This window comes from Desulfovibrio sp. MES5, from assembly GCF_002237645.1.
Taxonomy (GTDB): Bacteria; Desulfobacterota; Desulfovibrionia; order Desulfovibrionales; family Desulfovibrionaceae; genus Desulfovibrio.
Genome location: NZ_MJUZ01000003.1, coordinates 1 through 57,671 on the forward strand (window position 1 = coordinate 1; position 57,671 = coordinate 57,671).

At 58.9% G+C, this 57,671-nt stretch carries 34 protein-coding genes and 3 pseudogenes (1 of these 37 running past the window's edge); 8 read left to right on the plus strand and 29 right to left on the minus strand.

Features of this window, described 5'->3' with window-relative positions:
- Nucleotides 1–172 precede the first annotated feature (172 nt).
- The 5 genes from BCS36_RS00775 to BCS36_RS00795 form a co-directional block, all read right to left on the minus strand.
- Nucleotides 173–823 (minus strand): energy transducer TonB, encoded by a 651-nt coding sequence (locus BCS36_RS00775; protein ID WP_291301031.1) that lies wholly within the window; start codon nucleotides 821–823, stop codon nucleotides 173–175.
- A 17-nt stretch (nucleotides 824–840) separates the two neighbouring features.
- Nucleotides 841–1,308 carry a protein TolR gene (gene tolR, locus BCS36_RS00780; protein ID WP_291301032.1) on the minus strand — a complete coding sequence of 156 codons (468 nt, stop codon included), beginning with the start codon at nucleotides 1,306–1,308 and terminating at the stop codon, nucleotides 841–843.
- Nucleotides 1,309–1,310: 2 nt separating this feature from the next.
- On the minus strand, nucleotides 1,311–2,000 hold the full coding sequence (locus BCS36_RS00785; RefSeq protein WP_291301033.1) for a MotA/TolQ/ExbB proton channel family protein: 690 nt from the start codon (nucleotides 1,998–2,000) through the stop codon (nucleotides 1,311–1,313).
- Nucleotides 2,001–2,307: 307 nt separating this feature from the next.
- Nucleotides 2,308–4,188, minus strand: coding sequence for a cation-translocating P-type ATPase (locus tag BCS36_RS00790; RefSeq protein WP_291301034.1), 1,881 nt, complete (start codon nucleotides 4,186–4,188; stop codon nucleotides 2,308–2,310).
- A 116-nt stretch (nucleotides 4,189–4,304) separates the two neighbouring features.
- Complete coding sequence (locus BCS36_RS00795) at nucleotides 4,305–4,580, minus strand: metal-sensing transcriptional repressor (RefSeq protein WP_291301035.1); 276 nt, start codon at nucleotides 4,578–4,580, stop codon at nucleotides 4,305–4,307.
- 574 nt (nucleotides 4,581–5,154) lie between these two features.
- Here BCS36_RS00795 and BCS36_RS00800 point away from each other — a divergent pair.
- On the plus strand, nucleotides 5,155–6,150 hold the full coding sequence (locus BCS36_RS00800) for an AraC family transcriptional regulator (protein WP_291301036.1): 996 nt from the start codon (nucleotides 5,155–5,157) through the stop codon (nucleotides 6,148–6,150).
- A gap of 119 nt (nucleotides 6,151–6,269) precedes the next feature.
- On the opposite strand, the gene BCS36_RS00805 is transcribed toward BCS36_RS00800, so the two are convergent.
- The 21 genes from BCS36_RS00805 to BCS36_RS00905 all read right to left on the minus strand — a co-directional run bounded on the left by BCS36_RS00805 (nucleotide 6,270) and on the right by BCS36_RS00905 (nucleotide 51,319).
- The gene (locus tag BCS36_RS00805; RefSeq protein WP_291301037.1) at nucleotides 6,270–7,418 is read right to left on the minus strand and encodes a hydroxymethylglutaryl-CoA reductase; all 1,149 of its coding nucleotides are present in this window, start codon (nucleotides 7,416–7,418) and stop codon (nucleotides 6,270–6,272) included.
- 334 nt (nucleotides 7,419–7,752) lie between these two features.
- The gene (locus tag BCS36_RS00810; protein ID WP_291301038.1) at nucleotides 7,753–9,093 is read right to left on the minus strand and encodes an ABC transporter permease; all 1,341 of its coding nucleotides are present in this window, start codon (nucleotides 9,091–9,093) and stop codon (nucleotides 7,753–7,755) included.
- 38 nt (nucleotides 9,094–9,131) lie between these two features.
- The gene (locus BCS36_RS00815; RefSeq protein ID WP_291301039.1) at nucleotides 9,132–10,370 is read right to left on the minus strand and encodes an ABC transporter permease; all 1,239 of its coding nucleotides are present in this window, start codon (nucleotides 10,368–10,370) and stop codon (nucleotides 9,132–9,134) included.
- On the minus strand, nucleotides 10,367–11,083 hold the full coding sequence (locus BCS36_RS00820; protein ID WP_291301040.1) for an ABC transporter ATP-binding protein: 717 nt from the start codon (nucleotides 11,081–11,083) through the stop codon (nucleotides 10,367–10,369). The genes BCS36_RS00815 and BCS36_RS00820 overlap by 4 nt, the downstream gene beginning before the upstream one ends.
- Nucleotides 11,080–12,366, minus strand: a complete 1,287-nt coding sequence (locus tag BCS36_RS00825) for an efflux RND transporter periplasmic adaptor subunit (protein ID WP_291301041.1) — start codon at nucleotides 12,364–12,366, stop codon at nucleotides 11,080–11,082. The genes BCS36_RS00820 and BCS36_RS00825 overlap by 4 nt, the downstream gene beginning before the upstream one ends.
- Before the next feature lie 11 nt (nucleotides 12,367–12,377).
- Nucleotides 12,378–14,144 (minus strand): ABC transporter ATP-binding protein, encoded by a 1,767-nt coding sequence (locus BCS36_RS00830; protein ID WP_291301042.1) that lies wholly within the window; start codon nucleotides 14,142–14,144, stop codon nucleotides 12,378–12,380.
- Entirely contained in the window at nucleotides 14,138–15,904 is a 1,767-nt protein-coding gene (locus BCS36_RS00835) for an ABC transporter ATP-binding protein (RefSeq protein ID WP_291301043.1), read from the minus strand. The genes BCS36_RS00830 and BCS36_RS00835 overlap by 7 nt, the downstream gene beginning before the upstream one ends.
- An 85-nt stretch (nucleotides 15,905–15,989) precedes the next feature.
- Nucleotides 15,990–18,140, minus strand: a complete 2,151-nt coding sequence (locus tag BCS36_RS00840; RefSeq protein WP_291301044.1) for a TonB-dependent receptor — start codon at nucleotides 18,138–18,140, stop codon at nucleotides 15,990–15,992.
- 79 nt (nucleotides 18,141–18,219) lie between these two features.
- On the minus strand, nucleotides 18,220–19,653 hold the full coding sequence (locus BCS36_RS00845; protein WP_291301045.1) for an MATE family efflux transporter: 1,434 nt from the start codon (nucleotides 19,651–19,653) through the stop codon (nucleotides 18,220–18,222).
- A 236-nt stretch (nucleotides 19,654–19,889) separates the two neighbouring features.
- Complete coding sequence (locus tag BCS36_RS00850) at nucleotides 19,890–20,648, minus strand: alpha/beta fold hydrolase (RefSeq protein ID WP_291301046.1); 759 nt, start codon at nucleotides 20,646–20,648, stop codon at nucleotides 19,890–19,892.
- The gene (locus BCS36_RS00855) at nucleotides 20,648–21,484 is read right to left on the minus strand and encodes an alpha/beta fold hydrolase (RefSeq protein ID WP_291301047.1); all 837 of its coding nucleotides are present in this window, start codon (nucleotides 21,482–21,484) and stop codon (nucleotides 20,648–20,650) included. Before BCS36_RS00855 ends, BCS36_RS00850 begins: the two co-directional genes overlap by 1 nt.
- Nucleotides 21,485–21,496: 12 nt before the next feature.
- Nucleotides 21,497–22,849 (minus strand): condensation domain-containing protein, encoded by a 1,353-nt coding sequence (locus BCS36_RS00860; protein ID WP_291301048.1) that lies wholly within the window; start codon nucleotides 22,847–22,849, stop codon nucleotides 21,497–21,499.
- Nucleotides 22,850–22,852: 3 nt separating this feature from the next.
- A complete protein-coding gene (locus BCS36_RS00865; protein WP_291301049.1) occupies nucleotides 22,853–27,175 on the minus strand; it encodes a beta-ketoacyl synthase N-terminal-like domain-containing protein in 4,323 nt (1,440 codons plus the stop codon).
- A 60-nt stretch (nucleotides 27,176–27,235) separates the two neighbouring features.
- Nucleotides 27,236–32,044: a condensation domain-containing protein gene (locus BCS36_RS00870; RefSeq protein WP_291301050.1), complete on the minus strand. Its 4,809-nt coding sequence runs from the start codon at nucleotides 32,042–32,044 to the stop codon at nucleotides 27,236–27,238.
- Entirely contained in the window at nucleotides 32,041–35,490 is a 3,450-nt protein-coding gene (locus tag BCS36_RS00875) for an AMP-binding protein (RefSeq protein ID WP_291301051.1), read from the minus strand. The genes BCS36_RS00870 and BCS36_RS00875 overlap by 4 nt, the downstream gene beginning before the upstream one ends.
- Complete coding sequence (locus BCS36_RS00880; protein WP_291301052.1) at nucleotides 35,487–37,850, minus strand: type I polyketide synthase; 2,364 nt, start codon at nucleotides 37,848–37,850, stop codon at nucleotides 35,487–35,489. The genes BCS36_RS00875 and BCS36_RS00880 overlap by 4 nt, the downstream gene beginning before the upstream one ends.
- On the minus strand, nucleotides 37,847–41,506 hold the full coding sequence (locus tag BCS36_RS00885; RefSeq protein WP_291301053.1) for a condensation domain-containing protein: 3,660 nt from the start codon (nucleotides 41,504–41,506) through the stop codon (nucleotides 37,847–37,849). The genes BCS36_RS00880 and BCS36_RS00885 overlap by 4 nt, the downstream gene beginning before the upstream one ends.
- The gene (locus tag BCS36_RS00890; RefSeq protein WP_291301054.1) at nucleotides 41,506–48,240 is read right to left on the minus strand and encodes a non-ribosomal peptide synthetase; all 6,735 of its coding nucleotides are present in this window, start codon (nucleotides 48,238–48,240) and stop codon (nucleotides 41,506–41,508) included. The genes BCS36_RS00885 and BCS36_RS00890 overlap by 1 nt, the downstream gene beginning before the upstream one ends.
- Nucleotides 48,240–50,045, minus strand: coding sequence for a non-ribosomal peptide synthetase (locus tag BCS36_RS00895; protein WP_291301055.1), 1,806 nt, complete (start codon nucleotides 50,043–50,045; stop codon nucleotides 48,240–48,242). The genes BCS36_RS00890 and BCS36_RS00895 overlap by 1 nt, the downstream gene beginning before the upstream one ends.
- A 93-nt stretch (nucleotides 50,046–50,138) precedes the next feature.
- Nucleotides 50,139–50,657 (minus strand): 4'-phosphopantetheinyl transferase superfamily protein, encoded by a 519-nt coding sequence (locus tag BCS36_RS00900; RefSeq protein WP_291301056.1) that lies wholly within the window; start codon nucleotides 50,655–50,657, stop codon nucleotides 50,139–50,141.
- Between the two features lie 245 nt (nucleotides 50,658–50,902).
- Entirely contained in the window at nucleotides 50,903–51,319 is a 417-nt protein-coding gene (locus tag BCS36_RS00905; RefSeq protein WP_291301057.1) for an aspartate 1-decarboxylase, read from the minus strand.
- Nucleotides 51,320–51,357: 38 nt separating this feature from the next.
- Between BCS36_RS00905 and BCS36_RS00910 the strand changes: the two genes are divergently transcribed.
- The 7 genes and pseudogenes from BCS36_RS00910 (at nucleotide 51,358) to BCS36_RS00935 (ending at nucleotide 55,410) form a co-directional block, all read left to right on the plus strand.
- A complete protein-coding gene (locus tag BCS36_RS00910; protein WP_291301058.1) occupies nucleotides 51,358–51,543 on the plus strand; it encodes a hypothetical protein in 186 nt (61 codons plus the stop codon).
- Nucleotides 51,544–51,563: 20 nt separating this feature from the next.
- On the plus strand, nucleotides 51,564–51,659 hold the full coding sequence (locus tag BCS36_RS14130) for a hypothetical protein (protein ID WP_367209056.1): 96 nt from the start codon (nucleotides 51,564–51,566) through the stop codon (nucleotides 51,657–51,659).
- Nucleotides 51,619–52,511 (plus strand): annotated as a pseudogene (locus tag BCS36_RS00915) (molybdopterin dinucleotide binding domain-containing protein); the annotation flags it as partial. The gene BCS36_RS14130 and the pseudogene BCS36_RS00915, both read left to right, overlap by 41 nt.
- A gap of 16 nt (nucleotides 52,512–52,527) precedes the next feature.
- A complete protein-coding gene (locus tag BCS36_RS00920) occupies nucleotides 52,528–53,247 on the plus strand; it encodes a 4Fe-4S dicluster domain-containing protein (protein WP_291301059.1) in 720 nt (239 codons plus the stop codon).
- A gap of 212 nt (nucleotides 53,248–53,459) precedes the next feature.
- Nucleotides 53,460–53,795 (plus strand): annotated as a pseudogene (gene tnpA / locus BCS36_RS00925) (IS200/IS605 family transposase); the annotation flags it as partial.
- A 126-nt stretch (nucleotides 53,796–53,921) separates the two neighbouring features.
- Nucleotides 53,922–55,027, plus strand: a pseudogene (locus BCS36_RS00930) (IS3 family transposase).
- Nucleotides 55,028–55,107: 80 nt separating this feature from the next.
- A complete protein-coding gene (locus BCS36_RS00935; RefSeq protein ID WP_291301060.1) occupies nucleotides 55,108–55,410 on the plus strand; it encodes a hypothetical protein in 303 nt (100 codons plus the stop codon).
- Between the two features lie 60 nt (nucleotides 55,411–55,470).
- On the opposite strand, the gene BCS36_RS00940 is transcribed toward BCS36_RS00935, so the two are convergent.
- The 3 genes from BCS36_RS00940 to BCS36_RS00950 all read right to left on the minus strand — a co-directional run.
- Nucleotides 55,471–55,863 (minus strand): RidA family protein, encoded by a 393-nt coding sequence (locus tag BCS36_RS00940; protein ID WP_291301061.1) that lies wholly within the window; start codon nucleotides 55,861–55,863, stop codon nucleotides 55,471–55,473.
- Between the two features lie 84 nt (nucleotides 55,864–55,947).
- Entirely contained in the window at nucleotides 55,948–57,540 is a 1,593-nt protein-coding gene (locus BCS36_RS00945) for an amidohydrolase family protein (RefSeq protein WP_291301062.1), read from the minus strand.
- Nucleotides 57,541–57,595: 55 nt separating this feature from the next.
- On the minus strand, nucleotides 57,596–57,671 hold the end of the coding sequence (locus BCS36_RS00950; protein ID WP_291301063.1) for an MFS transporter. Its footprint extends 1,205 nt past the window's final position; 76 of the gene's 1,281 nt are visible here — the last part of the coding sequence; its start codon lies beyond the right edge, outside the window; the stop codon is at nucleotides 57,596–57,598.

The following is a 57,671-nucleotide window of genomic DNA, read 5'->3' on the forward strand; positions in this document are numbered from 1 at the left end:
CAGGTGGGGTTCCAGGAGAGCCCAAGCTTCATCGGATAAGTCGTGTCGCCGCTGTACGTTTTTCATGAAAGCACCCTCCGCATATGGTGCTCTCTTATAACCAAAAACTCGTGTAGACACAACCTAGCACAGATATTTTTTGAACATCCAAAGCGAATGTTGAAAAAAAGCTCTATCTCAGCCGAAAAGCGAAGGGCAGCACCACCAACGTGTTTACCGGTTGCCCTTTGAGTTTTCCGGGGGCAAAACGCATGTTTCTTGCGGCAGTGAGGGCGGCCTCTTCAAAATAGCCGTCCGGCGTCGCGCTGATAACTTCGCAGTTACGGGGCTGGCCGGAAGAATCCACCACAAGGCGCACCTTGACGGACCCCTGCACGTTCATGCGCCGGGCCTTGGTGGGGTATTCAGGCTCAACGCGCCGGGTAATGCTCGGGCGTTGATCCAGCGTATCACTCTCATAGGCGCTGAATCCACCTACTGTACGCGGCTGGGGGCCAGCGGGAACAGATGGCGGCGGGGGCGGAGTGGCTGCCTGCTCCTTGGGCACGGGCTTGTCGCTCTTTTTGGGGCTGATCTTTTTCACATCCGGCTTTGGTGTTTCCAGCTTTTGGGGCTGAACTTCCGACTTTTGGGGTTCCGGCGGCGGGGGCGGTGCTGGCGGCTCAACCGCTGTTGGGGGGGGAGGCGTCAGAGCGGGGGCCGGGGCAAACTCGGCCAGGGCCACACGGTACACTCTTTCCGCGTTGTTTGGAGCTTCCCTGGCAAGAAACACAAAGCCGCCCAGCAGCAGAAAATGCATGCTCAGGGAAAAGAACAGGGTCATGCCACGAGCGCCCACCTTCATTGCAGATTGTCCTTCTTGCTGCCGGGAGTCGCTGCCCCCCCGGTTTCCGCGCCGGAGGCGTCGTCGGGCAGGGATGTGGTCACAAGGCCCACGTCGCTGACGCCCGCACCGCGCACGCGATCCATAACGTGCATGACCATGCCGTACGGCACGTCTTTGTCTGCGCGCACAAAAAGCTGACGTCCGGCGTTCTTCACACGTGCGGTAAGCACTTCGGGCAGGTCGGCCAGCCCAGTTTCATACTCGTCAAGGTACAGAGCCCCGTTGGACTTGATGGTCAGGATGATGTGATCATCCTCAGTGGGCAAAACCTCTGAAGTATCCACCTTGGGCAGGGCCACATCAAGCCCTTCGGTCATCATCGGGGCCGTGACCATAAAGATGATCAGCAGCACCAGCATGACGTCCACGAAGGGGGTCACGTTGATGTCGGCGACAAAATCATCGTCTGTGGATGCGGCCATGATCAGCGCTCCTCGGCAAAGCTGATGCCCTTGCTGTATCCCGGCGCTTCGTGCTGCAGCCGATTGAGCAATTGCCCGGCGTAGTTGATGCACACACCCTCAATGTAAGCCAGCTTTGCCCTGAACACGTTGTAGCCGCACACAGCAGGTATGGCCACAAACAGGCCGACCGCCGTGGCAATAAGCGCCTCGGCGATACCGGGGGCCACTGTCGCCAGCGAAACGCTCTTCATCTGGGCTATGGCCGTAAAGGAATGCATGATTCCCCACACTGTGCCAAACAGGCCGATGAATGGAGCCGTATTGGCGGCGGTGGCCAACAGAGCCAGTGAGGATTTGAGCCGTGCGACTTCTTCTGCAATGGCAAAATGCAGCGCGCGGCGTACGTTGTCATTAAGCAGGCGATCAGTATCGCCCGTGCGTGTAAGGCGGTTATACTCACGTACGGCACGGCGGGTGATGCCGTACAGGGGGGACTGCCTGTCAGCCTCCATCGCGGGCAGTGCCTGGCTCAGATCCGCAGCATCGTCAAAGGCCACAAGTCCGTTTTTGGTACGGTTCTGTGCTGCGCGCAGCGTGAACCATTTGCCGCACATATACGCCCAGCTGGCTACAGACATAAACAGCAGCAGCACCAACACGCACTTTGAAATAAGTGTGGCCTGCAATACGGCCTCAATCATAGAATTCACTCTTCTTCCCCTTTCTCGAATTTTAAAATGGAAACAGCGCTGTCAGATTAAGCTGGAGAGCTTACTGAGTTAACCCAGTTCGAACTGTTCATGCGCGCGCGTGAAGTCTACACATCGGGTAACAGACTTATTTTTAATGTGTAAACTGCACGCGGGAACATGGCCTAATCTGACAATGATGAAATAGAAATTTAAATTCTATTTTAGTTTGTTAATGCCTTTCCGTCAAGATTATTGAGCCGTATCGGTTATTGCTCTATCCGCTCCGGGTTGCGGCTGTATGGGGTCAGATTAGCTACTGATGCAGCTACATAGCGGTGGGCATCAGCTTTCGTTCGTACAGACGGGCGGCATTGAGCACAACCAGAACGGAGCCGGCGTTGTGTACGAGGGCCCCCGTTATGGGATTGAGCAAGCCCATGACCGACATGCTGATGGCGACAAGGTTGATTGCCATCGACAGAGTGATGTTGAATTTGATGGTATTGACCGTGGCATCGGAAAGGCGCTTAAGGTAGGGAATTTTTGTAATGTCGTCGCCCATCAGCGCCATATCGGCCGCGTCGATGGCAATATCGCTGCCCATAGAACCCATCGCCACGCCAACATCAGCGGTTTTTAACGCCGGGGCGTCATTCACGCCATCACCTATCATGCACACAACATGGCCTTGTTGCTGCAATGTTCTGATGTGTTCAACCTTCTGCGCCGGAAGCAGTTCGGAGTAAACAAGGTCAATGCCGGCCCGTTCGGAAAAGTAGCTGGCCGTTTGGGCATGGTCGCCAGTCAGAAGCACAAGGCCTGTTCCCATATCATGTAGTTTTTTCACCATATCTTGCGCGTTGGTCCGTAATGTGTCCGAAAATGCCACTGCACCGGCGCAGACGCCATCAAGGGCGACTAAAATCACTGCCTTGCCCTGCTTGCGCAGGTTTTCCAGAGTGGCGGCAGCGCTTTTATCCACATCTACAGCATTGTCCTGCAAGTAGCCGATGTTCCCCATAAGCGCGCTGACGCCGCCGACAGTGGCGCTGATCCCCTTGCCGGGGGTCATGATGGAGCCGTCTGCCTTTGCCAGAGAAATATTCTTTTCTCTGGCATGAGCCACCATAGCCTTGCCAAGCGGGTGTTCTGACAGAGCTTCCACCGAAGCGGCAAGTTGCATCAGGTCGTGAGGCGTTTTTTCAGGCAGGAAGGAGATGATGTCGCTGACAACCAGCGTGCCGTGGGTGAGTGTTCCGGTTTTGTCAAAAGCTATGCGGTCAACCTTGCCCATATTCTCCAAGGCTTCACCGGATTTAATCAAAACGCCCTGCCTGGTGGCCTGACCAATGGCAGCCATGATGGACGTGGGAGTCGCCAGCGCCAGAGCGCAGGGGCAGAATACCACAAGAACGGTAACAGCCCGCACGATATCGTTTGTGATGGCGTATGCGCCCATGGCAATTATCATTGCTATGGGAACAAGCCATGCGGCCCACTTGTCCACAATGCGCTGCATGGGCGCTTTACTGTTTTCCGCTTCCTGCACCATGCTGACAAGTTTTTGTAGAGAAGAATCCTCGCCAATCCTGGCAGCTTCAATATCAATCGTCCCGAAACGGTTGATTGTACCGCTGAAGACGTCTTCCCCCACGGCTTTGTCCACTGGCAGAAATTCACCGGTCATGGCTGACTGGTCTATGGATGTGTTGCCCCTGCGGATAGTTCCGTCCACAGGGATGGTTTCACCCGGCAAAATCCGCAGCAGGTCGCCGCAACGAATACTTTCAACAGCGATCATTTCCTCATTTATGGTTTCGCCGTGGCACGTAAGCCTGCGGCCCTGCAAAGGCACGAGACTGATTAATTCCTTTATCCCTTTTTTGGCCTTTTCTACGGTTCTTTCTTCCAGAATGGCGCCGACAGCCATAATGAACGCTACCTCGCCGGCGGCGAACAATTCCCCAATATATATGCACGCGAACATGGCTATGGAGATAAGCAGGGCGGATGTGATACGGCGCTCAAAAAAGACGCGGGTCAGGGCGAGATAAACCAAGGGAAAGCCGCAAATAAAAACCGTAACCCAGGCCGGATCCAGCGGCACAGAAATATTCCCCAACAGGATCACCAGACTGGCGGCCAGAAATGCTCCTCCCAGCAGGGTCATGCGTGTTCCGGACAGGCAGTTGAAGAGCGTTTTCATGAAGAGCGCTTCCTTTTTGCGGTATAAAAGGTGGCTGTTTTATATACTATATACCCCTATTAGGTATATGAACTGTTGCAAAAAATATATGCGGCGGCGCCGCATATATTATAAAGTCAAACAATTCTGGAAAACTGCTCAATGGCCGATGTCAGCCGTTTCAGGACCTCGGCTTCATTTCCGTTCTTGACGCCATCCAGGACGCAATGCTGCATATGGCCCTCAAGAACCACCTGTCCTGCTTTGTGCAGGGCAGACTTGGCCGCGCCGATCTGAATAAGAACGTCCTCACAAGGCCTGCCATGCTCGACCATTTTTATAATGCCTTTGATCTGGCCCTCAATACGCCGCAGCCGTTTGGCAACAGCCTCGACATCCATACAGTCGCTCATGCTTCCACCTTCATTTTTTTGATCACAATACCGTATGGGGGTATGGTGTCAATGGCCGCAGGCGCGCGCTTTTGGCATGAGGCGTCTGCCTTGTACGACAATGGATGAGCAGGGTTGAAGAGTCTTGAATATGATTCATTGTGCTCAAGTATCATTGAGCGTCGCCAATCCTCATGCCACGGCGGTAAAATGAAATGGCGCTTCGGTTGAAGCTTCGCCAGTGCGGTATGGTTTGAACTTTCTTTGGCAGGGCTGCTTTTTGCCTCCCGGCATTCACGACGGCCCTTGGTTACGGTTACGGAGAACAGTACTCGGCGGTTCGCCTTTTTCCTCCGCAGAAGCGACTGCCAGGATAGACGGATCAGATCCTGTGTCTGCCGTGTGGTGTTCTGAGCGTAAGCAGGCACATAAGAACTATTTTATATTCTGCTCACTAATATACTTGAAAAATTGATAATTATCAGGAATTATATGAAATTGAAATTCAATTTTTACAAAATCCGTAACTAATGGTATCAGCTGCGTATGTAGACACTGAAAAGGGTGCCATAAGGGACAAGTTGGGGGTGATGTCATGAATATGTGCACGGAACAGGTTTCCAAGTACTTTCCCCGGGAAAAAGGCCTGACCTACAGCCGGGACAAAGATGGCGCAGCTGGCGTTGTTTCCGAAAGAAGCCAGCCATTTCCGGACGTTTTTCTTGAGGTATTGCCACACAACATTTTAAAAAATGAATTACGGGTACGGTTCGCCACGGAGATACCTTCAAGCCAGGCGCGTCTCCTTGTTTTTTCATTGTGCCTTGCCGGTCTGGTCACGACATACATCGAATCGGACCCACCGGATGTGGTCGCCCAAGGGCAAAATCAGCTCGCGGTATATCACTATTCTACTGTGCGGGGAGAGTCCGTCTTTCAGCGGGGCGAACTCTCGATGGTCAACATCTGCATAAGCTTTGAGACGCTGGAGCGCCTGTACGGCAAAAATCCGGCGCAGCCCTGGCTGCTCAGAACGTCTGACCGCAAGAAGCTGCACATTCAGGTGGTGACGGCTCCGCTGCTGTTGCTGGAGGCAGGCAGGCGGCTGATCCTGCCGCCTGTCAAAGGGCAGGCAAAAGACATGTACAGGCGGGGAGCATGCCTTGAATTTCTTGCCCTTGCGCTTGAATCTCTGCAAAAGCTGTCTGGTGCGGCAGCGCCGATGCTTCTCAGCCAGCAGGATATGGCGCAGCTGACCCTTGTTAAGCACCGGCTTGAGAGCTCTTTTGAACACCCGCCGTCATTGCAGGAATTGAGCAAAATGTTCATCCTCAATGAATACAAGCTGAAAAAGGGATTCAAGCAGCTTTTCGGTATGACCGTCAGCGGGTACGTGCAGTTTTGTCGCGTCAATCATGCCTACAAGCGTTTTCTGGATGGCGAATCCAACGTCAGCCAGTGCGCATGGGAGGCGGGTTATACCAATGTGAGCCATTTCATCACGGCGTTCCGCAAGCACTATGGCTGCACGCCCGGCAAATTTATTCTCAGGCAGAAAGACATTATTACCCGTCTCAGCATGCCAGGGTAGGCTGTTTTTATTCTGCATGTCCTGGATGTTGCTAGCCGCATTTGCTGGCGTTTACAGGCATCTCCCACTGTGCGCACCTCGGTAGGGAGATGCCTGTTTCCACATCAGGCGGCAGCCTTTCAACGGGCCAGGCGTTCGTGAGCTGCCGCGAAATGGTCGGAAGCCACTGCGGCGAGAAGCGACAGTTCGCCGGCAAGGCACGTGGCGGCGCAAACCTCTGCCAGCGCAAAGGACTGGCCCCTGCCGGCAAGCTGAAGCATCTTCAACCCCACGGCCTGCGAAGGCAGTTTGGTGCCGCCGCCCACGGTTCCCACAATGATGTTGGGCAGGGTGAGCGTCACGTACAGGTTGCCGTTGTCCTCCACTTCCATTCTCGTGACGCCGACGCTGGATTCGGAAACGCAGGCGGCGTCCTGTCCCGTAGCCAGATACAGGGCCGCCAGCCCGTTGGAAAAATGGGCCTGAATGCCCATAGCGCCGCTCATGATTCCGCCCATTGCAGTCATCATCCAGACCTGTTGCATATCTTTTGCGGAAACATGCAAATAGCGCCTCACCAGCGCATCGGGCAGGGATGCTTCCACAGTGACCTTCTTGCCCCGTACAGACAGCAGGGAAAGCCATGTAGCCTTTTTGTCGCCGGACAGGTTGGCTTCAACATAGCTCCGTACAGGTTTGACGGGAGAATGTTTACGTATCCAGCCCACCACTGCCGCCGCGGCGATGGTGACCATGTTCTGTCCGGCGGCCTCGCCCGTGTAAAAATCCAGATTTATGTAAACATGGTTGCCTTCAAAGGTGACCCGCATGTCCACAAGCTTGCCGTGGCGCGTTGTTCTGGCCGCTTCGGCGCAAAATGTTTCAAAGTGCTTTACGGCCCACTGGGCGAACGAGCGGGCTTCCTGCATATTACGGAAAATAAAGCCCGGAGACCGGGACACCGCCGAATCATGTATCAGCGTCGAGCAACCTCCGGCGGCAGTGATCAGGCGGGAACCCCTGTGATATGACGCCACAAGGGCGGCTTCCGTGGTGGCCAGAGGAATATAGAAATCGCCCCTGGCGAACAGGCCGTGGATGCGCAGGGGGCCAGCCACTCCCACAGGTATTTTCAGTGTCCCCACGCAGTTTTCGATGTTTTTTGAATAGACTTTGATACGGCGGCAGGTTTCGTCATCCGCGAGGCACTGCTGGTCGTCCGCATCAAGAGACGTGCATTTTTTAAGGACGTCCCAGTTCCGGGCCAGTGCGGCGGAAGTAAGAGGCATGACGTGCCTGATGTTTGGGCCTTTCGTGACGCTTGCAGAGGCGCGAGGTTCCGCTTCATCTGCCATAAGGCCTGAAAAAAGAGATTCAATGCGTTCAAACCTGCTTTTAGATGTCGGCATATGCTCCTCGGAAAATATTGGACGGCGCGTGGCCGCGGTGATTCCTGTTCCTTCGCGCCGCACGGCACTTCGGAACTGGAATGGCGACGGAATGCCGCCACGAAAACAATGCTGCGAGGCGCCACGAAACCGGATTTCCGCCACAGTGCGCACAGGAACATTGCTTTGCGCGATGATAGTGCGGGATACGTGCGACGTGGATGCTGCTACGGTTTCAGTCTGCCCTCAGTGCCTGTAACACGTTGGTGCGGGCGGCCTTCCACGCCGGATAGGTCCCCGCCAGAATGCCACAGCAGGTCGAAAGCGCGAATACTCCCAGTGAGATGGGCAGGCTGAAATAGGGTGGAAGCGCCCCCGATGCAGCCAAAAACAGGCAGAATGCCAGGGCCGAACAAACGCCCAGAAAGCCTCCGGCCGCGCTCATGAACGCGGCCTCGCCCATAAACTGAAGCAATATCTGCCGCCGGGTCGCACCCGCCACGCGACGTATGCCTATTTCCAGTCTGCGCGACCGGACAAGCAGGGTCATGATGGACAGAATACCCAGCGTGCCGATAGCGAAAGACAGGCCGGAACCGATGATCCCCAGCGTGCGGACAAGCCGCAGGGCGTTGCCCACAAGTTCGTCAACCTGATCACCCATTGTCAGCGTGAAATCGTTCTTGCCGGGCGGCAGGCGATGGCGCTCCCGCAGCAGTGTGTCGATGGAATTTTTCAGGGATTCAAGATCGTTCCTGTCTCGAAGCGCCAGCCATGCCCCGGAAATATGCTCCTGTCTGCCCGTACTTCTTATGTAGGACGCTATGGGAAGGATAAGCAGTTCGTCCATGCGCAGCCCACTGGGGTCCATTCCTTTTTCCTCCATAACGCCTATGACACGCAGGCGGCTTTTTTCCACGCGAACTGTCTCCCCCAATGCCGCTTCCGGGCTGGAGAAAAGCCATTTTGCCAGGGAGTTGCCGAGCAGGCAGACCCGCGCGCCCTCAAGGGCCTCGTCATCGCTGAAAAAACGTCCATGTTCTGGCCTGAAGCGGCGCAGTTCCGGGAAGGCGCTCGTGGTGCCCAGCATCTGGCAGCTGCTGCGCCGCAGTCCGCTGCCCGCCTGGCCGCTGGCAAGTATGAAGGGAACGCCCTGGACAACCTGAGGGAGTCCTTCCACCAGAGCCGTGATGTCTGCTTCGGTCAGTGTGGCGGCCTTGGGTGGCGGCGAAGAGGCGCTTTGCCGCTCTGTGGTTTTTGCGTTTTCTGATATGCTGGTTTGGTTCCCGCCCGGAGCGGCTTTCGAGGATTCGGAAGTCTCTTCGGCTTCATTCACGAGGCGAACAAAGTCCACAGGGCCGGCGGCGACAGTCACAAGGTTGGCTCCAAGCCCTTCTGCTTCATTTTTCAGCTTCAGGTGAACGGACTCAAGCACATGCAGGATGCAGGTGAGCAGCATGGCCCCCATAAACACGCCCAAGGTGGCCAGCGTGGTGCGCAGTTTGTGCCGCATCAGCACGGACCAGATCATGCGTATGGCAAGGACGCTCCGGCGCAGTCGGGCATAGTTCTTCATGCCTTGCCGCACGTGAGTTGAACGTATTGCGTCAGGGATCATACGTTTCCCTTGAGGGCCGTTACCGGCGGCAGCCCGGCAGCGACCCTGGCCGGGCGGACGCCGAAGATGCAGCCGATGGCGCAGGCCACAAGCACGCCCGCCGTAAAGACAAAGGGTGAAAGGCGGATGTGCAGCAGGCCGAAGCGGCTGAGCAGCCCGCCAAAAGCAGCCCCCAGCCCGAGTCCCAGCAGCGCCCCGCCACAACTCAGCAGCAACGCTTCCAGCAGAAATTGTCGGAATATGGCTTGGTGCGAAGCCCCCAGGGCTTTTCTGAGGCCGATTTCCTCGCTTCTGTCCGATACGGCAAGGTAGAACAGGTTGGCCTGGGTAAATCCGCCGACAACCATAGTGACAACAGCTACCAGGCCGAGAAAAATCACAATGCTGCCCTTGACCACATCAACGAACTGCATGATGTCCTGCATGGTTACCAGCAGAAAATCATCAGGGGCGCCGGGCGGCAGGTTGTGCAGGCGCCGCAGCAGGGAGCCCATCTGTTCCCGGTATGAGGCCATGGCTGCCGGGCCGCTGGTTTCAGGAAACGCCACGCGCAGCTGCGTCAGGTACTGGCGCGAAAGGTTGAACCGGCGGATCATTGTGGTGATGGGCACGGTAACTCTGTCGTCAAACTCCACATCGCCTGAAACGAGCCCCTGTCGCGACAATACGCCGATTACCGTCAGAGGCACGCCTTCGGCAACCACCATGCGCCCAAGCGGACTTTGCCCGCCGAAGAGTCTCTCGGCTGTGGCCGCGCCGAGAAAGCATACATTTTCGGCATGCTGCAGATCGTCCTCGGTAAAATCCCTGCCTTCTGCAAGATACCAGCCCCACGAAAGGCCGTGCCACGCGCCCGATCCGGCAAGCGTGTCCACAGTGTGGCGCAGCCCGCCTCCCTGTATGGCCACATTGCTTTTCAGCAGCAGGGGGGCAACGCGCGCGACGCCGGGCATGATTTCGCCGATACGGCGCGCGTCCTCCCAGGTGAGGGTCATAGGGCGCTGGTTCATGGCCTGCTCGACAAGGTTGCCGCCAATAATGTTGATGGCCGTGGGGCCGAATTTGACGGCCAGTTCCTCGGCCTTGCGCTCCGCGCCTTCTATTGACGCCAGAATTACGGTCAGTGCGGCTATGCCCAGGCTGATGGCCCCGGCGATGAACAGGCTGCTGGCCCAGCAGGCTCTTATGGAAAGGCCTGCCTGCCTGAATATGCGGTATGTCTGGCGCAGGTTCATGCCGTGTGATGCGGGAAGATTCTGCCGTCGCGCATGGCGATGCGGCGTGTGGCCGCGGCGGCAGTTTCCCTGCTGTGGGTTACCATGATGATGGTTGTGCCCGAGGCGTTGATGTTCCCCAGCAGATCCAGAATGGCGCGGCTGGTGGCTGTGTCGAGCTGTCCTGTGGGCTCGTCGGCAAGGAGGATGGCGGGACTGTTAAGCAAGGCTCTTGCCAGGGCCACGCGTTGCTGCTGCCCCCCGGAGAGCTGCCCCGGCATATGGTGCATCCTGTCCGCAAGCCCAACCTGTTCCAGCAGCAGTTCAGCCCTCCGGCGCAGCTCGTTTCCCGGTTTATCGCTGTAAACGCCGGGCAGCAGCACGTTGTCCAGGGCGCTTGCGTAGGGAATGAGAAAAAAACTCTGAAAAACGAAACCGAACAGGCTGTTGCGAAAGGCGCTGGCCGCCGTGTCGTCCAGGGCCGTGGCGTCATGCCCCATCAGAAGGTAAGAACCGCCCGTGGCCTGTTCCAGAAGACCGATGATATACAGCAGGGTGGACTTTCCGGAACCGGAGCTGCCGGTAAGGGCGATAAAATCGCCAGGCGGGACTTCGAGGCTGATGTCATGCAGCACTCTGGTTTCAAGCCCGTCCCGCGCAAAGGTCTTGCTCACATGCTCAAGCCTGACGGGCATATGCTCCGCGCCGGGCGGCGCTGTCGCCGCCGCGCTCATTGCAGCCACTCCTTGGGCAGCGGCGTCGGCAGGTCAAGGCTTGTAGCCACTGTCTGCCCTTGGGCCAGCCCTTCGACGACTTCGGTATTGCTGAGCCCGGCAAGGCCCGTGCGTACAGTGACAGGCCGCACGCTGTCGCCGTCGACCACAAATACAACCCTTTTGTCCCCCAGCCATTTGAAGGCCGTATTGGGAACAAGAAGAGCATCGTCTTTTTCAGCGACAAGAATGTTGCACCGCGCGGTCATTTCAGGCCGCAGCTGCAAAGCTGTCTCGGGCGCGAGGCGAACGAGGGCGCGGTAGTAAACAATGTTGTTGCGGATTTCCGGGCCTGGATGGATCAGGTCCACCACTCCCCCGAAGGTCTTGTCGGGAAAGGCCTCGACGGTAAACGTCACGCGCGAGCCCACGCCGACCTGGCCTATATCGTTTTCGTCGACAAACATGCGCAATTCCATACGGCGGGGGTCAAGCACCGTCACAAGGTAGGCTACCTGAAACCCGGCAACCAGGGTTTCCCCTTCCTGAGCGGTAATCTCGCTGACAACGCCGTCCATTGGGCTTATGATGGTCGCGTACGAAAGTCTGGCGTCGGCGGAAACAAGCTCCGCCTCGGATTCGGCTATGGCTTCTTTCAGATAGGCCGTGCGAAGGCCGTATTCCGCTTCCAGCCGCCGCCGGGCGGTCTGGTGCTGCGCGAAAAGCGCCGTCGCCATCTCAGCCGCCTGACGGGCTTTTTCCGCATCGTTCTGCGAAACTCCCGATACTTTGGCCAGCGAGGACATACGCTTGAGATTGCGTTGCGTATAATCCCTTTCGGCCTTGGCCGAAGCCATAAGAGCTTCTGTTTCCATTATTTGCAGAGGGTAGGTCTGCTCGGCGATTTCCAGTTCGGCCCGGAGTTTGCGCAACGTGGCCTCAAGTTTGAGGCATTCGGCCTTTTGTTCGCGGGCGTCCAGTTCTGCGATGATCTGTCCTTTTGTTACCGGATCTCCCAGTTTGACGTTCAGCGTCTGGATGACCCCTGTAAAACGGCTTCCTGTTTTAACTTCCGCGCCTTCTTCGGGCTTTATTATCCCTGTTACGGAAAACTCCTTGCGCAGCGTCCCCTTGCCGACCATGCCCGTACCACGCACCTGAGGTCGGGGCGCAGCTTCGGGGAGCAGCAGAACGCACAGAACAAGCAGCGCCAGCGCTGCCGCAACTGCTGTTTTCGGACGCCGCCGTACACGCTGCTTAGCGGCTATCAGTGCCGCGCGCATTGATGCAAGGCCCTTGCTCATTGACAGTCCTTTCATATGGTCAGGCCGGCCGTGCCGGGCGAGCTGTCCCCGCCTGACGGCAGTTGCCATGTTTTAAGCGTGTTCTGATGACGCCATAGACGGGCATAGACGCCGTCTTTCAGATCCAGCAGGGCCGCATGTGTTCCACTTTCGCATATCCGACCCTGCTCCAGCACCAGAATGGCGTCGGCATTGCGTATGGTTTCAAGGCGGTGGGCGATGACCAGCAAGGTTTTCCCTGCCAGCAGGGAATTCAGTCCCTCCTGAATGTGCAGTTCGTTTTCCGGGTCCAGCGAGGCCGTGGCCTCATCCAGAATGACGACAGGGGCGTTTTTGAGGATGGCCCGCGCAATGGAGATGCGCTGTTTCTCACCGCCGGAAAGCAGCGCGCCGCCTTCGCCGATGCGCGTGTCATACCCATGTTCAAGTTGCTCGATAAAATCGTGGCAGCGCGCCTTGCGGGCGGCCTCCACCACCTCTTCAAAAGCGGCCTCGGGCCGCGCCATGCGGATGTTGCTGCATACCGTGTCGTCAAAAAGGTACACGTCCTGAAAGACGACGCTGAAGTGGGCGTAAAGCTCTTCCGGCTTCACGGCACGGATGTTCGCGCCGCCAAGGGTGATTCTGCCTTCCTCAACATCCCAGAACCGCAGCAGAAGATGGGCCAGGGTGCTTTTGCCGCTGCCGGAATGGCCCACCAGGGCGGTCACGCTGCCTTCCGGCATGGAAAAAGAGACCTTATGGATGACCCTGCCGTTTCCGTAGTCGAAAGAAACGTTCTCAAATTCCACGGCATGTCCCTTGGCTGATTCGTGTCCATGCACGGGCAGGGGCTGCGTCTGCATGATGCCGTACAGGCGCTGGGCTGCGCTGATGCCGTGCCGCAATTCCGGCAGAACCACGCCGAGCTGCTGCATGGGTTCCACAAAGCGGCAGCCTGCCACCAGAAAGAACATGAAGGCCGGAATGCTCGCCGCGCCGGAACCCACAAGGTGAAGCCCGGCCAGCATGGTAGCCAGAAAGCCCAGGTCGAGGGTGCTGGAATAAGCCATGGAAAGGGCGCCGTACTGGCCTTCCATTTTCATGCTCAGCCGCTGGTACTGCTTCCATCTGTCGTACAGGGGCGTGTAGCGCAGGCCGGTCAGGTCGGCAGCCTTGAGCTCGCGTATGCCGCCGACATAGTCCATCAATGAGGCAAAAGCGTCATCACGGGATTTCAGGTAAGCGTGCCCCTGGCTCGCCGTCACACGGCAGGCCAGCAGCATCAGGGGCAGGGCGCATATGACCGAGAGCAGGAGCACCCCGGTGATCTGCCAGCTGAAAAACAGCATGATAAGGCCGAGAAGCAGCGGAAACGCCAGGCAGGCAATGAGATCGAACAGATACATGCCGAAGACGGTTTCCATGCTTTTTATGTCGTCGATGACCGAAGCGGAAAGCTCGCCTGTGTCGCGCGCCTTGAAAAAAGCCAGGGAAAGCCCCCGCAGGTGAGTGCATAGGCGCAGGCGCAGTGATGAACTGATGGCGTAAGCGCCCGTAAAGGCGGCCAGCAGATAGCGCAGGTTGAGAACACAGTAGGCCACGGCCAGGCCTGCCAGCAGACCTATCCAGACGGTCCGGGACAGGGCTCCGCCCCCGTCGTCAGGCATAAGCGTCTGGAGAAGAAAGAACGCCACGACATATGAGGCCTGTTGCGCGCCCATGAGGGCCATATTGAGCGTGCACGCCCGTTTGAGTGAGCCGAGCCCGCCAGCGAGGGTTGAAAGTATGTTCAGCATCTCTGATCGTCCTTCTTTCCGGATGCAATGCTCCACGAACGGGCCTTGTGGTGGGCGTTCCACATGGCGGCATACATGCCGTCACAGGCCAGCAGGCTTTCATGTGTACCGCGCTCGGCGATGGTTCCCTTGTCCATGACGAGAATCTGATCCGCTCCGGCGATGGTGTGCAGGCGGTGCGCCACAGCCACGACCGTACACCCGCGCAGCAGGGTGGACAGGGCTGCCTGGATTTCCGCTTCGCTTTCCGCATCGGCATAGGCTGTGGCCTCATCCAGAATCACGATGGGGGGGTGGCGCAAGGCCATTCTGGCAAGGGCGATACGCTGTTTCTGGCCGCCGCTGAGGTGGGTTTCCCCACCGTCGCCAATGCGCGTGCCGTATCCGTTGGGAAGAGCTTTGATGAACTCGTCGCAGCGGGCCGCAGCGGCAGCGGCCGTGATGGCTTCAGGCGTGGCGGCGGGCATGCCCAGAGCGATGTTTTCGCTCACAGTGGCGGTAAAGATATGGGGAGCCTGAAATACAGGAGCAACAAGACGCGCCAGTTCCGGGGAGGGGAATTCCGCCAGGGCATGACCGCCTATGCGCACGCTGCCCACCGAAATTTCTTCCATGCCCGCCAGTACGGCTGCCAGGGTGCTTTTGCCTGAGCCGCTCGCGCCCACTACCGCTGTTGTGGTTCCGGGCTCGGCGGTGAAGCTGACATTGTGGAGGATGGTTTTGTCGCCAAAACGGACGCAGAGGCTATCCGCTTCTATGCGCGCGGCGCCTGCCGCACCTGCGGAAAGCGTGCCGCGCTTTTCAACGGGAGCCGCGAACACGGCGCGTATGCGCGCCACGCTTTGTCCGGCCTCTGCCGCAATGGCCGCCAGGCGGCTCAGTTTGGTGAGCGGGGAAAGCGAAATGCCGCCGAGCATGAGGAAAAGAGTTACATCCGCCAGGGAGGCATGCCCTGTGATGTAAAGGATGCCGCCGCCGATGGCCGCCACGGTGAAGGGCATGACCGTCAGCGATGAAAACATGGCCCAGCGCGGCGCGAAAACCTTGTAGCCCAGCACCTGGATTTCCCTGAACGCCTCCACTGCCTCGCGCATTTTGGCAAAGGAGTCCACGCCCCGGTTGAAGAGTTTGATCACGGGCATGCCCCGCACAAATTCCACCACTGCCGCATTGAGATTTTCCAGCGCCTCGTTATAGGTTTTCCAGATATTGTTTTTGCCCATGGCGGCATAGCTGCCCGCCTGAAGCGCCAGGCACAACACAAAGAGCGGAATCAGCAGAAGTCCCAGTTTCCAGTTGATCCAGGTCAGGCAGGAAAGCGCCGTCAGGGGGAGCACCAGAGCCGATATGGCGTCGGGGATGTGATGGGCGATGAAGCCGTCGATCTGGCCGACATCGGTTGTGAACACTTTTTTCAGTCCGCCCGTGGACTGCCCGGAATGCCAGTGGAGCGGCAAATCGCCCAGATGCGTCAACAGCCTGTGGCGCAGGTTTGTGGAAACATGCAGGGCCGCGAAGTGTGAAAGGGCTATGGAGGAGAGCTGAAAGGCCCAACGGGCAAAAACGGCCAGCGCCGCATAGCAGAAGAACGTGGTGATGTTGCCCTGAACGGCGTGGCCCATGAGTTGTTCCATGATCAGCCAGGCCATCAGGAAAGGGACGGGAATAAGCAGGGCGTCCAGAGCGCCAAAGAAAATGGCTCCGCCAAGCATAAGCCGGGAACGGGAGGAAAGGCGGATCAGTTTTGTTGTATTTTCCATGAGATGCGGTCACTCTGTGGGGTGGGTAAATTTCCGCCCGCCGCGGAGAACCCGGGCGGGCGGGGACAGATTCCAGTAAACCAGATCAGAAGGTGTACTGCGCCTGCACGCCTATTTCACGGGGGCGGGCCATCATGCCGATGTTGGAAGCGGGCGTGTAGTAGGAAAGGTAATTTCGGTTGGTAAGGTTATTGCCGTAAAGATACACGCCAAAGCCTTCATATTCGTAACCGATGCGGGCATTGAGCAGGGTGATGTCGCCACGCTGTTCTTTGTTGTCTTCACTCCAGTAGAGAGCGCCTATCTGCTGCACTTCACCGCGGGCAAAGATGCCTGTTTCGTGACGGTACTGAAGGGCAAACAAGGCCGTGTAATCGGGCGTGTAGGGAACCTTGTTGCCCGAATAGTCCCTGTCCTTCTGGGTAAATTCGTCAAATTTTGCGTTGGTGTAACCGAAGCTGGCCTCGGCATCCAAACCAGGCAAAAGGTGGGCCAGAGCGTCAACTTCGAAACCGTAACTTCTGGCGGAACCGGCGTTGCTGCTCAGGTACTGGCCCGATCCAGCATCGTACTTGAAGATTTGAAGGTTATCGAAAGTTGAATAAAAAAGAGCCGCGTTAAGCTGAAGTTTTTTGTCAAACCATTCTGTCTTTGTGCCGAGTTCATAGTTCCAGGCGGTCTGAGAATCGTATTTCATGTTGAAGCCGGTACTGCTTACATTATTGAAGCCGCCCGGAATAAAACTGCGGTTAACCCCCGCGTACATCATGAAATCGTCAGTAAACTGATAGCTGAGATTAAACTTGGGCAGCAGTTCCATCCACGAATCGTCATGCGTTTTATCAACTTTTGCCAGCTGTTGCGTGAACCCGAAATCTGGAAGGCTCATGGTGGAATCATTGCGAATGTTGATCTTTTTGTGCGTATACTGGCCGCGTAACGCGCCCGTGGCCCGCAGTTTGGAGATCAGAGGGACACTCAGTTCGCCAAAGGCGGCATAGTCCTGTGTGTATTCGTGACTGGGCTGATTTTGATACGTGGTGGCCGTGGTGGTGAAGCCCGGTATGCCAGTGGGATAGTCTTTAACCTTGGCGTCGCTGTACACGCTGCGGATGTGCATATCTGTATAGCCGCCAAACACGCCGGCCAGCCAGGTTACGCCGTCAGCGCTGTCCGGGGATTTGATGCGCAACTCCTGCGTGAATTCCTTGCGCTCGTTCTTGCGCCCGGTATCAAAATTTTCTGCGCTGGCTCCCAGAGGATTCAACATCAATGGATTATACACAAACGCCATGTCGCAGGCGTAGTCCAGAAACTCGCTGCGGAAGGTCGTGATGGATTCCAGAATAAGAGGCTCAAAATTCACCGTTGCCGTAAGAGCCATATTGAGAATGTCAGTGTTGAGATAGTCGCCGTCATTGAGCGGGGAATCCAGCGTGGGGCTCTCGCCCCATATGGCATTGGAATACCCGTCGCGGCGTGCGGTGTAGTTTATGTAGAAGTTAAATTCCGTGTCCTTGGTGGGAGTAAAGCGCAGTTGCCCCTTGACCCGTTCCGTGCGTTCCCTGTTGCCGTCGGACGTGTCGTCGTGCTCCATGAAGCCGTTGGTGGTGTTGTGCTGGCCTGAAACCGAAAAGAAGAGCTTGTCTTCGATAATGGGGCCGCTGACGGTGCCGCCGGCCTTGAAGGTGTTGTAAGAACCGTATTCGGTCTGGATCCCGCCGTGCCATTCATTGCCTGGCTTGCGGGAAATGACGTTGATGACGCCGCCCATGGCGTTTTTGCCGTAGATGGCGCTCTGGGGGCCGCGCAGAACTTCCACGCGCTCCACATTCATGAGAGGCGCATCCAGATTGAAGTACGTATCCACCGGCACGCCGTCCACATACATGACAATGGGGCTCGTGGACGTGCCGGGTGATGTGGTCACCCCGCGGAAGGACATCAGGCTCGCACCGCCGATAAAGGGGCTGAGGTTCAGGTTGGGAACCCGCTGCATGACGCGTTCGATGGTGTCCACCTTGGCGTCTTCAAGCTTCTCGCTTGTGAGGACTGAGATGGAAGAAGGCGTTTTCTGCACATCCGTGGCCCGTTTGTCAGCTGTGACAATAACGGTCGGGAGCCGGTAGTTTTCTTTTTCCTCAGTGGCCGTGTCTTCGGCCAGCGCTCCACCCGGAAAGGCCAGAGTCAGGCAAAGGGCCAGGGCCGCAATGCCCCGGCGGGTTTGGTTATGCACATGTTTTGGATGTTTCTGCCCCGCGGATCTGTTGTGCGACATTACTTTTCCTTCCGTTGTTAATAGACAAGCGAACAGCTCATACGCCCGAGTGCGAGGGCTCCGATGCAGAATCATGAACCCCGGCGCGGGCGTCAGCCCCCCTGTTGCCAAAAAACAGCCTGACAACCCTGCGTCCCAGCAGCAGGGCTACCAGCGTGATGCCGATCACCAGCGCAAACCACCAGCCGACAACCCCATAGTCAGGAATGAATCGACGCAAGCCGAAAGGCAGGGGCATGCCAGAAAGGGCGTAGCCCAGAGGAAAGGCTAGCAGCCAATAGGTGCCGCTGGTGATAAGAAAAGGAATCACCGTGTCCTCAATGCCTCGCAACGCCCCGTTGAGGCATATCTGCACCGCGTCGACCAGCTGGAACAGCGCCGCGACCATCAGAATGCTCGTGGCCAGGCTGATAACGGCGCCGTCACCGGAGTACACCCCCGCCACCGCTTCCGCACAGAGCCACATTGTTATGGTCAACGCCAGTCCAACGCCGCATCCGGCGGCCACGGAAGTAAGGACGGCTTCCTGTTCACCCTTGCGGTTGTCCTTTCCCCGTTCGTTGGCGACCAGAATGCTGGTACCCATGGCAATGCTGGTAGGAATGGCGAACAGAACCATCATGAAGTTAAAGGAAATCTGATGGGCGGCGATGGGGACGGCCCCTCCGGTGCTGATGCACAGCGCAATGGCGGACAGAACGAGAAATTCAGAAATAAGGGCGATGCCTATGGGCAGCCCCACGGCCGCCAATGTGCCAATGCTTTTCCGGACGGGACGCGCCCACGATGACAGCAGGCGGCGGTGGCGATACTTCGGGGTGATGCTCACATAGGCGGCGAAGAGCAGTGTTGAGAGCGCCATGCTGATGCCCGTGGCAAGGCCGCTGCCGGCAACGCCCATGCTGGGCATGCCCAGGTTGCCGAATATCAGGCCGTAGTTGAGCACGATATTGACCAGAACGGTAATGATGGAAATAACCGTGGCGGGCAGCACGTTTTTTTGCCCGTCGCAGTAAAAGCGCATGCCAATGGCGAGGCTGGAGAAGGGCAGACCCCATACGAGATAGTTCAGGTAAATCGCGGCCTGTTCGGCCACATCCGGCGTGACGCCAAAAAGCGTCAGATTGGGCGGAACCAGTAGCAGCAGTCCCATCCCGGCCAGCCCGAGCATCAGGGCGAGCCAGAGCCCCTGACGTCCCGTGGCGACCAGTTCATCGTGTCGGCCGCCGCCATGATGCTGCGAAACTACAATCATGACGCCGTAAAGCGTGCCTGTGATGAACATCTGCACAGGAACCCATATGGCGGATCCCACGGCCACACCGGCCTGGTACACGGTGCCCAGGCTTCCGGACATGATCGTGTCGGCCATGCCCGAAGCCAGATATGCGTACTGGGATAACAGAATAGGACCCGCCAGCAGCAGCAGCGCGCGGAAATGGCGGCCAAGTTTCATATGCTTATGGGACATGAACGACTCCGGCATGAATCCATTATGGGGCTGCAATACCCCCAGACAGGCACTCCGAGAACTCTATGGAATACCGCGGCCGGAGTATCCCCGAGGTGGGAGCGATTTTGCCCTGAATTGAAAATGAATTTTATTTTACCCTGGACGGCGCTTCACGATGCGAAGGGCAGGCATCCTTGCCAGATGCCTGCCCCGAAGCGATTTGCGTCCTGACGGAGGAAGCGGGCCGACAGAAGTCAGCGTTTCACTGTGTCGTCAAGGGGCTTGAATATGGCGTGCAGCATGGGGCCCGGGTTATCGGCAAAAAAAACATGCCCGCCCTTGAATGGGGTCAGCGTTACGGGCGCATGGGCATACCCCTGCCAGGGAGTGATGCATTCTTGAGGGATAATGGCATCTTCTTCCCCAAACATGACGGCTACAGGAAAATCGAACACTGGCAGACTTCCCGTGTAGCGATAGGTTTCGTCCATTTTGAAGTCGGCCCGTAATGTGGGAATAAAAAGGGCCAGCAGATCGGGAATGTCGAGCACCGTTTCTGGTGTGAGCCTGAAGCGGCGCAGTGCTTCCGTGAAGGAATCCGGGGGCAGGTCCGCGATCTTGAGTGGTGGCGCGATATGCGGTGCACGGCAGCCGGATACGGCAAGCACGGTCGGGCTTGCCCCCTGGCCGTGCAGTTTGCGAGCCGTTTCAAAGGCGAGGCACCCGCCGAAGCAATGGCCGAAAAGGATAAAAGGTTTGTCGGCATAGGGCGTAAGCAGAGCGCACAGCATGTCGGTAAGCTCGGCAAGGTCGGTAATGGACTTTTCTGCCAGGCGTTTTTCGCGGCCCGGCAGAGCTATAGGGCAGAGCTGCACGTTATGGGGCAAGTGTTCCTGCCAGCCGCGAAACATCGAAACGCCGCCCCCCGCAAAGGGGATGCAGAAAAGGCGCAGCGATGCGTCCATGTCAGGGGTGACGGGCAGCCATTTGGCGTGGTCTGAGGTTGAGAGCATTATAAACTCCGGTTGGGAGCGCGGTGCCCGCCAACATCGCGCATCACCGCTTCAATGTGGCGCAGCAGGGCGTCGCGGCTTTCGTTGATGTAAAAATGGCCACCTTCGAAAAGCGTTATGCTGCAGGAGGCCGAGGTGACCTCCTCCCACCGTTCCAGCAGGGCAACGGGCGAATCTTCATCATCGCGGCCGCAGCAGACGTGGACCGGCGCGTCCACGCGGGGAAGCTGCGGTGAATCAAAGGTCTCGAGCAGGCGAAAATCATCGCGCACCACGGGCAACAGCATTTCAATGATTTCCTTGCTGTTCAGTATTTCTTCCGGGGTTCCGCCAAGGCGGCGCATTTCATCAAGCAAGGCCGCGTCAGGCATGGTATGGAAGCATTTGCGGGTTGCCTGGGCGTGCGGGGGAAAACGGCCGGAAACAACGATGGCGGCAGGCATGGGCATATTGCCGCGCTGCAGGGCTCGGGCGGTTTCAAGAGCGATGACGCTGCCCAGGCTGTGCCCGAAAAGCGCGTAGCGGGCATGCGAATACGGCCCTATGGCGGCGGCGATGGACGCCGCCGCTTCTGGAATGGATTTGGCAAAGGGTTCGCCAAAGCGCGAACCTCTACCGGGCAGTTCCACCGGGCATACGCGGCATGACTGCTGCAAGGGGCGCTGCCATTGCCGGTACAGTTCGCCTGTGCCCCCGGCATAGGAAAAACAGAAAAGCAGAGGCAGGGTCTCCTGCCGCTGCTCATGGCCGGGCAGCCAGGGGGACGGATCAATGGCGCCGGGCAGGATTCTTGGGGGCGCGCTGGCAGTATCCACAGATGTTTTTTGATAATGCATGTCCATAAGGGGTCACCGTATGGTTTCTTCGTTGAGGCCGGCGAGTTCGCTGATGCGGTCAAGCGTCTTGTCGGAATTTTCGGCCAGGGTGAGCAGCGTGCGCCGGATAAGCTCGGAAAATTTGACTATGGTCTCGTGCGTGAAGAAATCCTTGCAGTAGATGAAGGCCACGCGCAGGGCCGGGCCGGGAAAAACCATCATGGAAAGGGGAAAGCTGAGGTTGGAATTCATATAGGCCGCCCGGATAGAGAAGTCCGCCTTCTCATCGCCGCCTTCGCCCGTGGCCATGTTTTCAAAGATAAGGTAGGAGTTGTACGGAATCATGTCCGAATCCCGGCAGGGGCGCAGCCATGTGTCCACAGGTACGTGGCGGTGTTCCAGGCTTTCCAGTTGCAGGCCGCGCAGTTCCTCAAGCCAGGTTGACGCCGTCTGTCCACCGGCGCATTCGACATTGTAAGGCACGCCGTCGATCAACAGGCCAAAAACCTGTTCAATGCCAGGCACTTCAACGGGGCGTGACGCCGCAACGGTCAACATGAGAGCCCGCCTTTGCGGCGAAAGGCGCGAAAGTATCAGAGCCCAGGCGCCCTGATACAGGACATTCAGGGTGATCCCGAGCTTGCGGGCCGCCGCGTCAAGAGAGGCTGTTTCTTCTTCGCTGAGAACCATGTGGTATATCTGATCGGCTTCCACAGGGCGCGACTCTTCCGGCAGACGCATGAAGGGGAGCGGTTGCATCTGTGCGGTGGCCAGTTTTTCGCGCCACCATGCAAGATCCTCGCTCTGGTCGCGCTTTTTGAACCACGAAATATAGTCCCGCATGGAAGGCAGGGGCGTCGCATCCGGCGCAAGCCCCTGCGAAAGTTCGCCGTAGGCCTGAGCAAAGTGGCGAAAGGCCACGCCCAGTGACCATCCGTCGAAAATGAGATGGCTCAGGGTGAGCGTGAGAATAAAGAGGTCGTCCCGCATCTTGTGCAGGCATAACCGCATCAGGGGCGGCCTGCTGATGTCAAAGGGCGTTCTGGCGTCTTCACTCAGAAAGGCCAGTACGCGCCCGTTGCGCTCGTCCTCATGAAGCTGGCTGACATCATGAAGTTCGAAAGGCAGGAAGGTGGCGGCATGTATAACCTGAAAGGCCTGGCTGGTGCCCTTGTGGTGGATGGAGGCGCGCATGGCCGGATGTCTGGCGACAACCACCTCCCAGGCTTTACGGCACAGTTCAGGGTCAACCTTCCCTTCAAGGTAATAGGAATACTGTTGCTGAAAGGCCAGACCGCTGGGCGTATGCTCCGAGCAGTCCAGCATGAACTGTTGTACGGGCGTGAGAGAAAATATTTCCTGAAGTTCTTTTTGGCTGGCTGGCATATGCTATCCGTTGATTTGGCTGAGGATGACGTCAAGATCGGACGGGGAAAGATCCGAATCGGCAAAGTCGGCAACAACGTAGCGTGCGGCGTGGCTGTCGCCCATGCCGGCTTCGGCCACGGTTTCCACCTTTGCCATAAATGTCCGCAGAAAGGCGCTCCCCTGTTCTCCCGCCAGGGGGGGATAGACGAGCCGCGCACGCAGATTGCCTTTTTCCGCCCAGCAGATGAGTTCAACCGCGCTGCCACGCGTGCAGGATGGCGGCCGCCAGGATCCGGCCTGCAGCAGGGCTGGCCCTGTGCCAGGTTCGGCATGCCCGTGGGCCTGGTTGCCCATCCAGAAAAAGGTGATGTCGGCGGGGTGCCGGTTCTGCATCTTGAGCCAGGGGGCGGTTCCTTTTTGGGCTATGGCCCGCAGGGCCTCCTTGAAGTGGGGAATGGCCTCTCCGGCTTCCATGCCCGGAATTACGGACACAGCGTGCCGCAAGGCAAAGGAGCCGACCGTGTTCACGGGGTTGGCCGAGGTGGTGATGAGGTGACGGCCATCATTCATAAAATGTGCAAAGGGGCAGGGGGCTTCGTCGCTGCCAAGGCACAGGCCCAAGGCCGCAGCCAGCAACTCTTCTACCGAAGAGCGGCAGGTTGCCGCCGCCTTTTCAAGACGGAGGTGAGCTCCGTCAAGAGAGGTGGCGTCGATATGGCTGCGGTCGCATTCCTGCCCCGGTTCCCCGAAGATGCGGCGGCTCGGTTTGGCCGCATCTTCATTGCCGGAAGCATGGCCTGCGGAGTTTTTACCGTCCGGCGCTTCGGCGGCAGCCAGGTCTTCCAGCCAGAGTTTCCACGAGCCGCCGGGTTGGGACGGCAGTGAACCGTCGCGCATGAACTGGAGGATATCCTGCTCCAGCAGGCTCATGGAAGGCATGTCGGCTATGGCCGCACGAACCAGCAGAAGCAGGCGGGGGGCGCCGCCGTTTTCACCGGGCAGCAGGGTCAGGCTCCAGGCTTTCAGGCGTTCTGGCTGAAGCCGCGCTGCGGGCGCGGCGCAGTCGCCGCGCATGATATCATCGGGCAGGCCGGGAGTTTCGGCCGCGATGGCGCGGAGGTCATCGACGTTGTTCAGAGCCCAGTCGACTTCTTTTGCTCCGGCCAGCCTGAGGCTGCCGTCCACCCAGCTCATTCGCAAGGCGTCGTGCCGTGAGGCGAGGGTCCGCGCCAGATCTCCCGCCTGTGTGAGATTAAAATTGTCCGGGCAGATGAAAAGGCGGTAATGGCAGGTCCGGTCCCCGCCGTCGGCAAGCGGAAGCGCCAGATAGGCAGGGATGGGCACAGGCCCGGGTGTGGCCTCCCGCAGGGCTTTACCGGTGTGCACGCGCTTTGCCAGTTCCTGAATGTTTCCTGCTTCAAAAACATCCTTGGAGGTAAAGTTGAGCCCCATCCCGGCTGCCTGGCGTACCATCTGCATCACCTGAATGGAATTGCCGCCCAGTTCGAGAAAGTCATCCCTGATGCCGATGTGGTCCACGAACAGCAATTCCTGCCAGAGCTTTACCAGGGTGCGTTCGATTTCTGTATCCGGGGGGATGCAGGCGTCGCGGCATGAGCGGGCGTATTTGTCCATCTCGCCCGCATCGGCCGCTCCCGGCACATCGCTCCCGCCGGGGTTGATCCAGTATCTGCGTGGGGTAAAGGCCGTTTCTGGCAGGGGCACACGGCGCACATCCATTGGGGAGTAGTACGCCTGCCAGTCAACGTCTCCGCCGAGCAGCCACACGTCCGCGCCAATGTCCGCAAGCGTTCTTTCGGGCAGATCCGCTGGCGTGGCGCCAGTTGCGGAAACCCCCAGGGGGTCCAGGCCGGGAACGGTTTTCAGCCTGCCCCCGAGCTGTTGCGAAGCCAGAGAGCGCAGTACGTTGCCCGGCCCGACCTCAATGCCCACCCGAGCCCGTTCGTGAAGAACGCTAAGACCGCCGGCAAACTGCACGGTACCGCGAAGGTGCTTGACCCAGTAGTCGGGACTGGCGGCCTCGTCGCCGATCCATGTTCCGGTAAGGTTGCTGACGTAGGGTATTTCCGGCTTGCGCAGATCCATGCCGCGCATTATTTCGCGGAAAGGCTCCATGATGGTTTCCATTGAAGCGGAATGAAACGCGTGTGACGTTTTCAGCCAGGTGGCTCTCTGACCGTGTTCTGCGACAACCTCGGCGCAGACGCGAAGCCGTTCCTCTGGCCCTGTCAGCACGCAGTTGGCGGTGCTGTTGATCAGCGAGATTTCAACGCCGTCAAAGGCCGGGCCAAGCACCTCACGAACACGCGAGGCGTGGAGGGACACGACGAGCATCTTGCCGCGCGGAGCGCTCTGCATCAGGGCTCCCCGGCGCACGATAAGCCGCATTCCGTCTTCGGCAGAAAACACTCCGGCAACGCAGGCGGCGGCGTATTCGCCGAGGCTGTGGCCGATCATGCAGGCAGGGCGGATGCCCCGGCCAAGAAGCGTTTGAGCCAGGGCGAGTTCCAGCGCGAAAAGAAGGGGTTGCGCGGTTTCCGTTTCCGTCAGGGCGTCGACAGCCTTGGGGTCTTCTTTCCAGCAGCGCTTGAGCAGGTCCGCAATGTCCGGCCCGCCGGCGGCAACGGACAATGCCGAAAGTTCGCCCAGGTTGTGTCTGAAGTCCGCTTCTTCGGCGTAAAAGGTTTGCGCCATACGCGGATGCAGGTTCCCCTGACCGGGGAAAAGAAAGGCCACGGGCAGGCCGGATTCCTCAACCACGCGGGGGTGAAGAGAGTCAGCGGCGAGTGCCTGGGAAGCCTCCCGGGCCGTGCGGGCCATGAGCGCGCCCCGCAACGCCTGATGCCTGCGGCCGACGGCCAGGGTAAAGGCGGCGTCTTCAAGCGGGAGCGTATCCGACACGCCGGAAAAATTCGCGGCCAGCCGTTCGCGGGTCAGGGCGAAGGCTGCATCATTGTGGGCGCTGAACAGAAGGGGCAGCCGCGCGCGGTTCGGCTTTCTTTCGGGGACTGCGGGCGCATCCTGAAGAATGGCGTGCACATTGGTTCCGCCGATGCCGAAGGCGCTGACGCCGCCGAGCAAAGAAGCGCCGCCGGCGGGCAGACTGACGCAGTCCTGACGGATGGCGAAGGGCCCCAGGTCGCCAAAGGCGGGATTGGGCGTGATGAAGTTGGCCGTGCCGGGCACCTTGGCGTGCCTCAGGCACAGGGCGGCCTTGGCGAAGCTGGCCAGACCTGCCGCCGCGTCCAGATGGCCTATGTTGCCCTTGAGCGAACCGAGCATAATGGGGTGCTGCAGACCGTCATGGCGCGAACCGTAGGCTTTTTTCAGCGCGGCAACTTCAATGGGGTCGCCAAGGGGTGTGGCTGTGCCGTGTCCTTCAATAAAATCAACATCCTGTGGTTCAACTCCCGCCAGAGAGAGGGCCGCGCTGATGGCGTCTGCCTGTCCGTTGACGCTGGGGGCGGCATACCCCACCTTGTCAAAACCGTCGTTGGCGGCGGCGGTGGCCCGTACTACGGCGAGAATATTGTCCTTATCCTTTTGAGCGTCGGCGAGGCGCTTGAAAAGAACCGCGATGACGCCGTTGGCGAAGATGGTGCCGTTGGCATCCGCGTCATAGGGGCGGCAGCGGCCGTCGGGCGAGCGCATGCCGCCGGGCAGGTATATGTAGCCCAGATTTTCCGGAAGCATGACGGTGCAGGCCGTCACAAGCGCGCGGTCGCACTCTCCCGCCAGCAGGGCCTGGCAGGCCACATGAACGCTGAGCAGGGAGGAAGAGCAGGAAGACTGTACCGCCATGGCCGGGCCTTTAAGATCGCATTTGTAGGCGATGCGCGTGGCCAGATAATCCTTGTCGCAGCCGATGACCGCTTCGGTTACATCCACGGTGCCGGACAGAATATGGTGGTACAGATAGCCGGTGAGATAGCCGCTCATGTCTGAGCTGGCGTAAACGCCGGTGCGTATGCCGTTACCGTCGCGCGGCTCGTACCCGGCGTTTTCAAATGCCCGCCAGCCGTATTCCAGCACCAGGCGGTGCTGCGGGTCCATCACGCTGGCGTCGCGGGGCGAAAATCCAAAAAAATCAGCGTCAAAGAGGTCGTAATCCCTCAATGTGCTGCGCATGGCCACATAGTCTGGCGCGTGCCTGGTCCGGGCGTGCAGGCCAGCGGCCAGCGCTTCGTCTGGTATAGGCTCCATGCTCTGCCGCCCGGCCGTGAGGTTTTCCCAGAATTCATTGATATCACCTGCGCCGGGCAGGCGCGCGGCCATGCCGATAACGGCAATGCACCCTTCATCGTACTCGTATTTCTTGTTCACAGGCTGGTTGCTCCTCGTGGATTGTCCTGCCGAAAAAGCAGGTTGCGTCGTGGCGCGCTGCTACAGGATTGTTTCGTTGGGGCTCCGGCGGCGTGCGCGTCTTTCGCCCGAAAGGCGTTGCCTTTCCATGCGGGATTCGCGCGCGCTCGGGGCGGCATCATCTTTTTTCGACGGGGCTTCCGGCGCATGCATCCATTCGGTCAACGCATGGATGGTCGGGTACTGGAACAGGATGGAAAGAGGAAACGCTTTGCCCAGGTCGGACTGAATCATCTGGTGCACCTGGGTCAGCAGCAGGGATGTGCCGCCGATTTCAAAGAAATTGTCGTGAATGCTGACTTCATCCAGGCCAATGACCAGCTTCCATATATCCGCGATGCGGGTTTCCTCCGGCGAGGCTGGCAGCTGCATGCCGCTTGTGCTTGCGAACAGACGCATGTTGGGGCTGGGCAGGCGCTTCCAGTCTATTTTTCCTGATGGGGTGCGCGGCCATTCCGGAACCGTGAGAATAACGTCGGGAACCATCGCAGGAGAAAGGTGCTCCTTGAGGTAGTCCCGCAGATGCGAGCGCAGCGTCGTTTCATCACGGCTGAAGGCAGGAGCGTTGGCCAGCGAGTCCAGGGGACGGCTCAGAACGTCCTCTGCTCCAGGCCAGGGTATATTCAGGCAGGGTGCGCTTCCCGGGGCGTGGAACAGAACGTTGAAGCTCACGCCGTCGCGCAGGTCGAGCGAAATTGCGGCTTCAAGACCGTGGTAGTCCGCCATTGCATGAATGTCTTCCGGGTTCAGCCCCCATACGGTCTGGCTTGCTTCCTTCAGAGCCCGTGCTTCGCCCAGCAGGGAGTCGAGGTTTGTTTGCATGCCGGAAAGGCAGCTTTCTTCCGCCAGCTGCCGCACGGCCTGATAGACGGCAAGACGCGCATGGGGAATACCCGACACGCCGAGAGCCTGCCCGCCGGAAGCCGCCTTCTGGCGCAAGGCTGCCAAAAGGGAGTGCAGGTCTTCAGCGGACGCCGCACCCGCGTCGCCCCACGGTCGCACAAGGCCGGAAAAGGGGCGGAATGGACTGTGATCGCAATAAATCACCGCTTCATACCGGAACTCTGTCAGTTCGTTGTGGCTGTGCCCGCGTTTCGGGCGTACCTCCACATGGCAGATACGCGGGACAAGACGCGGCAGGGCGTGCCAGAAAGCGGGTGAAAGCAGCAGTTCGCTCTCCATGCGTTTTCTGCCATTGGCGCGGTCAAGAAGCTCCCGCGCCGTGGTTTTTCCTTCGCACCGGTGAATCTGGATGGCCGTATGCAACAGATCCAGGCTGTCGAAATTGCGTATGTCGCCAAGAATGACGCGGCCGCCCTTATCAAGGCGCTCAACAGCTTGCCGTACGGCTTCAACGCAGTACTCGCGGTCGGGAAAATACTGAAGAACGGAATTGAATATGGCGGTGTCAAAGGCCTTTCCGCCTATTGCCTCCAGAGGGGGCAGGTCTGTGGCGCTGCTTTGGGCCAGAAGTATTTCCGCCCTGATGTCGTCCGTGCCGGGCGTTGCCGGGTGTTCCCCGCCGGGCAGGATATCTTTCAGGCAGGCGAGAGCCTGCGCGGAAATGTCCAGGCCCGCGTAGCGTTCGCAGGTGCGCGCAAGATCCATGAGCAGGAAGCCCTGGCCGCAGCCCACCTCAAGAACGCTTCGCGGGGCATGCTCATGTATGGCCGCAAGGCTTGAGGCCAGCCACTCGCGCATTTCATCCGCCGGAATCCTCTGCCCGGTATAGCTGCTCTCCCAGATAAGGAAGTTGTCCAGTATCTGCCCTTCACGCCGTACGGAAGTGTACATGCTGTCATACAGGGATTCCCACTGGTTGAGGCAGCGTGCCCGGCTGTCGTCGGCTGCTCCGCCGGAGGCGTCTTCTCTGCCGGGGATGACGTAGGCGGCAAGGCGCTGTTCCGTCCAGACGGCGGCATCACCGCCCGAATGGCCGGAAACGGCCAGTACCCGCGCTTCTTCCACCAGAGGGTGCGCCTCCAGAACCGCCTGGATTTCTTCCGGCTCGATGCGGATGCCCCGGATTTTTATCTGACGGTCGATCCGGCCGTAATAATGCGCAACACCCGAGGTATCGAGCCTGGCCGTGTCGCCGGTATCGAACCATCTGCGGTGTCCGCCCAGACGGCACAGATCATGAAAAGCTTCGTCGGTCATGCCTTCATGACGCTGTTCGTCCACCCATGCGGAACTGAAGGCCGCCGCCGCCCCGTGGTATCCCGAGGCCAGGCAGCCGCCCGCCACAAAAAGTCTGCCCACGGCTCCGACCGGGAGTACGGAACCCTGCTCGTCAACCACGGCCAGCGTCGTATTGTGTACGGGGACGCCAATGGGCACAGCGCCGCTCTCCTGCCCTGTCACCTCGTAAAACGTGGCGTCGCCTGTCACTTCCGTCGAACCGTACAGGTTGAGCAGGCGTACGGACGGCAAGGCCTTGAGCGTGGCAGAGGCAACGTCCGGGGGCAGAATCTCGCCGCTGGCCGTCAGTATCCTCAGGGCAGGCAGACGTCCGGCCAGGCCGGTGCGGTGCATTTCGGCAAGCAGGGAGGGAACCAGCACGAGGCGCGTGATTTTGTGCCTCTCCAACTGGTCCAGCAGCCACGGAACGTCAGCCGCGGAGCCGTCGGGAAGGCTTACCAGGGGGATGCCCGAAAGCAGCGGTCCAAGCGCCTCCCAAATAAAGTCCACAAAAACAGGAGAGGTTTTTTGGCAGCATGCCTCGCCAGCGCCCCAGGGAAACTGCTCCCACATCCAGCGCAGACGGTTGGCAAGGACGGCATGGCTGAGGCGCACTCCCTTGGGGTTGCCCGTTGAGCCTGAGGTGTAGAGCAGGCAGGCGGTATCCTTTTCTTCGGGATGGCGCGCGGGCTGCGGGGCCGTTTGGCCCGCCGCTGTCGCCGGGAGTTCCCTGATGTTCAGCATGGCGGGGCTTTCCCCTTTCCACGCCCCATCGTTGGTGAGAATGCAGACGGCCCCGCAGTCAGAGGCAATCCAGCGCGCCAGACTTGCCGGATAGCCCGGAGCAAGGGGGGTCCAGACAGCGCCGAGCTTCCAGACGGCGAGTATTGCCGCGAGCAGATCCGGACCCTGTTCCAGGCGAAGAAGCACGGTGGAGCCGGGCGCTACGCCCTGCGCCGCCATATGGGAGGCCAGGCCATCGGCCATGTCCAGCAGTTCGCGCCGGGTCACTTGGCGTTCCGTGGCGGATGTGCCCGGTTTGGCAACGGAGATTACGGCTGTTGCTTCCGGCATTGCGGCGCAGAGATCGCTGAAGGTTTTCCACGGATCGATTACGCGGTGCGCGCGCGCGGCCCCGTGCGCCAGGGAGGCCGCCACATTGAAGCCGAACCGGGCCGAGGGCGCGTCCAGAGCGCTTTTGCCTTGCGCCGCTTCGCGGGCCAGCGCGGTAAACATTTCGGCAAATCCATGCATGGTTTCGGGACGGAACAGATCCGAGGCATACAGCAGGGTGCAGTCCAGCCCCGAAGCTCCTGGCCATGCGAGAATTTCCATGTCCATATGTGTGGAGCACGAGGGCATGGGCAGATTTTCAAGGCTTATTCCGTCAAAGCGCATGCCGCCGGAAAGCATGTTCTGGTAGGTGAAGGCCGTCTGATATATGGGGTTTCGGCTCAGGTCACGCTGACGGCCAAGTGTTTCGGTCAGCATCTGGAAGGGCAGGTCGGCGTGTTCCAACGTTTCAAGAATAGCCCGCTGCACTGTCTGTATGAGGGCGCGCAGGCTTTGCTGCGGGTCTGTCTGTATGCGTATGCTGAGATTTTCCACAAAAAAGCCGACAAGAGATTCGGTGGCCGGGTGTGAACGCCCGGCAAAAGAGCTGCCGACGGCAAAATCACGCTGCGCTGAGAACCGTGAGACGGCCAGCGAAAAAAGTGTAAGCCATACAGCGTAAGGGGTGGTGTTTTCCTGAGCAGCCAGAGATTCAATACCGTCAACAATCTCACGCGGCACGACGAACTGGTGCATGCTGCCCTTGAAGCTTTGCGCGGCGGGACGCGGAAAGTCCGTGGGCAACGCCAGATCAGGCAGGTTCGCAAGGCGCTCCCGCCACCACAGGGACTCGGCCTCTGCCAAGCGCTGTACGCGGCTCCTGTGCCACACGGCATACTGTTCATACGTGACCGGCAGAGGTTCCCATGCAGGCTCCGCTTTCCGGGCCAGGTCTGTATAGGCCTGCATCAGGTCTTGCAGAAAAAGTCCGATGGACCAGCCGTCAAACACGATGTGGTGGGCGGTAAAAAGCAGCACATGGCTGTCGTCTGCCTCGCGGAACAGGCAACCCCTGATAAGAAGGTCGCGCGCGAGGTCAAAACCTTTTTCGGCCTCATGACGCATGGCCTGCCGGACAAGAGCGAAGGACGGGGCGCTTCTGAGTCCAAGGACATATTGCGTATGGGGACGTGGCATGACGGAAATATTGCCCCTGGCGTCAGACTGGATGTTTATCCGCAGCGCGGAATGTCGCTCCATAACGGCCAGCCACGCGCGCTGGAAGACCTCGACATCAATTGTTCCCCTGAGCCGGAAAGCAAACGGGATATTGTAAAAGGGATTGCCCGGCGCCAGCTGGTCCATAAACCACAGGCGTTCCTGCGCCAGCGACAGGCGTGGAGGGTCGGCCCTGATGGCGTGAATGCTTTCCATGCCGCTTTCAGGAGCGTTGGGTGACTGCGCGTCCGCCTCGCGCAACAGTTGCGCCAGTTGTGCAATGTCCAGAGATTCCAGAGAATCGGCCACGCCCGAAAGAATTTCTTCGGGAAGCGCCTCGTCCGGTGTCACGGGGGCGGGATTGACGGCGGTTCTCATCGGCTTGTGTCTCCTGCCGCATTGCTTGTGCGCGCGCGGATAAGGGTGAGCAGGGTTTTGGCCAGGCCTTCAATGGTCGGATTCGTGAAAAATGCTGACAAAGGCAGAGAAACGGGAAGCTTTTCCTTAAGGCGGGCAAGCACCTGCACGGCCTTCAAGGAATCACCCCCAAGCCGGAAGAAATTGGAGCGCACGCCTGTGATTTCCACATGCAGCACTTCCTGCCATAGTGCGGCGAGCAGGCATTCCACCGGAGTTTGCGGTGCACGGTCGCCGGGAGGGGAAACCTCTGCTGCCGTTTCGTTTTCAGGCAGTTCATGCGCATATTTTTCGATGAGGGCGCGGCGGTCTATCTTGCCGTTGGCAGTGAGGGGCAACTCGTCCACAAACTGCCAGATCCGGGGCAACATGGCAGGCGGCAGGCGGTCCTGCAGCCATGCCTGCAGGCTGGCGGCGTCAACGGGATCTCCGGCAGCGTCCTGCCGGGCGAGCACAAAAGCGCCCAGCATCCGGCCGCCGGGAACGCCACTGCCGGTTTTTACGGGAATGACCACAGCCCTGCCCACACCGGGGTGCCCGGCTATAACGGTTTCCACCTCCACTGGGTCGAGGCGGAAACCGCCGATGTTGATCTGAAAGTCCGTTCTGCCAAGAATTTCAATAAGCCCGTCATCATGATAGCGACCGGCATCACCCGTGCGGTACAGCCTTTCGCCTGTTTCCGGGTGATGGAAAAACCGTGGGCCGACATCCGGCGCAAGGATGTCCAGGCAGACGTTGGCTCCCGCGCAGTACATTTCGCCTGTGACCCAATCAGGAACATCACGCAGATTTTCGTCCAGAATATGATAGCTGTTGTTGGCTATGGGCGCGCCGTAGGGAATGACGCTCCATCCTCTGGGCAGGCCTTCCACCTTGTGCATGATATTCCATACTGTGGTTTCCGTGGGGCCGCCGATGGAGTAAAACTCCGCGCCGGGAGCAGCTTTTTGAGCTTCGCCGGGCAGGCTGGCTTCCACCCAGTCTCCGCCTGCCACAAAAAGCCGTATGGGCAGCGTGACGCCGTGCTCAAGGCAGTGCCGCGCAAGCGCCTTTATGAAGGCGGGCACGCTGTTCCAGAAGGTGACGTTATGGCGCAGTGCGGCGTCTGCCCATACGTCTGGGCGCAGAGCGCCCTCATGAGGCAGAACCGCCAGCGCGGCCCCTGCGGAAAGCGCGCCAAAGACGTCATATACCGAAAGGTCGTGGTGCAGGGATGTGACGCCCATAACCCTGTCTTCGGGCTTCAGGGCGAAGCGCTCATTGGTGTAGACCACAAGATTCAACAGGTTACGGTGGCTGACAATGACGGCCTTGGGGGTTCCAGTGGTGCCGGAGGTCAGCATCACATACGCCGGATCGCTCTGGGCAGGCAGCGCGGCTTTTATGGCGTCGCCATGGTCCGCCGTTTCAGGGCGGCCCTCAAGCAGGGCGTCCACATCAAGCGCGGGTACGGCGCTGGTCAGATCTTTGGCCATGCGCCCATGGGTGATGGTCAGTACAGCCCTTCCGGCCTGAAGCATCGTGCAGAGCCGCGACGGCGGGTTGCCGCTGTCCAGCGGAAGGTAGGGCATGCCAGCGAGCTGGATGCCAAGAATGCAGACAATGGCCTGCCAGCCCCGTTCAAGAACGATGGCGACTGTAGCCATGTCATTGCGCGATGGGCGCTGCCGCACTGCCGGGCTTTCCAGAATCCGCTGCCGGACAAGCAGCGCGTAACCGAGGGTTTCCGCGTAGGTCAGGGTTCTGTCCGGGGCTATGATGGCCGCCGCCTCTGGAGTTTCCGCCGCGCGCTTCAAAAAAAGATCGCAAACGGTCCCCTGGGGAAGAGGCATGGGGCGGTTGTTGCGTGCAGCCCTCCGCTGCGCCTGGCGCAGGGGCAGCGCCGCAAGCCGGTGATGCTCCCAGGCTTTCTGGTCGTCCGCGAGCAGGCGCAGTATGCGCATGTACTCGTCAAACATGTCGTCCACCATGCCCGGAGGAAAGGCGGATGTTTTGCCGTCCCAGTAAATGTGCAGGGCGTTGGTAAAAATGGTGTACTGGCAGTCGAGCTTGGTTTGCGGGGTGGAGCCGTGCGTGCGGCGCACGCTTCCAAAGGCTTGCAGCACCTTTTCCACGCCTGTGTCATCGGCGCGTCTGTCGGGCATAGCCGTGAAAACCACGGGCATGACCTCGGTCTCCATCCCGCCGCGCATCTGCGCCATCTCGCGCAACAGCCGCACGCCGGAAATTTCGGCGTGTTCCAGATTTGTCCAGAGCGTTTTTTGCAGGGCAGCCGCATGCGCCGCCATGTGGTTCCCTTGCGTCAAATCGACGGGAACCAGGGTAAAGGTGGCAAATTCACCCATGATGTTGTTGATGGATTCGTGCCAGTGCAGATTACGGTTGAAGCGGGGCATGTTCAGGGTAAAATGGCTTGAACCGCTGTACAGGGAGATAACTTCGGCATAGGCGGCCGCAAGCAGCGCCGCCAGCGAAAATCCGAGCCGCGCGCATTCTTTTTGCAGATTCGTGGTTTGTTCCACGCTGAGTACGGCTTCGTAGCGCTTGATGATGCCGGGTTCCTGCGTGGCGCCGTCGGCTGCGGGCGCTTCCGTCGGCTTGGGAAACGAGGGCGCCGGAGGAAGCGTGCGTAACTGTTCCTTCCAGAATTGGAGGCTGTTTGTATATGCCCGGCTCTGCTCAAATTCCTTCAACGTGAGCATGTAATCGCGGAAACTGGCCTGAAGTTCAGGCAGCGCCGCATCAGAATCAAGATACAGCGCGGCCAGATCTTCATATAGTATCTGGAAGCTGCGGCCGTCTGTGGCCCACATGTCCCAGCGGAAATGCAGCACGCCCCGTTCGGTTCCGTCCGGGTTGGCCGCCAGCCGGGTGAAATGCACCTCTGATTGGGGCCAGCGCTCCAGATCGCTGACCGTGGCGGTCATGCGTGCGGCCAGTTCGTCCATGTGTCGCTGTTGCGCGGCGCCGTCACGGGCAGACATGTCTGTCACGGCTACCGGGAAAAACAGAGGCAGGGGCAGCACGCGCTGCTCCCCCTGGGGCGTTACCACGGCCCGCAGCATTTCATGGCGCTCCACAAGGGCATTTAACGCCTGTTTGAAGCGGTGCAGATCCAGAGCCTGGCACTCAATTTCCACATAGCTCTGCATGGCGACGCCGCCGCCGCGCAGGTCGGCAGCGCGGCCGATCCAGTAGGCCTGCTGCATGTCACTGAGAGGAAAGGGTTCGTGCCGCAACTCCGGCTGGGGCATAATACGCGGATACGCCGCCGCGCGGGCTTTGCGCCCAGCGGCTTTGGCAGCCAGTGCGCCGAGTTTTTCGTGGCGGTTCCGGGCAGACGTGGCGCTGTTGGCCTGGCAAGGATGAGGTGAGGGCTGGGCCTCCGTAAGGTGACTGTTCATTCTGCCTTCCTGACAAGGGTATCAAGCATCTGGGATGCCGTTCTGATGCTGCTGAACTCCGTCATGGAAATACGGATTCCGAAGACGCTTTCGACATCGGCCAGAATCTGCACGGCTGTCATAGAGGTTCCGCCCATGACGTAAAAATCGTCGTCAACAAGCAACGAAGGAAGGCTGAAGGCCTCGCGCCAGATGGCCAGCACAAGGGTCTCTGCCGAATCCTGTTGCGTTTCCGTAATATCGCCCTGCGCAGTCTGCGCTACGTCCTGGTTTATCTTGAGCGAAAGCCAGTGGGATTCGCGGGCGAACGGGTATTCCGGCAGCGCCAGACGGCGCGCGCCGTTGCGGGGGATGGCGGGATTGAGTCCTGCCATGAAAAGTTCGGCTACCAGACCGGGAAAACCGTCATCCAGGCGGTCGCCCGCAGCCGGAATGTCGTGGGGCAGCCAGCGGGAGGGCCGCAAGCCCTGAGCCGCAGCGGCGTCGCGGATTTCACGGGTAATGGGCGCAACCTCCGGTATATGCAGGCATATGCACTTTGAAAGAGGCGCGCTGTTGTGCGGCGCATTTTCCGGGGCATGATCGAGATCCAGATACGGAGGCCTTTCTGCAAAAAGGTCGCGGGCCGCCCTGGCCGAAAGGCTGCCCTGGCCGTAACCAGCTACAATTGCGGGGACAAGATGGTGCCGTTGCAGCCGGGAGGCGATATTTTTTACAGACGCTTCATCAGTGGCATCGGTGAAAAGCAGCACCAGTTGCGGCGCATCGCTGCAGAGCGTGCTTTCGTACGCACCCCTGCGCAAAATGGCTCCAGCCTCCCTGGAGGACCCGGCAGCCACGGCGCAGCGGCAAGGAAACAGTTTGCGCGTGTGGCGCAGGTTCCAGGCCATGTCTTCAAGCGAGGCATCCGGCCAGCTTTCAAGCAGTCTTCCCCACTGTTCCGTAAGGCGTCGCAGGCCGTTTGCGTCAGGCGCGCTGAAGCAGAGCGGAACGGTTTCGCCCTGGCGTGCGCCGGCAGAAGCCTCCGCTTGCGCCCACTCGGGCGTGCGCTCGAGAACCACGTGGCAGTTCGTGCCGCCAAAACCGAATGCGCTGACGCCGGCCATGCTTTTCAGATCTTCGGGCCATGCCTCCGCCTGGTGTGCGATGCGGAAGCGCCGGGCATCAAGATCGATGGCCGGGTTGAGCCTGTTGAAGTTGATTGTGGCCGGAATATGTTTGTGGCGAAGCATGAGTATGGCCTTGAGCAGCGAAGCCATACCCGCCGCGTTCCCCAGATGCCCCAGGTTTCCCTTGACCGAACCGATGACGCAGGGTGACGGGCGCTCGCCGAACACCAGGGAAAGCCCTGCTATTTCTATGGGGTCGCCAAGATAGGTGCCTGTGCCGTGTGCTTCCACATAGCCGACATCCCGGCTCTCCACATTGGCCATGCTTTGCGCGATACGGATGGCTGCGGCCTGCCCTTCCGCGCAGGGGGCTGCGAACCCGGCTCTGCGGTGGGCGTCGTTGCTGACGCCGTATCCCCTGATCACGGCCTGGATGTGGTCCCCGTCTTCAATGGCGTCGGCCAGCCGTTTCAGTACTACCGCTCCTGCGCCTTCGCCCGGCAGGGTTCCTCCGGCGGCGGCGTCAAAGGGTCGGCAGTGACCGTCTGGAGCCAGAATGCCGCCAGATTCCGCCACATACCCCCAGCCACGGGGGTTGATGACAGAGGCCGTTGCGGCCAAAGCCATGTCGCAACTGTAATCAAGAAGGTGCTGGCAGGCTGAAGCCACAAGAACCAGCCCGGTGGAGCAGGCTGTCTGGATATTCAGGCTGGGGCCGGTGAAACCGAACTTGTATGAAATCCAGGAACTGAGGAAGTCCTGCCCGTTGACAATGGCTGAGCGGTGAAAGGCGGTGCCAGTGTTGTTGAAGGCATCCGGCCCCACGTTGCACAGCCAGTAAGAACTGGGGGCGGCCCCGGCGAACACGCCCACCCGCAGGTTTTGCGTGACGGGGTCGCCGGGCGCATAGCCCGCGTTTTCAAAGGCATGCCAGGAAGATTCCAGCATCAGACGCAGCTGGGGGTCCATTTCACGGGCTTCGCCAGGGCTCAGGTTGAAAAATGCGGCGTCAAACTTGTCTACATCTTCCATCTGGGCGCATACGGGAACATAGGCAGGATGCGAAGCGTATGACGCCGGGCAGCCGTTGCTTTTGACGTCCTCGGGGGAAAGGCGGCGCGCGGCTTCAAATCCGGAACACAGGTTTCGCCAGTACTGTTCCAAATCCGGCGCGCCGCAAAAACGGCCGGACATGCCGACAACGGCAATCGCATTGCTATAGGCGTCGTCAAGCCAGGGGGATGATCTCATGGGCGCATACTCGCTTGCTGTTTACGTCTTTTGCGGGCGTCACGCTGGGCATCGGCACGCGTTTTTTCACTTTGCGGCAGCGTGGTTCGAGGATTGGGGAGAACTTCCGGCGCGGAGGACTGGGAGCTGGCGGGCAGTTTTTCCAGTACCGCGTCTGTCAACTCGCGCAGGCAGGGGTGCAGAAAAACGGCGGCAACGCCCATATCCACGCCAAAGGCCCGTTGGATGCGTTCTCGCAGTTGCGGGGCCATGACCGAAGTTCCGCCGAGGTCAAAAAAGTTTGCGTCGGGATCGGCGGCGTCCGTGCGCAAGGTCTGGGCCCAAATGTTCGCCATTGTGGCGCGCAGCGCTTCCGCACTGTCCCCATGGCGCATGTTTTCAGCGGCGTCGGGTGACGGCGCGTGAACCTGATACGGCCCGGGCTCTCCCCATATGTTGCTCAAAGGATGCGGAAGGCGGCTCGGCGCTACGGCGGCTTCCGGGTAAAGGACCAGCGTGCAGGAAGGCTCGGGGTCGTGTGGCGAAAGCAGGCGTCCGCCGATCCGTGACGGGTCGGCCCCTACAAGAAGCGCGTCCTTGCCGGATCTGAGGGCCAACTCCAGCATAGTCAGTATGTGGTGTTCTTGTTGCAGGGGCATGGCCACAAGGGTGTCCGCATGCGGAGCCCTGGCATTATGCCGGGCCGCGTCGGCGCGCAGGGACTGGAAGAGTGCGGCGGCGGGCGATACGGCGTCCGTATCCATGATCAGCCAGCGAACAAGGGGCACGCCCGGAAGCTGGGCATGGAAAGCTTGCGCCACTTTTTCGCTTTCTTGGGCAGCCCGGCCAGGCTCAGCGGTTGCGGCGCTGAGGGAAAGAATATGCACAAGGCCTCCCGGCGGCACTCCGAAGGCGGTGTGGGCTGCAGTGGCGTCCGGCAGTTCCCCGCCGTATTGCAGCCTTTCGGGCTGCCCCCAAAGGCGGCACAGTTCGTCCGCATTCGCGCCGCACAGCCACAGACGCGCTTCTGGCCTGCGTAACAGCGCGGCAATGCAGGATGCGTCCGCATCGGAGCCGGAGAGCAGCACCATGCAGCACCTGTCAGGAGCAAAGAGAATGTCCCAGTCCGGCGCGGGGCAGTCCGGGAAAGCTGGCGTCATTCCGAACGAACTGCGGGGCGTGTACATCAGCGTATGCGTGTTTTGCTGCGGGGCGGCATCCCGCAGGTCAGCCTGCCCTGCGGCAAAGGCGCGTTCAAGCATGCTTGCGGCATACAGCGGCAATTCCTGAAACAGGTCCTGCCGCAGTCTGCCGTCCGCATGTCTGGGCAGGCGGCGCACGCGCATGTGGTGCTGCGGGCGCAGCGGCAACGGCAGGTCAGTAAAAAATTCTTCCGGTTTTTGGGATGACAGTGCCGGGAAAGCGTCTGCGTACCAGACGACAAGCTCCCCTTCGTCATGCAGCAGTGATTTCTGGCCTTCGCGGCGGGCAGGAGCAATAATGCCCAGGGCCATATCCGGCAGGCTTTCTCCGGTCAGCTTGGACGCGAGATTGTCCAGATTGACGGCATGCCCCTGCCGCCAGAGCAGGGGACTGCCATAGCCGGGAATTGGCAAAGCCACGGTGTCGCGGGTCAGAAGGCGAAGGCGCGTCCGGGAACTGAACGCCACGGTTTCGCCGGGTGCGCAGCCAGCGGGCAGGCAGTCCCTGTGCAGCCGTGCCGTCACCGTAGCTTCTGTCCCTTCGGAGCCGAAGCTGTCGACCAGGGCAAAGACATTTGTTTCAGGCAGTTGCAGCAGCAGGCGTATATTGTCGTTTACCCCGCAGGTGGGCAGGGTTGCAGGCAGGTGATTCACAATGCAGACATGGGCCGCTTCGGGCCATGTCTTTTCCGCTGGGCGGCGGGTCAGGCATACAAGGCTGCTGGCTGTCGCCCTGTGGAGCGATGTGAGGACCGGAACATCGCTTCCGGCGGCCGCAAGACTGAGCAACCCATCAGGATCGGCAGCGGGCTGTTCAAAAGCAATGCCGTCATAGGCGCTCAAATTGAGCAGCTCTGCCAGTTTTTTGGCCGCGCCCACTCGACTCGGGGGCTTTGCACAGATTGGGTTGAGCGCGGCTTCCAGACTGCCCGAGGTTCCCGCCAGCGTTGCCATGCATTGCAGAAATGCCGCCGCCGCCGCTTCCACGCGGGCGCGGCCGAACAGCGCTGTGTCGTATTCAAGATGGAGCCTGTGGCCCCTTTCGCCGAAATCCCAGATGACAAAGGCCAGATCATAGGCTGATATGGGATAGTCCGGGATGCGCGGCGTCATAGAAACAGCGCCGGACATGCCGAAGGCGTTCTGCAGCGTCAGAAATATCTGGCTGACGGGATGCCTGCCGCTGTGCCGCCGCACGCCGCTGGCGGCAACTATGTTCTGAAAGGGAAGAACTTGGTTGTCGAGAGCGTCCATGAGGCAGGCATGGCTTTGAAGCAGCATTTCCACCGCTGTTTTTTGCGGGTCAAAAAGCGCGGCCAGCGGCAGCACATTGACAAAGCAGCCCACCATATCCTCCAGGCCGGGAAACTGCCTGTTGGCCGCCACTGTGAGGATGGGCGTCTCGGCTTCTCCCGCCTCCCGGTAAAGAAACAGCCGCAGGGCCGCGTGCAGGGCCGAAAAGAAGCTGCATCCGTGCCGGGCGGCCCAGGATCTGACTTTTTGGACAAGGGCCGCGTCCATATCGACGGCGCACAGGGCATGGCGGGTGTGGGGGGCGGAAGAATCCGTGTTTCCTTTATCTGAGAGGGATGGAGCGGGGCCGCGTATAAAATCAGGCGGCAGGGCGTGCCGGGGGGGGATGCCCGCCAGCGTATCCCGCCAGAAGGCAGTCTGTTTTTCCTTTATGGCGGGCAGGGCGCTGGCATGCAGCCATGCGGCGTACTCCGCATAACTGGCGGCCAGGGGGGGAAGGTTTGGCTTTGTGCCTTGCAGATACGCGTTCAGCAGGGCCCCGATCTCTCTGGCAAGCACACCCATGGACCAGCCGTCCATGATCAGGTGGTGCAGCCCCAGAACCAGAACGGCATGGCTGGCTTGCCCCGCGAACACGGCCGCGCGCCAAAGTGGGGGAGCGGCAAGGTCATAGGGGGTGAAGCGAAAGCTGTGAACGCATCCGGCTATGGCCTTTTCGCGTTCGTGGGCGTCAGGTATGGCGTGAACGGTCAGCGGCACGGAGCATTCTTTGCCGATGCGCAGCCGGGGAGCCCCTCCCTGCGGTGTGCTGCAAAAGGCACGCAGCATATCGTGCCGCTCCATCAGCAGGGCGAAGGCGTCGTGCATGGCGGCGTTCAGATCCAGCGGCAGATTGTCCAGCTGGAACACGCCGACCTGATTGACGACAGTGATGCTCTCCTGATTGCGGCTCAACAGGTGAAAAACTTCTTGATAGGGCGTAAGCGCATGGTGCGTGGGCTCATGGCAGGCAGGAAGGCGCGTTTCCCATTTTTCTGTCAGAAGGCGGCGCGCTTCTGCACCCGCCAGAGAACGGACCAGGGCGCGCCGGTTATGCTGCAGTTCCGGCAGCTCGTCTTCGCTCAGCGCTCCCTTGGGCGCGCTGATGCGCAACCTGCCGTTTTGCATGGCAAGCGAGACTCCCTTTCGGGCGCACAGATCCAGAAGTTTCGCAATATGCATCAGAGTTCTTCCCATTCCGTGTTCGCTTTCGCCGGGAGGATCGTTCCCGCAATACGATTGACCAGATGGTCAAAGACCGGCTGTTCAAAAATGACGCGCACATCGACAGCCGTACCCAGACGCTGGCCAAGCAGCACAGCCAGTTTTATGGCCAGCAGCGAATGCCCGCCTTCCAGAAAAAAATTGCTCCCGGCTTTTGGCCTGCAGTGCAGCAGGCTCCACCACAAATCGGCCAGCACCGCGCCCACGCCGTGCGCATCTTCGTCAGCGGGGGTGTGCAGGGGGGCTTCCCGGTTGACTTCAGTCAGTTGTTCGAGTTCTTTTCTCAAGGCAGTCACATCCACTTTTCCGCTTGAGGTCAGGGGAAAGGTGTCGCACGTGAAAAAGATGGTGGGTATGAAGGCCGGGGGCAGGGATGCGCCCAGCTTGCGTTGTGTCGCAGCAGCATCGAAAGGAAGGCTGGAGTCGGGGATGACGCAAGCCGCAAGCGCGGCTGTTTCGCCTGCGCCGACCACTGCCACCACAGCGTCCCGTACTTGGGGAAGGACGCGCAGGGCCTGTTCCACTTCCTGAGGCGCAATGCGCTGCCCCCTGATTTTGATCTGCCTGTCCAGCCTGCCCAGACCCAGCAGAAGCCCATTGGCGGTCCATACGCCCCTGTCGCCAGTGCGGAACGTCTGGAGGGCATTTCCTGCGGGGCTGTTCAGTGGGGTAAAGCCGCCGCTTTGTTCAAGGTTTCCGGTTTGCGGGTTGAGGTATCCCCGGGCCAGAACCTGTCCCTGAACGGCGATTTCTCCGGGAAGCCCCCAGGGGAGTTCCCGCCCGTCTGCGTCGAGGACCATGACGGTTGCGCCCGCAATGGGCTTGCCCAGCGGCACGGCCATGCCCCCGGCATCGTGAGGGGAAGTTGTGTGCCAGACAGCTTCGCCGCAGACCTCGGTACTGCCGTAAAAGTTGTGGACAACCGCGCTGGGAAAGGCCTTGTGCAGTTCGCTGACAAGGGGGCCGTACAAAGGTTCGCCGCTGGAAATGATATGGCGCAGGGCGGGAAGGGTCACGCGGGTGTGGCCGGCAAGCCCGGCCAGGGCGTGCAGCGCGCTTGGCACGGCCACCAGCCGCGTTACGCCGTGCTGTTCCAGGGCGTGCAAGACCGCATCCATGCGCCGTACATCGGCATCGGGCACAATGTGCACGGGCGCGGCGTGCAGCAGCGGCGTGAAAAGCTCGGTGACCGCATCCACAAAACCTGTGTCGGTCTTGGCGCAGCACCGCTCGCCCGGCTCGAAGGGGATGGCTTCGCCCCCCCACCGCAGACGGTTAATCAGTGCCCCCTGCCCGATGGATACCCCCTTGGGACGCCCGCTTGAGCCAGAGGTGAACAGCGTGAGAACCGGCGTATCCGCATCGCTCCCCGCCGCAAGTGACAGGCTGGCACTCGCGGTCGGGCTTTTTTCAAGTTCGGCTACGTCAAGACATATGGGCCTGTGCTGTGGGCCGAAGTCAAACCGTTCGTGCAGCCGCGAATCCACGAGCACGGCTGCAACCCCGGCCTGGGCCAGCATGTCGCTCAGGCGTTCGCGGGGCATGCCGGGGCTCACCGGGGTTACAGCCCGGCCGGCACGCCAGGCCGCAAGTATGGCGGCCACCCATAGAGGGCCGCGCTCAAGGCAGAGAGCCACTGGCCCGCGCGGGGGGCAGGCGGCGTCAACCCATGCGGCGACGGCAAGGCTCATCTCATGCAGCTGATGGAATTTCAGTATGTTGTCGTAACCGTAGGTCAGGCAGGGCGCATCAGCGTGGCTGGCGGCAATATCCTCAAAGCGCTGCCAGAGAGAGGGCCACAGGCCGGGAGTTTCACCCTGGCGCCATTGGGCGAGGGCGGCCTGCTCCTCAGGCGGGATCAGGGAAACTTCTTCCAGCGTAAGGTCGGGCGTGTCCGTTACCTGCCGGAGTATCCACCGCAGGCGGTCAAGCAGGCCCGTCAGGGCGGGGAGGGGCCACGCGGAAGCGTCAGCCGTGATTTCAAAAACAAGAGCGCCCTGACCATCTCGCATTGAGATATCCAGGCTCATGGCGCTTTCGTGCCTTCCCCCGGGCTGCAGGCGCACAGTCATGCCATTGACTGAAAATACGGTTTCTTCGGTGTTGTCCTGGCTGAAAGCAATGTCAAACAAGGGATGACGCCCGGGCTGGCGGTGGGCTTCAATCTCCCTGACCAGACTGTCAAAAGGCACACTGGCGTTTTCTCCAGCCCGGATGAGGGACTCGCGGCAAACGGCCAGCAATTCCCGGAAGGTATTCGCCTTGTCCAGACGAACGGCGAGCGGCAGGGGGGTGACCATCATGCCCACAACGTTTTCCAGTTCCGGCGTGAACCGCTGTGCGGCATAGGTGCCAAGAAGAAGGTTGCTGCTTGCCGAGCAGCGCGAAACAAGCAGCGAAAAGGCCGCAAAGCACAGTATGAACGGCGTGACGCCTCCGGCTGCGGCCCGTTGCCGTAAATCAGCGGCAAGATCGTCCGGCAGGGGATAGGCAACATAGGCTTCGCCGTGTTGCGCCGTTGTTTTTCCATACTGTGAAGTAACCGCGAAGTTGGGGAGTTCCGGCCTCGTAACATCCGCCAGTTCTTTCTTCATGGCTTTCAGGCGTTCGGCAGCAAGCCGCGTCATAGCTTGCGACTGCTCCCAATCGGCCATATCAGCATAATCAATGCCCGGGCAGATGGCCGGGATGTTTTTGCCATCAAGGGCTTCGCGCAGGCTGTTCATGAACAGCCGCATGGACCATCCGTCAAAAGCGGCATGGTGGAAGGCCAGGTACAGGTCCGCTCCCGTTTCGGGCGCATCCCGCGCCACAAGGCATGCGCGCAGCAAGGGGCCGACGGCGAGATCAAAGGCCTGTTGCGAGATTTCGGCGTATGCTTTGTCAGAAAGTGCCTGTTGTGCTTCCGCGTCATGTCCGCGTGCGTTCACATGGGTGAAAGGCACCGTCAGGCGGGGATGAACGCGCTGCCATACTTGCGTATCGGTGGTTTCGCCGTGTGCCTCGTCGTGACGGCAATGCAGGGTGGTGCGAAGCGCCTCGTGCCTGTCGGCAACAGTCTGCAAGGCCTTTTCGATGGCCGGGGCAGTGACGCGTCCTGAAATCTTCAGACGAAAAGCCAGAATGTACCTGGCTGTTCCGGGATGCAGCGTTTCTTCTATCCACAGGCGTTTTTGCGCGTGAGAGGCGGGAAAGACCTTTCCGCCGTCAGGGGCTGGGGGCTGGCTGCGCCGTCTTGAGGGGAGCACAGGAGGGATGTTTTTTTCATGGCTGCCGCGCAGACCGTCCATGTGACTGCCAAGCGCCGCTGGGGTGGGATGCCGGAAGATGTCCATAACGCCCAGCCCGGAAAAATCCTGCCCGCGCAGCAGGTTCAGCAGGCGGATGGCCGCAATGGAGTCGCCGCCAGATTCAAAAAAATTGGCGTCGGCATTTTCCGGCGGCGCGCCGAGCACGGTTTTCCATGCCAGGGCAATTGCCTTTTCTGTGGGAGTGCCGGGAACAAAATGACTGTTCTGCACACGTGTGGGCCACCGTTTGACGGCCTCACGGTCTGTCTTGGCGTTGGCGGAAAGCGGAAAGGTTTTGCACTGGCCGATGAAGGACGGAATCATGTAGGATGGCAGGCGCTTTTTCAGGAAAGCTCTGACGCCCTCCACGCTGAGTTCGCTGCCGGGTTGCGGCGCAACATAGGCACACAGTTTTTTGCCGTCTTCCGAAAGAAAAACCACGGCCTGCCGAACGTCCGGATGGCGTTGCACCTGTGCCTCGATCTCGCTGAGTTCCATGCGGAAGCCATGTATTTTTACCTGGCTGTCGCGGCGGCCGAGAAATTCTATGACGCCGTCTTCATGCATGCGGCCCATGTCGCCGGTTTTGTATAGGCGTTCGCCCGTGCCGGGCAACAAGCCGAAGGCGGCACGATTGCGCTCGGGGTCGTTCAGATACCCCGCCGACATATACGGGCCGGTGCAGCACAGTTCGCCGGCCACTCCCCGCGGGCACACCTGTCCCAACTGGTTCAGCACATGGTACCCGGCGTTCTGGAAGGGCTTGCCATAGGGGATGCTGTCCCATTGGGGGGCGATGTCTCGTACCTGATGGCAGATATTGGCCACGGATATTTCCGTGGGGCCGCCGAGGCTGAACAGGCGTGCCCGGGGAGCGCGTTGAAGCAGGGCGCGTGCCGTGGACAAGGGTATCCAGTCGCCCCCGAGGGAGACGAGACGCAGGTTTTCCAGGCCCGGGGCCGGATCTGTTGCGCAAAAGTCCAGCAGCATGGTCAGCATGGACGGGACGCTGTTCCAGAAGCCCACACGGTGTTTACGCATGAGTTCAAGCCAGTGGGCGGGGTCCTTGCGGCGCGAATGCTCCGGAAAAACCGTGGGCATGCCCAGAAGCGCGTTGCCCGCATAGTCGGGAACGGCCATGTCATGATGGAAGGGCGACAGCGCCAGGGAAGGGGTTTCCTGCCCCAGAGGGCAGAAGGAAGAAAACTGCGCTATGCAGTTGAGAATTCCCTTGTAGGGAACAAGAACCCCCTTGGGCGCGCCTGTGCTGCCAGAAGTATATATGACGCTGAAAATATCATTTTCAAAGGCGGACATGGCGGTTGACGGCGGCAGCAGGATGTTATCCCCGTCCTGATCCATGCCGGGGTCCATGACGGGAATTCCCGAGGCTGCGACTCGGGCCGTGGCCGAGCCGTCTGTCAGTACAAGGCTTGCACCGCAGTCGTGCAGGATGCCACGCAGGCGTTCTGCCGGGGCTTCGGGGTCCAGAGGAACGGCAACGCCCCCGGCTGCCCGCACGGCAAAGGGCGCGATCGCCTGCCAGCGGCCTTTGTGCAGGGCCATGCCCACGCGGGCATGCCGGGGCAGCCCTGTTCTCTGCAGCCGGGCTGCCAGCCGGGTCACAGCTTCGTACACGTCCTGCCAGAGCATTTGCCCCTGATGGTCCACCAGCGCCCATTGTCGTCCCATGCTTTGGGCCTGTTTTTCAAGGCGGGCCAGGGCGTCATCGCCGCCGATGTCCACCGTGGGGCCATATTCGCTGCTGTACGGGCACCGGGGCGTCAGTATCTGATACAGGGGCAGAGGGGACTGCCATGCGGCTGTGTCGGCGGCCAGGGACTGTACCAGCCGGACAAAGGCGTCGAACATGGTTTCGGGCAGGCTTTCGGGAAACATGTTCTCCAGCACGTCCCAGGACAAATGCAATGCGCCGTCGATCATGCCGTACTGGGCGTCTATCCAGACTTGCGGCGTCTGGGTCAGGGTCTGGCGTACCGTGCCCAGGCTGCCGAGGAACCCTACCCAGGAAGAGGCGCGGCTGCGGGCGTTGCTCTCCGGCTCACTGGTAAAAACGAAAGGCATGCCGGTTTCCGGGCCTACGCCTGTGGCCTGCCGCCATTCACGCAGAACTGTTACGCCGGAAACATGCTCATGCTCGAGATCCTGCCAGATCTGCCGTTGTAGTTCACGGCACCTTGCGGCAAAGGGGCGGCCTGCTTCCGTATTGTCGACGATGGTGAGGGAAAAGCTGGCGAATTCGCCGACGCAACGCTCTATGTCAGGGTGAACTGGCAGGCGGTTTACCCGTGGCACGTTGATGGCAAACCTGCTTTCATAGCTCCAGTGTCCGAGGGTTTCCGCATAGCACCCAAGCAGGAGTGTGGACAGGGTGAGGTCGTTCTGCCGCAGTTTTTCCGTCAGTTGGGCGAACGTGTGGGCTTCAAGCCGCACCTCATGCCGCCTGAAGCAGGGAGCCGTGTGGGCTGGCATAGCCGGAACCGGCTCCGCATCTGCCCCGTAGCCTCTGCTTGAGCGCAAAGGAATGGCGGGCGCTGGGGGCAGGGTGCGTACCTTTTTCCGCCAATAGGCAAGGCTTCGCGCATAGGTGGGGCTGTTTTTGAACTCAGCGAGCGCGAGCACATAGTCCCGAAAAGAAAAATCAGCGGCGGGCGGCAAAGTTTCACCGGCATACAGAAGGGCGAGTTCCCGCATGAGCACCTGAAGGCTGTGCCCGTCCAGGCACCAGCAGTCCAGGCTGCCCATCAGCACGGTAGCGTCATTCTTGAGGGCGAAAGCGCGGAACTCTGTTTGGGGCCAGACTTCAAGCGGATAGCAGGCATGGGAAAGCGTTGCGCGTTCCGCAAGAAGCATCTGCTCGGCGGCAGCCGCATCAAGGTGCGTAAGATTTTGAACCTGCAGGGCAAGAGGTGAAAATTCCCGCAGAATCCTCTGGGTGCCGTCAGCAAGCACAAGGGCGTGAAGCATGTCGTGCCGCTGGAGAAGCGTGTTCCAGCAGTCTTCGAACCGCCGGGCGTCAAAATTGTGTATTTCCAGCTCAAAATATGCATGAATGCCTATATTGCCGAAGGCAACGGACGCGTCGCGGCCCATCCAGTATGCCTGCTGGTTTTCATTGAGCGGAAAAGGCAGGTATTTTTCTTCTGGCCTGGGGTCAAGGCGGGGCAGGTCCATGCCGTCACTCGACTGTTCCGCCGTCAGTTGGGCAAGGATTGCCTGCTTGTGGGATCTGAGCCGTTCCACCACCTGATCTGTCAGAACAGACGCATTTCCCCGGCAGACAAGCTCCCCGCCCTCGGCATGCAGAGTGACGCCCTGGCGGCGCAACTCAAGCATGAAAGCCAGATGGGCATAATCCGGATACGTTGGAACTGCGGACATTATATTCTCGCTGTGATTTCCGGGCCGGAGGCGAACCCCGTTTCCCGCGTCTCAGGGGCTTGCCGCCGCGCGCCCAGTTTGGCGTTTTCGATGTACAGATTGGCTATGGTGACTGTGCGCGGCTCCATAATCAGGTGGAAGGGCACGGCAACGCCGGAAAATTCGCGCAGAGCCGCGATAAGTCTGGCGGCCATGATGGAGCTTCCGCCGGCTTCGAGAAAGGAGTCTTCGGAAGAAAAGGAACCGTCCGCAAGCACGGTGCGAAAAATGTCGAGCACGGCATCGTCAGATACGGCCTGCCTCTTGTGGGGGGCCGGGAGCCGTGAGGTGTCGATTTTTCCGCTGGAACGCAGGGGCAGTTCGTCCAGCAGCAGGATGTGCCGGGGAACCATATGTTCGGGAACCTGCGAAACCAGAAAGTCCCTCAGGCGTGAGATAAGGATGTCGCCGGCGCCTGCTGTTCCGCGCTCGGGCACGATGTAGGCCGCCAGTTCCGGGTGCGGGTCCTTGACAACGCCCACATGTACGGCATGAACTTCTGGAAATCGCAGAATGGCGGCGCTGACTTCACCGGGTTCAACGCGGCACCCGGATATTTTTATCTGGTCGTCATTGCGGCCGAGGACAGTCAGCACCCCGGCCTCGTCCAGTACCGCCCTGTCTCCGGTACGGTAAAGGCGCTCGCCGGTATCCGGCCGGCAGGCAAACGCCAGTGCGCTGTCTGCCGTGCCCTGAACATAGCCAAGTCCAACGCATGTTCCGCAGATGAAGAGCTCGCCTTCCTCTCCGGCGGGCAGGCTGCGCCCCTCGTCGTCCATAATCAGAAAACTCGTGTCGCCCAGAGGGCGGCCAGCCGGGATGCGCGTGGCGCTCAAAGACGCTTCCGTGATGGTTTCCGTCGCCACCATTACGCTGCACTCTGTCGGGCCGTAGCAGTTGTGAAGCGCCAGGCCGGGGCATGCCTCACGCACCCGGCGGATGGTTTCTCTGTTGGGCATTTCGCCACCGAAACACAATGATTTGACTCGCCGGAAGGTCAGTGGATTTTGCGCGCTGACCACGTTGAAAACGCTGGTTGGCAAAAGCAGCAGTTCCACGCCGTGCATGAGAAGGTGTTTTTCAAGCAGTGAACTGTCGAGCATGCTCTGCGTGTCGGTGATTACCAGGGAGCAGCCGTTGAGCAGCCCTCCCCAGACCTCCATGATGGACATGTCAAAAGTCATTGAAGCGCCATGCGTCATAACCCGCCCCGGCCGATAGCCGATGCCCTCCACATCGCTGAATATGGCGTGTATGCCCGCGTGTGAGATGAGCGCACCCTTGGGTTCGCCTGTGGAGCCCGAGGTATGCATAATGTAGAGGGCAGTGCCCGCGCCGGGATGCGGCAGGGGATCGCCATGCGGTTTTTTGTCAAAAAATGCGCCGGGCTCGCACTGCCAAAGAGAGGTTGCCCAATCGCGCCCCTTCAGGTCTTCGGGATTGGCGAACAGACCTGTGATGCCGCAACGGGCAATGATGCGCTCAATGCGGGCGTCCGGCCAGTCAAGCCCCAGAGGAACGTAGGCGATTCCCGCCTTGGCCGCTGCAACCACAGCCAGTACGCTGTCCGCCGAGCGTTCAAGGTACAGGCCTATTACGGGGTTGCCATGACGTACAAGCTCCTGGGACAGAGCATTGGCGGCCTGATACAGTTGGGCGTAGCTCAGCGTATGCTGGCCGTCCATAACGGCGGGAGTGGCGCTGTATTCCGAAACAATGCGATCCAGTCGCCGCAACAGAGGTGAAAAGGCTGGCTGATGACTCAAGGTGCACCTCAGAAAGGTTTGAAATCATTGGAAGGCGCTACGCAAATTTGTGCAGCAAGCGGTGCAGCGCGTAGCTCTCCTTCAAAGCGTGGACTATGTTGCTCCAAGGCGCTCAAGGCGGACGCTTGTCGCCTCACAGGCAGATGCCCGCCTTGTCAGGCAACAGCCAGCCAGAACATAGCCAGCCGTTACATCCGCAGTGGTCGCGAGGCATGCAAAAAGCCTTCGCCCGTTAAGGAGTACGGCCTGAAGACCCGGCTGAATGCGCAGTGCGGGAAACCCTCTTGGCATTCCGCAACCGATGGCCTTGCAGACGGCTTCTTTCATGGTCCAGTATTGCAAAAAAAGCGTGCCGGGCTTGTTGCTTTCGTGGATGGCAGCGCGCTCTTCGGCGTGTAAAGCGTGTTCCGAAATTTCGTCATATGCGGGCGGCGTTTCTGCGCGTTCGATATCAACGCCGCACCGACCGGCGGAGCAGGTGAGCACGGCTATGAACGGCCATGCGTGTGACAGGTTGAACCATAGGGTCCGATAACGCCCTGTCAGATATGGTTTCCCGCAACGCCCCGCGCAAAACGTCCATGCCGCCGGTTTGATTTCAGGATGATTCATACTGAGTTCGTGACGCAGCAGTGCGTGGGCATGAGCATAAAGCAGACTGTCACGGGCGAAACGAAAACGCAGAGCCTTCTGCTGCTCTTCCGCGCTGAGGAAAGAGTTCGCCTGACGGAAGGCGTGCGCAATCCGGGTGTTGCGGTGTACGCGCCCTATATTTTTTTTCAGGTCTGCATGGGGGGTGTCAGTGGATACTCCCAGGGCTTCGTATACATTTGCGACAACGATATTCACGGGCGGCACTATGAAACGCTGTCTATCCTGAAATCGTATTCAAATGCTTTTGATTTGAATACATTGTACTGAAAATGTTCAACAATATTATTTTCTTGGTCGAATGTAAGAACATTGGGCCTGACGGTGTAGAGATCGTCAGGATTCTGAACCTGCATGGAGGCGCAGATGATTACGGCATCGCCCTTCTGGCAGGTGCGGGCTGCCGCGCCGTTAAGGACGCAGCAGCGTGATCCGGGTTCACCGTAAATGACGTAGGTTGAAATGCGCTGGCCGCTGTTTTTATTCCATATATAAACGAATTCCATTGGATACATGCCAGCTTGGCGGCATATGAGTGGATCAAGGGTTATTGATCCATGATATTCAAGGTCACAACCCGTTACATGAAGGCCGTGCAGCTTTGATCTTACAATTTCAATCATGTTACAACCCGACTTTACAGTGGTTTTAAAATGTATGCATGAAAAGCATGATGATAAAAATACACGAGGCCGCAGGACTTGGCTGCCCGAAGGAGGATTTTTTATATCCCAAATTAAAAATGAATTTCATTGTCTATTGTGTTATTTATGCCAACAGCCTGTATTTATTATTTCAGGTTGTTGGCCCTACCGTGCAAACTGCCAGAGGCTGGCATCCTGGGTAGCCGCGACCAACGTGTCTCTGATGCAGGCTGTGGAAAGAGGCCACTTTAGAAATGATCTTTATTGCCGTCTTTCCGTCAACCACGTCCATGTGTTGGGTATATTGCGGATGCTTTGACGAGAAGGCGGGAAACCTTGCCAAGCGTCGGGATCTTACCCAGACCTCGCGTCAGGCGAAGATTGGCCTCTTCCCTGGTTTCTCGTGGGCATGGCCGTTGAACCGCCGTATTCTTTATAACCGCGCCAGCGTGGACAAGAACGGCAAACCATATAACCCGGACCGCGTTGTCATAGCGTGGGAAGATGGAAAGTGGGTCGGCGATGTGGCGGACGGCGGCAACCCGCCATGGCTCAAAAGGGCGGAGTATATCCTTTTATCATGACAACCGAAGGGTTCTCGCAGTTCTACGGTCCAGGGCGAGAGGACGGCCCGCTGCCCGAGCATTATGAACCGGCGGAAACGCCGTTGACGCAAAATCCCTTTTCGAACCAGATGCATAATCCCTGCATGAAGGTTATCGAAAGTGATATGGATGCCCTGGCCAAGCATGGAGATCCGAGATTTCCTATTGTTTTGACGACTTACAGCCTTACTGAACACTGGTGCTCTGGTTCTGAAACGCGCAACGCGCCTCCTCTGCTTGAAGCAGAACCACAACAGTATATTGAGATAAGCCATGATCTTGCCAAAGAAAAAGGCATCAACAACGGCGATGTGGTAATTGTGGAAAGTCTGCGAGGTAAAACAGAGGCCGTTGCCATGGTCACAGTGCGCATACGTCCGTTCATGGTCATGGGCAAAAAATTGCATCTGGTTGGCATGCCTTTCTGTTTCGGATGGTCAAAGCCCAAGTGTGGGGACTCAACCAACAGGGTGACTTTGTCCATTGGTGACCCCAATACGACTATCCCCGAGTATAAAGCTTGCTTGGTGAATGTTTACAAGGCTGAAAAGGTAACAGAACTGTAGAAAAGCAGAGGAAAACATGCCAAAAGCCATTCTTGTAGATACCTCCCGTTGCACAGCCTGCCGTGGATGTCAGGTTGGCTGTAAGGAGTGGAAGTCTCTGCCCGCTAATAATACAAAGCAGTGGGGAAGCCATCAGAATCCACCAGACCTCAACGCCTATAATTTTAAACTCGTGCGCTTCAGCGAGCATTTGATTGATGGCGATGTACGATGGTATTTTTTTCCAGACCAATGCCGTCACTGTGACTACCCCCCCTGCATGGCCACTGCCGAACTGGAAGGCTCCATTATTCAGGATGAATCCACAGGAGCAGTCATCTTTACGGAAAAGACAAAGGGGGAGGATTTTGAAGCTATTCGTGAAGCCTGCCCCTACAATATTCCTCGCAAGGATGAAAAGACGGGCCAGATTGTCAAATGTGATATGTGCATAGACCGCATCCAGGCCGGTATGCAGCCTATGTGCGTCAAAAGCTGTGCCATGGGGGCCATGCAGTTTGGCGACCGGGCGAGTATACTGAAAAAGGCTGAGCAACGTCTTGCGGAAGTGAAAAAGGAATTTCCCAAGGCGCAACTTTTGGACAGCAGCTCTGTAAATGTGGTTTTTCTCGTGATGGATGATCCGGCCCTGTATCACGAATTTGCCATTGCCAGCGCCCCGGAACCCAAAACTCGTCATCAATGGTTGGCCCGGCTTGTACAACCTTTTAATGCCGTTAAAGTCAAAAATATATAGCACAATGCAGCCGCTTACAGGCGAAAGGCCTCAATGCTGAAAAGCATTGAGGCCTTTAATTATGGCTTTAGCCAGTTGAGCGCGCCAGCGCGCGAAACAGAGAACCTCCCGCTATGCGGGTGGGGACAAAGCGTTATACACACAAAAACACCCTTCCTGTACGATGAAGTTGTTCAAGCCCATCGTAATTTTTAAAGAAGGGTGTTTTTGTTATGGGAACCAAGACCCAAAGCTTAGCTCACACAAAATGGCTGTGCAAGTATCATATCGTGTTTACCCCTAAGTATCGAAGAAAAATAATATTCGCACAACTGCGCGATAGTATAAAATAAATCATGCAGAGTCTTTGTAAGTACAAAGGGGTAGAGATTTTAAAAGGGCACTTGATGCCAGACCATATACACATGCTGGTGAGTATCCCGCCAAAGATCAGCGTATCGAGTTTTATGGGGTATTTGAAAGGCAAAAGCTCACTGATGATCTTTGATAAACACGCAAACCTTAAGTACAAGTTCGGCAACAGAAAGTTTTGGGGCGAAGGATATTGGAAGCACTATCAGCACATCATGAACAAGCAGAAAAAAGCTGCTATGCAAGCTCTGCTGTAAGTATCCCGTAAAATAGTACGCCCCTAAACTGGAGATTTCTGCTAGACCCGTCCTACGGAGGCGAGCATGAAGAAATCTCGGTTTTCAGAGCACCAGATTATCAAGATCCTCAAAGAGGTTGAGGCTGGCCGCACGGCCAAGGAAGTTTGCCGTGAATACGGCTTCAGCAACGCCACGTATTACTCCTGGAAGAGTATATTCGGCGGCTTGGAAGCTTCTGACCTCAGACGGATGCGTGAACTTGAGTACGAAAACGCCCGGCTCAAGCAGATGTTCGCTGATTTGAGTTTGGAAAACAGGGCCTTGAAGGACGTTATCGAAAAAAAGCTCTGAGGCCAGCCGAGAAGCGCGAATTAGTCTGCTTCCTTCACGAAGAGTATGGTTTGAGCATCACGAGGACTTGCACCGCGTTGCGGCTGAGCCGCACAGTGTTTGCCTATCAGGCCACTCCTCGGAACGATATGCCGGTGATTATGGCGCTACTTGAGCTGGTCGAAGCCTACCCTCGCTATGGGTTTCCAAAGTATTTTGCAGTATTGCGACGCAAAGGGCATAATTGGAATCATAAGCGGGTACACAGAATTTACCGTGAACTGAACTTGCATCTGCGGCGGAAGGGGAAAAGACGGTTGCCGGCCCGTAAGCCAGTATGCCTTGAGGCGCAAATTGCCACAAACTTGTGTTGGTCAGTTGATTTTATGAGCCACAGCCTGATGAGCGGGCAACGCTTTCGCACGTTCAACGTACTCGACGACTATAGTCGAGAAGTTTTGGCGATTGGAGTCGACACAAATCTACCGACGGCGCGGATTATCCGAGTGCTTGAACGCATTGCGACTTGGCGTGGCTTCCCGGCAAAGCTGAGGATGGATAACGGTCCGGAGTTCATTTCCGTTCAGCTTGCGGGCTGGGCTGAACAACACGGAGTAGAGCTTGAGTTTATTCAACCAGGAAAACCGACACAAAACTCTTACGTAGAACGTTTCAACCGCACCTTCCGCGACGAGATATTGAGCTTTTATGTTTTCAGTAGGTTAAGCGAGGTAAGAGAGATCGTCGACAACTGAATCTTTGAGTACAACGAACAGAGGCCCCATGAATCCTTGGGCAACCTGACTCCTGCGGAATTTGCCCTCAAACATGCGGATAATTCCAGTTTAGCTTTGCACTAAGATGGGGGATGTTTACAGTTTGACGTGCCGTGGAGATACGAGCCGTACCATATGCTCGGCATCAAGTCCGGCTATCGCTCATGCCCAGTAATGATTTCCGCCACAGGGCTCAAGGCCAATCAGGCACGGGGGCAAATTGGCAAAAAATGCAGGACGCCAGCTCTTTTCAGTTTTTTGTTGAACAGTTCCTTGCCGTGTTTATCCACGCCATGCACCTGAAAAATATTCTTTGCGATATCCAATCCGACTTGACAGACTACTCCCATGACCCGCCTCCCTGGTTTCTGGTGAACTGCAACGGTCACCTGTGGCACTTTGATGCCGTCGAGTCTATGACTCTCCGGGGGGTGGGTCTATCCCACCAAAAACGAAGTCCCGGCTAAATTGCCAGGACTTTGTCAACAGTCTGGAGGCCTCCGCGCATGCGGAGGCCTCTTTTCACATTATAAAAATGCGCTAATGGCGGCAACAGCCTCGATTTCAATTTTAGCGCCAAGGGGCAGGCTTTTTACGGCAAAACAACTGCGGGCCGGAAAGGGCTGCTTGAAATAGGTGGCGTACACTTCGTTGATCGCGGCAAAATCGTTGATATCCACAAGATATACGGTTGTTTTCAGCACCTTGTCCATGGAGGAGCCCGCGGCTTCAAGCACGGCCCTCACGTTATTGAGCGAGGCCGCCGCCTGCTCCGCCACGTCCTGGGGCATGGTCTTTGTTTCTGGAATGATGGGCAGTTGCCCCGACGTAAAAACAAACGGCCCGGCAGACAGCGCCTGCGAGTACGGGCCCACGGCGCCGGGGGCTTTATCGGTCGTTACAAGCGTGATGGAACTCATGGCGTCTCCTTATTTCACGCGCGGCTGCCGATGTTTTCCGAGGGACTGCAGCCGCGCCTTTCCGGTCCCTGCTTGCCGCAGGGCCTATTTTTTGCGCAACACTTTGCCCGCCAAGGCCTTTTTGTCCAGATGGCCGGCATTGATGGTGTGCGCGCCGTTGACGAAAACGTGCGCTATGCCTTCGGGGAACTGGCGCGGTTCAGTAAAAGTGCCTTTGTCGATGACCGTTTCCGGGTCAAAAATGACGACATCCGCATAATTGCCGGGGCGCAGCACGCCGCGTTCCTTAATGCCGAACACCTCTGCGGGCCTGCCGGTCATCTTGCGCACGGCCTCATGCAGCGGCAGCACCTTTTCCTCACGCACGTATTTGCCCAGAACTCTGGGAAAAGCCCCGTACACGCGCGGGTGCGGCGTGCCGCCCAGAAGGCCGTCGGTGCAGACGTTCATTTCCGGCCTGGAGATAAGGGTTTTGACGTGTTCCTCAAGACCGTAGAAATCCACCATGCCCACGGCGTTTTCTTCATCCCGCAGCAGGTCGAACGTAGCTTCCAGGGGGTCCTTGCCGCGCATCCTGCCCAGTTCCACAAGATTCTTGCCCACCGCGTCGGTGTTTCTGGACGTTTTGACGCTGGTGACGAAGATGCCGTCCAACCCGGCAAAAGCAACAAAGTTGTCCCAACCGTGAATGCCGTTGGTGATGTCATGGACCATGCGCTTACGGTCTTCGGCACTGCCCAGGCGCTCCACAAGCTTGTCCGTGCCGCCGTCATGCGCCCAGGGGGGCAGAATGACGCCGAGCATGGTGCTGCCCGCCACATAGGGATATTGGTCGAATGAAACCCGTATGCCTTCTTTTTGGGCCTGTTCGAGCAGTTCGATCACCTGGGGGAAGAGATGGGCGTTGTTTTTGCCGCAAAGCTTGAAGTGCGAAAAATGCACCTTCACCCCCGAATCGCGCCCGATGTTGATAACCTCGTGCATGGAGTCCACGATGGTGTCAGCCTCGCTGCGCTGGTGGATGACAAAGGGCACGTCGTATTTGGCGGCAACTTTGCAGGTTTCTACCATTTCGCGCGTGTCGGCGTAGGCGCAGGGCATATAGATGAGGCCTGTGGAGTAACCGAAACCGCCCGCATCCAACTCGCGGGAAAGGATGTCGCGCATGCGCTGGAGTTCCGCCTCGTCGGCAATGCCGCTGCCGAGGCCGCGCGCCTCCATGCGCACATTGCCGTGCGGAACGAGATAGCAGAGGTTCGTGCCGGAGCCGTTCTTTTCCAACAACTTTAGATAATTTTCCGTTGTGCCGTAATTCCAGTCAAAGTCGTCCTTGTCGCCGTCAAGCCCGGCGAGATTCTTCCGCCAGGGGCTAATGAACCGCTGCGGCAGCGGAGCCATGGAAATGCCGTCCTGCCCGAGAATTTCCGTGGTGACGCCCTGCCGCAGTTTGGGAGCCAGTTCCGGATCCTTGAAAACTTCCAGGTCGGAATGGCTGTGGGTGTCGACAAAGCCGGGGACTATTGCCAGCCCTCCCGCATCCACTACTGCGTCCACATCCGCGCCGGGATCCACCTGCCCCACGGCCACAATCCGCTCATCTTCCACCAGCAGGCTGCCCGGCGCTCCGGGGGCGCCGGTTCCGTCAATCAATATGCCGTTTTTGATCAATGTTTTCATCATGTCCTCCATGGTAATGCGGCGCTCCCGCAGCAGGCGGGAGCGCCATGGCGGGTCAGGCCTGCGCGGCAGGCTTCGCGCTCTTGATGGTCAGGGCCACCAGCAGGGCCAGAATGGTTCCGCCCATAAGG

Excerpts from the sequence above, each read along its gene's own strand:
- BCS36_RS00835 (WP_291301043.1), bottom strand. The coding sequence starts at position 15,904 with ATGGAAAATACAACAAAACTGATCCGCCTTTCCTCCCGTTCCCGGCTT.
- BCS36_RS00860 (WP_291301048.1), bottom strand. The coding sequence starts at position 22,849 with ATGCCAGCCAGCCAAAAAGAACTTCAGGAAATATTTTCTCTCACGCCC.
- BCS36_RS00875 (WP_291301051.1), bottom strand. The coding sequence starts at position 35,490 with ATGAACAGTCACCTTACGGAGGCCCAGCCCTCACCTCATCCTTGCCAG.
- BCS36_RS00810 (WP_291301038.1), bottom strand. The coding sequence starts at position 9,093 with ATGAAGAACTATGCCCGACTGCGCCGGAGCGTCCTTGCCATACGCATG.
- BCS36_RS00885 (WP_291301053.1), bottom strand. The coding sequence starts at position 41,506 with ATGCATATTGCGAAACTTCTGGATCTGTGCGCCCGAAAGGGAGTCTCG.
- BCS36_RS00805 (WP_291301037.1), bottom strand. The coding sequence starts at position 7,418 with ATGCCTCTTACTTCCGCCGCACTGGCCCGGAACTGGGACGTCCTTAAA.
- BCS36_RS00935 (WP_291301060.1), top strand. The coding sequence starts at position 55,108 with ATGCCCAGTAATGATTTCCGCCACAGGGCTCAAGGCCAATCAGGCACG.
- BCS36_RS00870 (WP_291301050.1), bottom strand. The coding sequence starts at position 32,044 with ATGAGAACCGCCGTCAATCCCGCCCCCGTGACACCGGACGAGGCGCTT.
- BCS36_RS00795 (WP_291301035.1), bottom strand. The coding sequence starts at position 4,580 with ATGAGCGACTGTATGGATGTCGAGGCTGTTGCCAAACGGCTGCGGCGT.
- BCS36_RS00945 (WP_291301062.1), bottom strand. The coding sequence starts at position 57,540 with ATGAAAACATTGATCAAAAACGGCATATTGATTGACGGAACCGGCGCC.
- BCS36_RS00775 (WP_291301031.1), bottom strand. The coding sequence starts at position 823 with ATGACCCTGTTCTTTTCCCTGAGCATGCATTTTCTGCTGCTGGGCGGC.
- BCS36_RS00830 (WP_291301042.1), bottom strand. The coding sequence starts at position 14,144 with ATGCTGAACATACTTTCAACCCTCGCTGGCGGGCTCGGCTCACTCAAA.
- BCS36_RS00815 (WP_291301039.1), bottom strand. The coding sequence starts at position 10,370 with ATGAACCTGCGCCAGACATACCGCATATTCAGGCAGGCAGGCCTTTCC.
- BCS36_RS00855 (WP_291301047.1), bottom strand. The coding sequence starts at position 21,484 with ATGCATTATCAAAAAACATCTGTGGATACTGCCAGCGCGCCCCCAAGA.
- BCS36_RS00910 (WP_291301058.1), top strand. The coding sequence starts at position 51,358 with ATGAAAAGCATGATGATAAAAATACACGAGGCCGCAGGACTTGGCTGC.
- BCS36_RS00905 (WP_291301057.1), bottom strand. The coding sequence starts at position 51,319 with ATGATTGAAATTGTAAGATCAAAGCTGCACGGCCTTCATGTAACGGGT.
- BCS36_RS00790 (WP_291301034.1), bottom strand. The coding sequence starts at position 4,188 with ATGAAAACGCTCTTCAACTGCCTGTCCGGAACACGCATGACCCTGCTG.
- BCS36_RS00825 (WP_291301041.1), bottom strand. The coding sequence starts at position 12,366 with ATGAGCAAGGGCCTTGCATCAATGCGCGCGGCACTGATAGCCGCTAAG.
- BCS36_RS00890 (WP_291301054.1), bottom strand. The coding sequence starts at position 48,240 with ATGTCCGCAGTTCCAACGTATCCGGATTATGCCCATCTGGCTTTCATG.
- BCS36_RS00900 (WP_291301056.1), bottom strand. The coding sequence starts at position 50,657 with ATGAATCATCCTGAAATCAAACCGGCGGCATGGACGTTTTGCGCGGGG.
- tolR (WP_291301032.1), bottom strand. The coding sequence starts at position 1,308 with ATGGCCGCATCCACAGACGATGATTTTGTCGCCGACATCAACGTGACC.
- BCS36_RS00880 (WP_291301052.1), bottom strand. The coding sequence starts at position 37,850 with ATGAGATCATCCCCCTGGCTTGACGACGCCTATAGCAATGCGATTGCC.
- BCS36_RS00800 (WP_291301036.1), top strand. The coding sequence starts at position 5,155 with ATGAATATGTGCACGGAACAGGTTTCCAAGTACTTTCCCCGGGAAAAA.
- BCS36_RS00820 (WP_291301040.1), bottom strand. The coding sequence starts at position 11,083 with ATGAGCGCGGCGGCGACAGCGCCGCCCGGCGCGGAGCATATGCCCGTC.
- BCS36_RS14130 (WP_367209056.1), top strand. The coding sequence starts at position 51,564 with ATGCAGGCTGTGGAAAGAGGCCACTTTAGAAATGATCTTTATTGCCGT.
- BCS36_RS00920 (WP_291301059.1), top strand. The coding sequence starts at position 52,528 with ATGCCAAAAGCCATTCTTGTAGATACCTCCCGTTGCACAGCCTGCCGT.
- BCS36_RS00940 (WP_291301061.1), bottom strand. The coding sequence starts at position 55,863 with ATGAGTTCCATCACGCTTGTAACGACCGATAAAGCCCCCGGCGCCGTG.
- BCS36_RS00850 (WP_291301046.1), bottom strand. The coding sequence starts at position 20,648 with ATGCTCTCAACCTCAGACCACGCCAAATGGCTGCCCGTCACCCCTGAC.
- BCS36_RS00845 (WP_291301045.1), bottom strand. The coding sequence starts at position 19,653 with ATGTCCCATAAGCATATGAAACTTGGCCGCCATTTCCGCGCGCTGCTG.